We start from the raw sequence: 57,671 nt of genomic DNA on the forward strand, positions 1-57,671 counted from the left end.
CGATCTTCCTTTAACTGAAGGTGAAGGAACCATCGTAGATTTTAACCTTAGAAAATTAAAAGAAAAAGATATTCCTTATTTACGTAGAAAACTGGGTATTGTTTTTCAGGATTTTAAGTTATTGACAGATCGTAATATTAAAGACAATCTTCTTTTTGTACTAAAAGCCACCGGCTGGAAAGACAAAAGCAATATGGATCAAAAGATCGATCTTGTTTTAGAAAAGGTGGGCATGAAAACCAAAGGTTTTAAGTTTCCTTATCAACTTTCTGGTGGAGAGCAACAGCGTGTTGCCATTGCACGTGCGCTTTTAAATGATCCTGAATTGATCCTTGCCGATGAGCCTACCGGAAACCTGGATCCGCAAACCTCTGTAGAAGTGATGGAAGTTTTACAGGAAATTAGCCGAAACGGAAATACGATTTTAATGGCCACTCACGATTATGCCTTATTACTGAAATATCCTTCTAAAACCCTAAAATGCGACGGACAACGTGTTTTTGAAGTGGTACAGAAAACGGTTTAAGTTAGAAGTTAGAAGTTAGAAAACTATTTATTCTGAAATAACCTTCTAAATTTCTAAGAAGATTTTATATAAAAAAAGCTGCTATTTTCACCAATAGCAGCTTTTCTTTTTTTTACTCGATAATCGAGATTAAATGTTCCGAGGCTTGCCTCGACACAAATACGATTTTCAAAAAAATGCCTCACGGGCTTGCCCGGCGGTTTGCTGAAGTCTGCTTTTTTACAACACAAAATTCAGGTGGATTCCTAATCGCATTTTGGCTTCAACAACACCGCCATTTAGATCCTGCGATAACGGAAGCATGAGATTAACTCCGCCAGATATTTTTCCGTAGGTAGATTCCACGCCTATTCGGCTAAATAAAACATTTCCTTTTGTATCCTGAACGACCACACCGTAACTTTCATTTTCTCCAAAAACTTCTCCTGAAATGCCCAAAACCGGACTAATAGAAACAGGCGTAAATGTTTTTGCATTCATCGTGTTGAAAGTTCTAAATAAATTTACTCCGTAATTAAACTGATCGCCAAAATGATACTCCTGCTCATTTTCAGTTTTAATTGTATAGTTCGCTAACACTCCTAATCCCCAGTTTTTATGACTTACCGAATAATTTGAGGCAAGCAATACATCCCAACTTCCGGTTCCTACCTGAAAACTCGGGTTTACACTACCTTCATTATTAGCGCGATCGTATTCCCCGGTTGGCAACTTCACTCCTACTCCTACTTCAATATTATGCTTGAATTTAGTTTGTTGCTCGGGTAAAAATCCGTCTAACTTTGGTGAAATTAACTGGTAAAATCCAAGAATACTAATATCTCCCAAACCATTAATACGTTGTGAAGTTTCATCTACAAATTGCCGATTATGAAAATGATATGGCACAATTACATTCAGTTTAATTTTCTGACTAACCGGAATCCTGGCCCAGGCCTGCATGGTATTAAAATTCTCATCAATCCAGGGAGAATTATTGTAAATCCCATCTCGAGAGCGATACTGTTGCGTGATATATCTTACCCCAACAAAATTACCATCGCCAATCGTGCCGTAGCCCATACTACCGCCACTACTTCCGCAGCCGCAAACATCACAATCATCAAAATCGAAAAATTCGGCACTTGTTTTTTGATTTTCAACTAAACCAAAATCTTCAGTAGCGGTTTTAAAATTAAAATTCGCGAAGACATTGGTTGAATCCTTTAAGCTTTCGGCTTTTAAAAAAGTACTGCCAAAAACGCCCAATATCAATAGTATTATGCTTTTAATATTCTGCAAATCGTTTATCGTTTAAAAAAGTTTCGTCGGTTAGGGTATTTAAAAAAGCGATCAAAGCTTCTTTTTCTGCTTCGCTTAAATCGATTCCCAACCTGTTATTTTGTTTTAAAATAGGATCTAAAGTTTCTGAATCCTGCACTCCATTTTGATAGAAATTAAGTACCGATTCTAAACTACCAAAACGGCCATCGTGCATATAAGGTGCTGTGATCGCTACGTTTCGTAAGCTTGGCACTTTAAATTTATAATTATCGGCTACGCTACCGGTCACCTCTGCTCTTCCTATATCATCTATGCCAGGATAGATGGGTAAACCGCTATTTCTAAATGCATCATCGGTAAACAGATCGCTGGTATGGCAGGACGCGCATTTTTGCTGAAATAATTCGTAGCCATATTCTTCAATTTCAGTAAAATCGCCACCTTCTTCATCCCGAATATATTTATCATATTTCGAATTTGAAGAAATCATCATCACCATAAACTGCGATAAGGCTTTAAAGAAATATTCGTTGTTTACTTCACCATCTTCAAAAGCTTCAGCAAATAATTGTTGATACTCGGCATCTGCTCTTAATTTTGAAATCACATTCGAGACTGTTTCTCCCATTTCAACTTCATTGGTAATCGGAATTATAGGAAACAAATCCAGATGCGAAGTCGCCCCATCCCAGGCAAATTCTTTCTGAAAAGCCATATTCTGAATAGCAGGCGCATTTCTGGTTCCTTCCAGATCGTCGATACCGTGACTAAATTGATGCCCATGATGCGTAAACGCAAAACGCTGCTCGTGGCAAAATCCACAGGAAATAAATCCGTTTGAAGACAACTTACCATCATAAAACAGCTTTTTACCAAGCTCAAAACCCTTTTCAGTGGGTGCGTTTGCACTAAGATCGTACTGAATTGCCGGAAAATTTGACGGAATATTCACATCCAACTCGCGATTGATCGAGATATATTCGGCTTCATCATCACTGCAAGAATTTAATCCAAAAACAAGCAATATCAGTACTACTGTATTTCTAAATCTACTCATCAATAAGTGCAGATTAATGCTGAACATTTTCCCCATTATGCACATGATCTACCCGAAACATTCCGCTTACATTTTCAGAGATTTGCGGACTTTTAACTTCGTCGATCATTACCACTGCCGCTTCAGAAAGTTCGATTTTATATTGTCCATCCAATATCTGGTTGGCATCTACGGCCATGTGTACCACCGGACTCAAATCTTCGCTTACCAAAGCATCGGTTGGTAGTTGCAATGTAACTTCACGATAATTGTCCAGGCTGCTTCCGTGGCTTCCCATGTGGATTTGGAAAATTGTAGGCTCGGTTATACTTTCTGAGGTAAAAGTTCCCTCGAAATTCAGGAATTTATAACCTGCCTGCCAGGACCACATCATTTCATTTTCTTCGGCAATCTGAAGAAAATCACCCTGACCTTCTGCGCCCTGCTGATATTTTTCCTGGTCTACACCTACTCCAAATCGAAGCGCTACATATTCGCCAGCCGGGATATTCTCTAAAAGAACTTCGGTAAGCTCATTTTCCTCACTTATTACAAAATAACTATCATCTTTTGGGTAGGTAAATTCGGTTCCTTCGGCATCGATAAGCACAAAATTACTCACGATATAATTGAAACGATCAATCGTTAAACTTTCCCCGTTAGAATTGGTGTAACTAGCGGCGCCAAGCAAAAGTGCATCGCCATCAACACCGGCATCAAATTCAATACGCACATTATTTTCGCCTCCTAAGTTGTTTACCGCATCGTCATCTGAAGAACAGGCGGTTAATGAAATAGCAAGAAGTATTAAAAGAGTTTTTATATAATTAAAATTCATTTTGTTTAAATTTTGAAGTGCTTTTTAAGCAATTTTAAATAGTATTTTACTGCTATGCCTGTTTCCAAAATCCATATTAAGGATTGGAAATTTTAGACATAGTTATGGCTGTCGGTCTTATTGCGTAAGCCGATTTTTGCCTTTTTTAAAATGAATTTTTAAACAATAGGAGGTTTTACCATTCTCTTATCAAAGAGAAAAGTATAAAGCGCCAGATAAGAAAACTGCTGCTTTTCACCTTTTTTAAAATTGACTGGGTTTTCATCGAAAATCACCTTATCAACTTCAAAATATAGCAAAGGCAGCTCGTATCTATTGGCTAAGATTCCGCGTTTTTCTTCGTGCTCTTCATCGGCCTGCCGGGCCAGCGACTGCATTAAGTAACATTTACCATTACAGGCGAGATCTGGCCGATCTTTATTAATACACAATTCGGTTACTATATAATCGTAATTGAAAATATAGTCGAAAATGGGCATTATGGGTTTTAGCAGGATAAAAAAGGCTACGAAAAAGCCTAAATATCGCATTCGATATACTTATCCCTATTTATTAGTAAGTGCTCGTGCGTTTTCTATGCTAAAATCTACAGCTTGCTGCATTGCTTTTACATCGCCAAGTTCTTCCTGTAAAGCTTCGATTTGTTGCTGAAGTTCTTCGTTAGTCATTTTTTGAACTTTCGCTTTATTCTTCACAAATTCGTCGCTAAAGCTATGCATCCAATCCATCATTAGCTTATCTGCTTCCTGTAGTTTTTGCTCGGCTTTAAGGTATTTCTCAGCTGTACTACTGGTATCGGCAATCGCCTTTAATTCTTTAGAAATTTCTGGAATATCACCCATTTTAGGCATCACCTCGTCGTGAACGTCCAACACCTGGTGAAATAATTCTTCGTATTGTTCTTTTTTAGCTGAAGTATCTTCAGCACAGGAAACAGCGATTAATGCAAGGCCTAATAGTAAAGCCGATCTATAGATTAGTTTTATTGAAATCTTCATCTTAAACTTTTAAGTTTTTAAAAATACGTATGATCACTACTCAAAAATGATTTTCTGAATAGTTTAAAAATTGATTCTTAAATTCTCGAATATCGAGAAAACTTAAATGATTGGAGGATGAAAAAAGTCCTGAAGAGAATAATATTGATAAAACTGAGGTTTTGCAACGAAGTTATGTGCAATCGCTTCAGCATCGAAATTGGTATTTAAAACCAGTTGTTTTTCAGCATAAAATAAAGGGATCTCTATTTTTTTTGCTGAAGTTTCCTTTTTTTGCTGTGATTCTTTTTCTGAAGCTTCAGCTAAAGCCTGCATCAAGTAACACTTTCCATTACAGGCCAACTCAGGTCTGTCTTTATTTTCGCAAAGCTCTTTGCTGATGTAATCGTAATTCAGCACATATTCCACTATCGGAAAAGCAGGCCGAATTATAATCAAAAATGCGAATATGGGAAACAAGAATTTCACGATGCAAAAATAGCCAAATCGCCAGCTATATTCAACAGAAACGATGATTTTATAGGATTCAATATTCGTTAAAATTTGGGGCTTTTTTTTTCTGGATACTAGAAGTTAGATGTGAGTTTTGAGATAAGATAATTTGATGATGTGGTAATGTTGAATGCTGAATGCTAAGAGCTAAAAAATGAATTTGATAATTTGAAAATGTGGTGATGTGATAAACGATTTTATGAATATCGAATTCCGAATTTGAAAATTATTGGAAGATTTGGAATTTGCGGAATCAAGAGGTAAGAGATAGGATAAAACTATTCGAATTTTAAATTTTGATCGCTAAAAGCTGAATGCTGAGAGCTAAAAAATGAATTTGATAATTTGAAAATGCGGTGATGTGATGAACGATTTTATGAATATCGAATTCCGAATTTGAAAATTATTGAAAGATTTGGAATTTGCGGAATCAGGAGGCAAGAGATAGGATAAAACTATTCGAATTTTAAATTGTGATCGCTGAAAGCTGAGAGCTGATTGCTGATTGCTGATTGCTGATTGCTGAAGGCTAAAAAATGAATTTGATAATTTGAGAATTTGTTGGTTTTGAATGAAGCTGATCGCTGAGAGCTGACAGCTGTCAACCGTCAACTGTAAACTGTAAACTGTAAACTAAACAAAAAAACCTCACAAGTTTGCACTGTGAGGTTTTTGTTTCGGTATAAAATATCAATTAGATAATCTTATTTCTTTTTCTTTCGTTTTCAGTTAAGAAAATCTTTCTTAATCTTAAGTGATTTGGAGTTACTTCTACATACTCATCTTTCTGAATATATTCTAAAGCTTCTTCCAAAGAGAACTTAATTGCAGGAACAATTTTCGCTTTTTCATCTGCTCCTGAAGAACGTACGTTAGAAAGTTTTTTGGTTTTAGTGATGTTCACTACCATATCATCCTGGCGTGAGTTCTCACCAATAACCTGACCTTCGTAAATATCTTCTCCCGGATCTACAAAGAATTTACCACGATCTTGAAGTTTATCGATAGAATAAGGAATTGCGGTTCCTTTTTCCATAGATACTAAAGATCCATTTAAACGCTCTGGAATTCCTCCTTTTAACGGCTGATATTCTTTAAAACGGTGCGCCATAATAGCTTCACCGGCAGTTGCAGTTAATAACTGGTTACGTAAACCTATAATTCCACGAGACGGGATGATAAATTCACAAACCATACGATCACCACGCGCTTCCATAGAAAGCATTTCTCCTTTACGAAGCGTAACCATTTCTACTGCTTTACCAGAAACATTTTCTGGAAGATCGATCGTTAGTTCTTCAACAGGCTCACATTTAACACCATCAATCTCTTTGATAATTACCTGTGGCTGCCCAATTTGTAATTCGTATCCTTCACGGCGCATGGTTTCAATAAGTACTGATAAGTGAAGTACCCCACGACCAAACACCATAAATTTATCTGCACTATCTGTTTCGTTAACACGTAATGCAAGGTTCTTTTCTAATTCTTTTGTAAGTCTTTCTTTAATATGTCTAGAGGTTACAAACTTACCGTCTTTACCAAAAAAAGGTGAATCGTTAATGGTAAATAACATACTCATTGTAGGCTCGTCGATAGCAATCGTTTTTAAAGCCTCTGGATTTTCAAAATCGGCAATAGTATCACCAATTTCAAAACCTTCTAATCCTACAACCGCACAAATATCTCCAGCTTCAACAGTTTCTACCTTACGTCTTCCAAGACCTTCAAAAGTATGAAGTTCTTTGATCTTGGTTTTCTTTATCGTTCCGTCTCTTTTTACCAAAGAAACATTCATTCCTTCTTTTAAGATTCCACGTTGTAAACGGCCAATGGCAATACGTCCTGTAAAAGAAGAGAAATCTAAAGAAGTAATAAGCATTTGTGGTGTTCCTTCTTTATCTACTTTTGGAGAAGGAATATGCTCGATCACCATATCTAATAATGGCTCGATATTTTCTGTCTGGTTTTTCCAGTCTTCACTCATCCAGTTGTTCTTAGCAGAACCATAAACTGTTGGGAAGTCTAACTGCCACTCTTCTGCTCCAAGCTCGAACATTAAATCGAATACTTTTTCGTGAACTTCTTCTGGAGTACAGTTTTCTTTATCTACTTTGTTTACAACCACACATGGTTTTAAACCAAGATCGATAGCTTTTTGAAGTACAAAACGAGTTTGTGGCATAGGCCCTTCAAACGCATCTACTAAAAGTAAAACACCATCCGCCATATTTAACACACGCTCTACCTCTCCACCAAAATCGGCGTGACCAGGAGTATCGATAATGTTAATCTTTGTATCCTTATATACTACAGATACATTTTTGGAAGTAATGGTAATACCACGCTCTCTCTCAAGATCGTTATTATCCAAAATAAGATCACCTGTATTCTCGTTTTCTCTAAATAAACGACAATGATACATGATCTTATCAACCAGGGTAGTTTTACCGTGGTCTACGTGCGCAATAATTGCAATATTTTTAATAGCTGCCATAAAAGCCTGTTTTTAAAGGGCGCAAATATACAGCTATTTTTCGCCAAATAAAGCTTTAAATAATATTATTAGAAAAAATAATCTAAAAGTAACAAATTGTAAAACAAAGACTTATATCTAAATTGAAGTTTTAAATTAGAATTACACGCATTTTACGCAACACAAAACATCAGTTATTTAAAATATTAATTTTTAAAGTAATAACTGCAAATGCTTTAAAAAAGAGCCAAAAATCAGCTATTCCTAGAACTAGGATCGCTTTGAAATATATTATTACTTCAGTAAATATTTATACAATTTGGCATCTTCCGGCTCATCTGCAGCTTCGCTTAGCGTAAAATAATTACCATCTTTATCAAAGCATATCGCTTCACCCTGTGCTTCGACAATATAAGGTGCTTTTTTGGGATCTCGCCTAAGCATTTCTAAAGTGCTCTCTCTATTTTCTCTTTCCCAATAAAAAATCTCTTCCCGGTTTTTGATCACCAGTCTTTTTCCATCTAAAGAAAAATTAGCTGCAGAAACCCGATCGAAAGAAAGCTCTCCAACTTTAATTAGCTTATTCTTTTTCTCCTTTTTTGCCGGGAAAGGCAGCACATAAACAATCGACCTTGAATCTCTCTTGGTTACCAAAAAAAAGTCTTGAGTAAATGGATCTACAAAGATCGCTTCAGCATCGTGGTGCTTATCGGGATAATTTAATTTGATCTCAGATAGACCTTTTGGTTTCCATTTTTCTTTTTTATCCCCTTTTTTAAAAACTGGTTCTTTAAAACGGTAAACCTTATAATTTTTACGATCTTCTTTATTATCTCCCGTATCAGAAACATAAATATATGGTTCGCCAGATCTTGGATCGATAGTAACTTCGACATCTTCCCAATCTTTATTTTTAATTCCTTTGATCTCGTAAGTTGCTTCTAACTCGGCTGTCTGCGCATTGATCAAAAATAACTCATTGTCGTTACCAGAATCATTATGCGTCCAAAGCATTCCTGGATTCGCTACAGAATATGCTAAACCCGAGGCTTCTTCTACATCTACTACCCCAATTACTTTTGGTTCCTTTTTATAAGCGGTTGCTTCTAAGACTTCGTCTTTATCGTAGGAGGTTTCAAAGGCTTCAGTTTTCTTCCAATCTGTAGTTTTAACTTCCGTAGAAATCTTTTTGACAATCCTACTTTCCTGTGCTCTTCCTGGCAAATTATTCAGCATAAATAAGCTAAAGAAAAATATACAAAAACGTGGAATATGGCTTTTCGAGAAGATCATTTTATATTGAAATTTGGGGTTTTCAGTATTAATTAATTTAAATGCTTAAAAAAGAATCATATATCGTTGTTAACATTATTCGTATTAAGCAGATGAGCTTCAAATTAGGCATTAATTAGTCGATTTTCATCAAAAATAGGCGGTTTCTATGGACATTCAGGTTAAATAATCGTCAAAAGGCTATTAATTAAGACCCAAAAAATTAATTCTGAAAACATCGAATATTACCCGGTAATGACAATATTCTAAATATATGGCTGGCAAATTTGATTAAGTTATCTTTGCTGAATTAATTCTAGAAAAATGAAATTAGAAAATATACCACAGATACATAATGCCGATTCTCTTAACTTTTTTCTTCTTGCCGGGCCATGTGCCATCGAAGGTGAAGAAATGGCTTTAAGAATTGCTGAAAAAGTTGTTGAAATTACCGACAAACTGAAGATTCCTTATGTATTTAAAGGAAGTTTTAAAAAAGCGAATCGTTCTCGTATCGATAGTTTTACCGGGATTGGTGACGAAAAAGCACTAAAGATTCTTAGAAAGGTTTCTGAAACTTTTAAAGTGCCAACCATCACCGATATTCACGAAATTAGCGATGCAAAATTAGCCGCAGAATACGTTGATATTCTACAAATTCCGGCTTTTCTTGTGCGCCAGACCGATCTTGTTGTTGCCGCTGCTGAAACCGGAAAAACCGTAAATCTTAAAAAAGGACAGTTTATGAGTCCGGAGGCGATGAAACACGCGGTAACTAAGGTAACCGATTGTAATAATGAGCAGGTAATGGTGACCGATCGTGGTACTATGTTTGGCTACAAAGATATGATCGTAGATTTTAGAGGTATCCCAACCATGCGCGAGTTTGCCCCTACGGTTTTAGATGTTACGCACAGCTTACAACAGCCTAACCAAACCAGCGGAGTAACCGGCGGGCGACCAGATATGATCGAAACCATTGCTAGAGCCGGAGTTGTAAACAATGTAGATGGATTATTTATCGAAACTCATTTTGATCCTGCTAATGCAAAAAGTGATGGTGCCAATATGTTAGACCTAAAATATTTAGAACAATTAATGACTAATCTTGTTGCGGTAAGACAAACCATTAATGCTTTCTAATTAGAAATTTATTTTATTTCTAAAAAAGGCTCTGTAATCTAAAAACTGCGAACAGAGCCTTTTTATTTTTGATAAAATCAGGGCGCATTTTTACGCTTTACTCATTTAAAAACGATTATATTATTCAATATTCAGAATAAATGTTAAATCAACGCTTAAACATAAAACTTTAACTCTTTTTAACTATTTTCATACGCACCACATAAAAACATCAATCATAACATGAAAAAATTAATACTACCCGCAATAGCTTTATGTACCGCTCTAACTTCTTGCGAAAGCGAACCTGAAGAGAAAGGTAAAGATATTGGAGCACTTCATATAAGCAAAGAATTTCCACAACCGGGTGATGAAATTAAAATCACTTATGCCGCTGAAGATAGCATTCCAGATAGTGAAGATGAGAAGGTTAAAGGAATCATCAATTTTATGACCGGCAGCAATATCTATCCAGAAGATATCGAACTTAAAGATTCGGCTATGCTATATACATCTAGCATCAAAATCCCAGATACGGCTACTGCGATCTCATTTCAATTCAAACAATATAACATCGACCAAAATAACAATAAGGCTGGATTTGTTTTACCCTTATATGATGAAGAAGGGAATCCGCTTACTGGAAGTGCTTCACAGATCGCAAATTTTTACGGCCTGGGTGAGCGATATGGAGGTGTAGAAATAGCTGAAGATTCTATTATTGCCAATTACGAAAGTGATTTTGAAAAAGATCCATCTTTAGAACAACAATGGGCACTTCCTTATGTTGTCGCTATAAAGGCTGACAAAGAAAAAGCCAGTGCTTTCGTCGAAAAACAAATGCAAGCTGCTAAAGAAAACGATTCTCTTAGCGAAGACGATTACTCCAAATTATCTCAAGTTAATGCTGCTGTAGGAAATAAGGAAGCAGCTGATTCTTTGAGAGGCTTAATTCCTGAAAAGTTTCCAAAAGGTTCTTTAGCCTCCTTAAGCTATTACCAGAAATTGTATCAGGCAAAAAGTGTTGATGCAAAAGAGCAGGTATATATAGATTACCAGGATAAAGTAGGAAAAGACAACGTTTATAAAAGCTACATGCTATCGACGCTGGCAAGTGAACTAACTGCCGAAGGTGAAATCGATAAGGCTCAGGAATATGCTTCAAAAATTTCAGAGAAAGGAAGAAAGGCTTCAGCATATAATAGTATCGCCTGGAAATTGGTTGAGGAAAACAAAAACCTAGATGAAGCCCAGGAAATCTCTAAAAAATCCTTAACTGTTTTAGACAATATCGATCCTAAAAAAGATAAACCTGAAACTCAAGCAGCTTCTCAATACGCAGCAAATTTAGATTATAGCAAAGCGATGTATCAGGATACTTATGCAACAATAATGTATAAGAAAGGTGATCTAAAAGAAGCGATAAAATATCAGGAAATGGCTAGCAATTCTAAAATGGCCGATGCTGATATTACTGAAAAATACATTCAATATTTAGTTGAAGATGAGCAATACGATGTTGCCAAGGAAAAGTCGGCCGATTTTATTGCTGAAAATAAAGCTTCTGAAAAATTAAAAGAATATTATAAGGAAGCTTATACTGCAAGCGGTGATGCCTCTGGATTTGAAGACGAGTTAGCTATGCTTGAAGAAAAAGGGCATAAAAAAGCTAAAAGCGACATCAAGAAAATGATGATCGACGAGGATGCCAGCAATTTTGCTTTAAAGGATCTTGATGGTAACGAGGTTAGTTTAGAAGAATTAAAAGGAAAAACCGTTGTTCTTGATTTTTGGGCGACCTGGTGCGGGCCATGTAAAATGTCGTTCCCGGGAATGCAAAAAGCTGTAGTTGCTCACAAAGACAATCCAAACGTAGAATTCTTATTTATCGATACCTGGGAGAGACAAGCTCCAGATGTTCGTATGAAAGAAGTAACCGAGTTTATTGCTGATAACGAGTATGATTTCCATGTTTTAATGGATGAAAAGGTAGAAGATAGTAACGATTTTGAAGTAGTAGATTCTTATGGCGTTTCAGGAATTCCTACAAAATTTGTAGTAGGGCCTGATGGTCGCATAAAATTTAAATCTGTAGGTTGGAATGGTAATACCGATAAATTAGCAGAAGAACTTGCCATTATGATTCAGCTTACACAATCTTAGTTTGTAATCTAATTCTGTTTTTTGTTTATAATTTTCTATTTAAAGCCTTCTATGCTCATAGAAGGCTTTTTTCTTCTTAAAACTTTAATTAAATATTAAAGTTTCATCGATTTAAGACATATGCTAATTATTCGTAGTAACTTAAAAAAAAAGTAAACTATGAATAGATTTTTACTCCAAAATTACTTTTTTCCTATTCTATTATTTAGCATTCTTCTACCCTACCAAAGCTTTGCTCAGGAAAAAAACGAAGAAAAACCCAAACCAAAATTAGATATTGGTGGCGCTTTGCGCTTTAACTACAATTTATCGTCCTGGAAACCCGAAATGCAGGAAAGAGGTGGCGATTTTGGTTTTGATGTTTTTAGACTTGCCGTCAATGGCTCTTACAAAAACCTTTATGTAAATGCAGAATATCGACTTTATTCTGAAGCCTTTGGTGGAGGTTTTTTAAAACAGGGTTGGCTTGGCTATAAGTTAGATGATAAACGCGAAGTACAGATGGGACTGGTACAAGTTCCTTTTGGTATTGAACGTTATAGTTCACACAACTGGTTTCTAAATTTACCATACTATGTTGGTTTAGAAGACGATTATGATATGGGAATACGGTATTCGTACATGGGTGATATGTTCGAATATCATTTGGGATTTTTTAAAAATGCTGAAGAACTTACCTTTGGAAATAATTCTCCTGCCTCTCCACATCGTTACGGCTACGATATTGTTGGCAACAACAAAGAGGTGAACCAATTTAACGGAAAGATTCTTTATAAACCCTCTTTAGATGGCATGCATAAAGTAGGTTTATCTGCTCAGTATGGCGGAATTTATAATATTGAAACCACAGAAACAGGAAATCGCTACGCTCTCGCTGTTCATTATGAATATAAATCTGATGACTGGTTTATAAAAGCACAGGCTACAAAAGCTGAATTCGATCCTGCGAACGCTCCCGGAAATACCAGAAATATTATCCAAATGGGCGCTTATGGCACTCCGTACGAAGTAGCTACAAATTTTGAGATGTACAACTTTGGAGTTTCACACCTATTTTATATCAATCGGGATTTTGTAGAAAAAATAGAGATTTACAACGATTTTGGGTATATGCATAAACGCATCGATGGATTTGGAGATTCTTACATGAATGTTTTAGGAGTTCTAATAAATTCGGGGCCGGTAAGCACTTATATCGATTATGCCGCCGGATATAATCATTCCTGGTTAGGTGGCGATTTTGATAACGAATTTTCTACCGGAGAAGCAGACCCTAAATGGGAGGCCAGATTTAATATTAATATTGGATATTATTTTTAAATCTTTTTTTATTGTACAATTAAGAATCAATTATCTAAATTGTTCCCAAAGATGATATAAGGCTTTACTAAATTTTAGGATTTTGTAGAAGATTTTTATTTTTTCGCGATCCACTAAAAACATTTTTGAATGACAAAAACTTTACCTCTTCGATCTTATCAGTTTTTTCTTAGCATCATTTTCTTACTATTCTCAGCTCCACTTTTAGCTCAGGACGAAGGAGAAGAAGAAAAACCTAAGCTTACGCTTGGCGGTGCACTTCGTTTTAATTATAATCTATCCAGTTGGAAAGATGGACAGAAAGATAGAGGTGGTGATTTTGGATACGATATGTTTAGGATAAATGCTGTAGGTACTTACAAAAACATCTTTCTAAACGTAGAATATCGATTATATTCTGAAGCTTTTGGTGGTGGATTCCTGAAGCAGGGATGGATGGGCTACAAGTTTAATGAAGAAGACCAGATTCAGGTTGGTCTAACTCAGGTTCCGTTTGGACTTCAGCAGTACAACTCGCACAACTGGTTCTTCAACCTTACTTATTATGTTGGTTTAGAAGACGATCATGACATGGGTATAAAATATATTCATGATTCAGAAAGGATTCAGTATCAATTAGCTTTCTTCAAAAATGCTGAAGAATTACAATTTGGTAGCACTTCAGAAATTGATCCTTCTCGATATTCTTACGATATTGCAGGACGAAACAAAGAAATTAACCAGTTTAACGGAAAGTTTATTTACAAACTTGGGAAAGATAGAAACCATCAATTAGGAACATCGGTTCAATACGGTGGTATTTATAATCTGGACACTAAAGAAACCGGCGATCATCACGGTTTTGCCTTTCACTACGAATATTTGGGCGAAAAGTGGAATGTAAAAGCACAGGGAATGATCGTAGATCACAACCCGATCACGCCAGATACTATTAGTGATAATGTGCTTCAGTTTGGGGCTTACGGTGGTACTTATGGCGTTGCAGCAGACTTCAATCTTTACTCTCTTGCGGTTAGCCGAAGTATCCCTGTAGAAATTGGTCCAATATCAAATTTGGAATTCTATAATGATTTTGGTTTTATGGATAAAGCCGAAGACGATTTTGAAGATTCTTTTATGAATGTGACCGGCGTTTTGATTACCGCTGGAAAAGTTTACACCTATATCGACTATGCAGCAGGTTATAATCACTCCTGGCTTGGCGGTAATTATGTAGACGATTTCTCTGCGGGGAACCCAGATGCAAAATGGGAAGCCCGTTTTAATATAAACATAGGATATTATTTTTAAACATCTAACACATTAGTATGGCAGAAAAAGTTACCAGAAGCGACGAGAAAAAATCCATTTTTGGATTAGAGGTTAACGGCCCGGTATTTTTCTCTTCGACCATTATTATTACCGCAAGTATTGTCTTGACGCTCATTTACGAGAAACAGGCAGAAAAAGTATTCGAAAATGTACAAAACTATGTTGCCAATAATGGTGGTTGGTTTTTTGTACTTGTAGTGAATATTTTTCTTGGCTTTATGCTCTATTTGGCCTTTAGTAAATTTGGGAATCTTAGAATTGGAGGCCAAAATGCAAAACCAGAATTTAAAACAGGTTCCTGGTTCGCGATGCTATTTAGCGCCGGAATGGGAATCGGACTTTTATTTTGGAGTATTGCTGAACCTATAAATCACTTTAACACGCCGCCAATGGCCGAAGGTGGAACCGTAGCTGCTGCGCGAGAAGCGATGAGCTTTACATTTCTTCACTGGGGTTTTCATGCCTGGGGAATTTATGCTTTAGTGGGTCTTGCTTTAGCCTACTTTACGTACACCCGTGGTTTACCATTAACGATAAGATCTGTTTTCTATCCTTTTATAGGAGATAAAATTCATGGTTGGATTGGTAACCTAATCGACATTTTTGCGGTTTTAGCAACACTTTTTGGATTAGCTACTTCACTTGGATTTGGGGTACAGCAAATCGCAGCGGGTGTAGAACACGTATTTGGAATCACGAACGATATCACAACACAGATTATCATAATTGCAGGAATTACAGGTATCGCTACTTTATCTGTAGTTTTAGGTGTAGATAAAGGTGTTCGAATTTTGAGTGAGTGGAATATGAGAATTGCTGTGGTACTTTTGCTTCTTGTTTTGGTATTAGGACCAACGATCTTTATTTTTCAATCTTTTGTGCAAAACACCGGGAATTATTTTTCAGATTTCTTGATGATCTCTACCTGGACAGAAAGTTTTACAGGAACCAAATGGCAAAACGACTGGACTGTATTTTACTGGGGTTGGTGGATTGCATGGTCTCCTTTCGTAGGGACATTTATCGCCCGTGTATCTAAAGGTAGAACAATTAGAGAATTTGTTTTGGGTGTACTTATCGTTCCTTCTTTGATCACCTTCTTTTGGATCTCTGCTTTTGGTAGTGCATCTATACAACAAGTGCTAGCTGGAGACAATGCTATTGTAGAAGCTGTAAACGAAGACGTAGCAACTGCACTTTTCGTATTTCTTGAACAATTTCCACTAGCAACCGTTCTTAACGTTGTAGGTGTAATTTTAATTGGAGGATTCTTTGTAACTTCTTCAGATTCTGGTTCTTTAGTTGTAGATAGTTTAACTTCAGGAGGAAAAATTGATGCACCGGTAGGACAGCGTATATTTTGGGCTGTTGCTGAAGGTACCATCGCTGCCGTTCTATTAGTTGGTGGTGGTTTACAGGCCTTGCAAACCGCTTCGATCGTTACGGGTCTCCCCTTTGCTTTTATTTTGCTGGTGATGTGTTATTCGCTCTACCAGGGACTTAATGAAGATATGCGAAAACTGAATAAGAAAAAAGAGCAGAAACAAAAAGAAAATTACGAGGAGGTCGTTAAAGAAATAGTACAGAAAAGAAACCTGAAAAAAGCCGATTAAAAATGATCAATGTTAACACTATACTGGTAGGGTTAGATCTTTCGCCTATGGACGATCACCTTATCGCATACGCATCTTTTTTAGCGAAAAAATTAGATATCAAAAAAGTATATTTCACTCATAATATTAAGAAATATGCGATTTCAGAACTATTCCAAGAGCAGTTAAAAGACCTTGATCTAGAGCAGATCATTGGTGACGAGCTCTCAGAAAAAATCACTAATAGTTTTGATGCTGAAGCCGAATGGGATACTTTAATTGCTGAAGATCCTTATACCGAATCGATCTTTAATCATATCGTAAATAAATATTATATCGATATGATCCTTGTAGGAAATAAGATCGATTATGAGGGAGCTGGTGTAATTACCGATAAGCTATTAAGAATGGTAAAATGCCCGTTGCTTATTATTCCTGAAACCTGTACGCCAAAACTCGACACGATTTGGGCAGGAACAGACTTCTCTAGAAGTTGTATGAAGATCTACAATAGTGTAGATTATATTAAGGAAAAGGTCGATGCTACTATCGTGGCAGCACATGTGTACCAGATCCCGGCGCAGTTTTCACCTTATGTTTCAGCAGCTACGATGAAGGAGAAACTGAAAAAACACAGCCAGGAACGCTTAGAGAAATTCATTAAGCGCATGCATAAAACCTACGATATTGAAGAAAAAGTGCTTGATAGTAAAGAATCTACGATCGCTGAAAAACTTATCGAATGCTCGCAGGATAACGACGCAGATCTTTTAATGGTTGCCGATAAAGGAAGTAATAATATTTCTTCTTTAATGTTAGGAAGCGTTACAGATGAGCTTTCAACCTCGAATTCAAGGATCCCAATTTGGGTGGTGAAATAGGCTTTAAAAAAAGCATTCTTAAATTATGCAATCTGAGTTTTAGCTAACAACTTTCTTGATTGAAAGAAATAAAAAACTAAAATTCAGTTGCATAATTTATTTTTATACATTTACTTTGATTTTCAAAGTACTTTAAAATGAATAAAGATTATTCACAGGATCTATCTGAAATTAGAAATTTAATGAATCGCTCTTCGCGGTTTCTTTCCCTTAGCGGCACTTCAGGAATTATAGCCGGGATCTATGCTATTATTGGTGCAGGTATCGCGAAAATATTCTTCTTCCCTACTCAGTTTGAATATCAAAATATTGGATTTGCTAGTCCGCAGCTAGTGCCTATTGTGATCGATCTTATGCTGGTGCTTTTGCTTAGCCTGGTGACGGCTTATATACTTTCGGCCAAAGAAGCGAAGAAAAATGATGAAAAGATTTGGGATGAAACCGCTAAAAGACTGGCATTTCATTTTTTAATTCCGCTGCTTACCGGTGGCGCCTATATTTTATCAAAATTGAATCAGGGTGATTTTGCTTCAGCTGCTTCGTTGATGTTAATCTTTTACGGACTCGCTTTGCTTAATGCTTCAAAATATACGATTGGCACCATAAAATATTTAGGAATTTCAGAAATTTTGATCGGTTTGATCTGTGCCTGTTTTCCCGGATATGGTTTTTGGTTTTGGACGATAGGATTCGGACTTTTGCATATTGTTTACGGAAGTTTAATGATCATTCAGAAGAAATAATTTCCGAAGAAAACGTCCAAAGTGAGTATCATAGAAAACATAAATAAACTTTTTGACCATCGCATTCGATTGGGAATCATGTCGGTTTTAATGGTGAACGAGAAAGTCAGTTTTAATCAGTTAAAAGAACTTTTAGAAGTGACTGATGGTAACCTTGCCAGTCATATAAAAGCACTTGAAAAAGCCGAATATCTTGAAGTTCAAAAATCCTTTGTAGATCGCAAACCAAACACCAAATATAAAGCGACGAAACTTGGAAAATTAGCATTTAAAAAACATATCGATGCCCTGGAAAACATTATAAAATCAAGAAACGAATTAAAATAAAAATTTTTATTCATCTACTTTGAAATTCAAAGTAAAAATCATCTATTATGACTATCGAAAATCCCATGAAATTAGATTACGCTTTGGCGTTAAAACGCGCACTTATCGGTGCTGGAATTGCGTTACTTCTACTGGCCGGAATTTTGCTGAAAGTAGGCGAAATTGAAAATTGGGTGTACATCCCCATTATCACCACAACGATTGGTGGCGCTGGTGGTGGTGTATTTTACTATCTGGTACGTGACTTCTTTTTTAAAGGCCATAAATACACAAAATTGATCAGTATTTTTTGCGGATTTTGCTTTCTTGTAATTTTTTGGTTAAGCTTAGTTTTCGCGTTGGCACAAGTAGGACTTTGGGATTAAGCTATGGAAACCACCTATTTCACAAAAAAAGACTCGATCGTTCGCCAAATTTGGGGAAAAGCAGATACCATCCTATTTATTTTTGCCGGTGCTGCTGCTGAATTTGCGCTGAATAAAGCGGTAGATTGGCTATATTATACCGGCAGGCTTCCCAAAGACCCGCTGGGCCGGCTTTTCTCTACCGTGAATTATGCGAAAGTGATCGTTTTTGCTGAAAATAAATCAGCTTTCCAGGCGATAGATCAAATGAATAAAATTCATGCGAAAATTGAAGAAAATCGAGGTTTCAAAATCCCAGATTGGGCATATCGCGATGTACTTTTTATGCTGATCGACTATTCGATAAGGGCTTTTGAAGCTTTGGAGCGAAAGCTAACATTGCATGAAAAACAAGAGGTTTTTCAGGTATTTCTGAAAGTAGGAAAAGGGATGAAAATCGCTGATTTACCCTCTAATTTTAAAGACTGGGAATTACAACGAAAATCACAACTTCAGGACAATTTTGAATATAGCGATTTTACCAAAGATCTATTTCTTCAGTATAAAAAACACTTAGGAATTATTCGTTATTGGCTATTACTGGAAGCACAAATCTTAATGTCGCCTGAAAGAGTAAAAGAATTACTGAATTTCAGAAATCAGTCTGTTCTAATCGCAATTATCCCGGTTTACCGACTAAGCCGAGTATTTAAAATCGATTATATCCTGAAAGAACTTATACTGCCTAAAGATTACAAAAACGACATCAAAGCTTTGGATCACTCGGCAGCTCATTGATCAAAAAATTTTAATCATTCACTTTGATTTTCAAAGTACTTTAAAAATATCTTTATGCGAAAGCGATTAATTCACTGGCTTTTTGACCAGACTCAAAAAGTCTATACACAATTTTTAAAACGTAATCATATTCCGTGGAATATTAGCACTGCTCAACTCCTCCACTACCCAAAAGAGAGTTTTGGTTTTCATCTTGGCGAATTCCTGAATAAAAATAATTTTGAACTTATTGCAAAAGTAGAACGGCATGATGCCTATCATACGCTTTGCGGTTACGGCACCAACGTTGAAGACGAGATCGCCTTGCAATATTTATGTTTAGGTAACGGAAAACACAGTCCGTATATGTTTGGTGCGATCGTATTGGGTACACTAATTCTTCCCGATTACTTCAGGTATTATTATCGTTCTTTTAAGATTGGTAAAAACGCGAACAAATTTCATCATTTCGATTTTAAAGAAGTGCTTCCGTTAAACTTTGAAGATTTCAGGCAGGCCATATTTAGCCGAAATTATATAAATTCAGTCTCAATTTTATCCATTCCGAAGAAATGAAAATCATTGCAAAACTTGAACAATTTCATCTTCAGGCAAGACGAAATATCTGGATAGGTTATTTTGCCATTTTTTGCCGAATCGCTTTGGCGGCAGGCTTTTTACCTTCGGGATTTGTAAAGATCAATGGCGAACGATTTACGGCTTTAGCCATTAATCACCCGATGGGACACTATTTGGAAGCGCTTTTTTACACCGGTTATTATTATCCTTTTATTGGTGTAATGCAAATGCTTGCGGCGGTTTTACTTTTGATTCCGCGCACGGCAACTTTAGGCGCTTTGTTCTATTTCCCTATCATTTTGAATATTACGGTGCTTTCTTTAGCCGTTCGTTTTGATGGTTCACTTTTTACCGCACCGCTTATGCTTACAGCTGTGATCTTTTTGCTGTGCTGGGATTATCATAAACTGAAATATATTCTTCCATTAAAGCAACATACTTCTGAAAAATTATTTCCACAGCACCCTAAAATTCGCAGGTTTCCTTTTGCATTTTTTGGTGGCGTTTTTATGTACTCGATCGGTTTTATCTTTTTTATCACCAATATTTACGAGATCATGCCACGTAATTCAGTTAGAGATTGCGAGCGACAATGCAGCGATACCGAGAATCCCGAAAATTGTATCACATTTTGCGAATGCATACACGAGGAAGGCAATTCACTACAGGAATGTTTGGAGGTTTATAAGGGAGATTAGTTATCGATAATTTTCTGTTGCTAGTAATTCCTTCATTACTAGCGGTGCCGTCTAGTTACGAAGAGTTTTTGATAGGAATCTTGCCATACAAAATTATTTAACTTTGTTGGGTACTGTACTTAATTTTGACTAAATGTGATAAATTCTCCTTCAAAAGTTTTGTCAAGCTCAGAAATCAATTTATCCAATTTATCAGAATCTATTATTTCCAACGAATGTAAATGATAGAACATAGCGTATTGATATTCGTAATTCAAATTAGGGTTTATTTTTTCAAATCGCTTTTTCAAGTATGTATTTCGACGTTTGAATAATTCGGTAATAAAGAAGTCCATTTCTTTTTTTGAAGGTTTATTTTTATAAAATTCAATTCCTTCAAAATCTATACATCTCAGAACTGTCGAACCCATTTTTAAATTAAATATCCCAAAAGCACCTCCAGCAAGAAATATTAGAATCCATCTATATATTTTACCGAGATTATCAATATTATACATTTTTAAAACTAAAAATGAAAAAACAATTAGAACTCCTAGTATAATAATTAAAAAGTAATGAATAGGATTGAATTTCAATGAAACAAATTCATTAGTGATATTTTCAAATGGAATAGTCCGTCCACTGCTCCCAAATGAGCTATCTTCTGATATCTTAAGTACGTTTCCCTGAATGAGAAAAGTCCTTTTTTCTCCACGATGCTTTTGTTCTAATTTCAATTTTCTTGTGTTACGTTGAATGGTAAATTGTATAAATAGGGATTAATAGATTTATATTTTTGTCTTATTGAAATTTTAATACTCAGATTTCTGATTATCAAATTCTGGTTTCTGTACGACGTGCTTTAATTACAGCCAACGCCCATTATCAATCAAAGAATGATCGATAACAGGCGTTTTTAAATAGAAATTAAATATTCTTTAAAAAACATAAAACCCTTACCAAATAAGAATTCTTTCATCTTCAGCTAAATACAATGAATCTTCTGGCTGTACATCGAAAGCTTCATAGAAATGTGGATTGTTCATTAAAGGTCCATTTACTCGCCATGATGGTGGCGAATGCGGATTGTTATTAATCCATAATCGTAGAAATTCATCCTTCATTTTTACGCGCCATATTTTAGCTACCGAAAGGAAAAATCGCTGATCTGGCGTAAATCCGCCGATCTTTGTTGTATCCTGACCTTGCTCAGTCATTTTAAAAGCATCGTAAGCAACCGCCACACCAGCAATATCTGCAGTATTTTCACCAACCGTCATTGCGCCTTTTATATGAAGGGAATCCAAAACCGTAAAGGTGCTGTATTGATCGATCACCTGCTGGATTCTCGATTTAAATTTCTCGTAATCGCTATCTGTCCACCAATTTTTTACGTTTCCTTCTTTATCGAATTGCGCTCCCTGATCGTCGAAGGTATGCGTTAACTCGTGACCAATCACCATTCCTATTCCGCCGTAATTTAATGCATCATCAGCTTCGTTATCAAAATAAGGAGGTTGTAAAATTCCTGCCGGAAAAACAATTTCGTTTGCCGAAGGATTGTTGTAGGCCGTAACTGTAGAAGGTGTGGTAAACCACTCAGATTTATCTACCGGCTCTCCCAGTTTTTCCAAATTACGTTGGTATGCCGCGGAAGAAGCCGAAACGATATTTTCAAAATAAGTATCTCTATCGATACTTACATTGCCGTAATCCTTCCAATTATCGGGATAGCCAATTTTCTTAGTGATCGCAGCCAATTTTTCTTTGGCTTTTATTTTTGTGCTATCACTCATCCATTCTAAATCTTCTATTCTTTTTGCATAAGCTTTCTGAACATTATCAACTAACTCTTGCATACGCTCTTTGGCTTCTTCAGGAAAATATTTCTTAACGTACAACTGCCCCAAAGCTTCGCCAAGATATCCATCTACGGCACTTGCCATGATCTCTCCTCGAGTTTTCTGAACTGCTTGCCCAGAGATCACTTTGGTAAAATCGAAAGAAGCATCTACAAAAGGCTTGCTTAAATTATCTGCATAATTTTCTAAAGTATGGGCTTTTAAATAAACCTTCCAATCTTCTAATGGAACGGTTTTTAAAAGCGAATTAAGAGTATCGTAATATTCTGGTTGCCCAACATCGATAGAATCTGTTTGCGCATTTAGATCTTCTAAAACTGCAGGCCAGCCAATATTTGGATGATTTTTGTCCAGCTCGCTTACCGCCATTTTATTATAATTGGCTTTTACGTCACGACGCTCGATCCTGGTTCTATGCGATTCGGCTATCTGCTTCTCGATATCATAAACTACACCGGCTTTCTTAGAAGCTTCAGCATCGCTAATCCCGGTAAGCTGAAATAATGTGGAAAGGTATTTTTTATAAGCTTCCTGAATTTCTTTTGTTTCTGAATCTTCACTGAAATAATAGTCTCTATCTGGTAAACCAATGCCCGTCTGACTAGCATGTGCGATATTCATCTGGCTATTTTTATCGTCTGGCCCAACGTAAAAACTTAAGATAGAACCATTCCCAGACATTGTTGTATTCGTCACAAAATGCATCATCGAAGAAATATCGGAAATAGCATCGATTTCATTCAAAATTGGTTTTACAGGTTCAAAGCCTCTTTTGTTTATCGTTGCTGTATCCATCCCGGAAGCATAGAAATCGCCCACTTTTTGTGCAATACTAGCTTCAGCATTTTCACTTTGCGAAACACTATCCAGGATTCCCTGCAAACGAAGTCGCTGCGGATAATTCATAAACATATAGGCTCCTACCCCAGCCTGAGTTTCAGGAATTGTAATGGTATCGTACCATTTTGCATTAACGTATCTAAAAAAATTATCGCCGGGTTTTAGATCCTGACTGATACCGGTAATTTCTTTGTATTTCTTTTCAGAAGTTTTTTCTTCATTTTTACAGGAAGCCAGGGAAAGCAAGCCCAGCAGAAGTAGTGATGTTTTTTTCATAATAAGAGAGAAGTGATTAATTCTAATGTCTAACAAGATACGATATTGGATAAAAACAGCTTTAGTTTTTAGCTTACAAAATCCTGTAAGTAAGAGTATTTAGGCGTTAATTTACCATTTTTGGTCATTCGGGCTCTTTCTAAAATTCCGTTTTTATCATTATTGAAAAAAGCCGGCAGTACATGCTCTAAGAACATTTCTCCAAAACCTTCGCTGGCATCTTTAGGCAATTCGCAAGGTAAATTATCTACCGCCATTATGGTAATCGCTTTGGGATCCTTAAAATCTATTTCCTTTTCTGTTTCTGGATCGTAGCCATAAATAGGATCTGCGATAGTTGAAGGACGTATCGTACTAGGAATAGGCCCGGCAATATCACAAGAAATATCTGCAATAAATTTTATGCTGAAATTGGGCGTTTTAGCCTCTTCTTTTGTAAAAAATACGGGAGCACCTTCGCCATAAAAATGCCCGGCAATAAAGAAATCGCTGCTTACGGCAAAACGCCAAAAATCTGATTCGTACAACTCGGGATTACTGAAAAACTCAGGAATGCTTTCTTCGGCACCATCTTTACGCTTATTATAATCTAGGACATCGATATGACAATAAACCGGCTCATCAAATTTTTCTGAAAGATATTCTGGCACCTCAACTTTCTTGATTTTAAGATGATCTAAAATTTCTTTAGCGCCACGAGCTACTTTTCCGCTACCGGTAAGCACTATTTTAAGATTTGGTAGGTTGATTTTATCCAATTCGGATAGCATTTTGGCGAGATCTGGAAGATCATCTGCTTTTGGTAAAGTGAAGCTTTCATTTTTGAGTCCGATTGCTCGAAATCCGTTATACGCACCTACCAAACCGGCATATCTACCAAAACCAATAAGTCGCATTCCGCTTTCGCTGGTAATCACCTCGTGATCAAAAAGCTCGATGTTTTTATCTAAAATCGCCTTTAAAAGGTCACGATTATAAGGTTGTTTTTTGATGGTATGAGAAAAGAAAAAGTATTTTTTATTCGGAATTAGGCTTTGAATCGGTACTTCCTTAACTCCGATCATCACATCGCTATCACTGATATCTTCTGAAACCTGAAATCCTTCTTTTTGATATTCTTCGTCCTTAAAAATTCGAATATCAGATTGCTGAACTTTAAATTGAGCTTCTGGAAATTGTTCTTTTGCTTGTTTTAGATGTTTTGGCGAGAATACCACGCGACGATCTGGTGGTGTTTTTTCTTCCCGAATAATAGCGAATTTCAGCATAGATTGGTATAGGTTTTGTACGATTTATACAGGTTTTTAAAAGCTAATAGTTGTAAAAACAGATGTGTCTTTTTAGTTTCGCGATCTGTTGTTTTTGTATCGAATTTAGTTTTCCTAATTTAAAAATTAGTGGTCTAAATATCTATTATTGAGATCTTACTTTTTAGGATTTTAAAAAAGTTATAAAATATTTAAAATCCCGGTTATCGAGAAACTTAGCTTATTGCAAAATAATAAAGCTTTGATTAAAAAACTTATTTTATTTTCGAGCTATGACCAGATATATTTAATCTCGATTATCGGGTAAAGATATAAATTTAATAGTACCTTTGCAGGCCTTGCCATTTTGTAAGTGGTAAGCTGAATTTGATGTTCTTTGTTTAATTGAAATTCGATTTTGCGTTAGGGATAGCAGCGGTTAGCTTTTTGTGAGGCGACGAACAAAAACTAAAAGCGGATAGCCCGCCGTTTGGCCGATAGGACAAACGGAACGCCCAAAAACAAAGCACTAAGTTCTTTACATATTGGGGTCGACTTGGTTTTGACAGCGAGTCTAATTGAGTTGTAAGCACGCCGAGCGCTGGGATATAGCTCGTAAATCTCATATTTCACACTTTTTTAAACGGCGAGAATAACTACGCCTTGGCTGCATAACCGAATCATAGTAGGTTTTGCTTAGTCCCTACAAGGTAGGGAGCCGAGATGTCTCGTGGAAGCCTTGATTTACGGCGTCCACACCAGAGGCACCGATAAAGTAAATATAGAGACTGCAGGGCCTTGATGCAGTTTTGAAATTTAATTGAGGATACGGAAAAGGTTAGGTTGTTTTTGGCCAGATCTTTTCCCGACAATCCAAGCGAAAACTAAGCGTGTAGAAAGCTTCTGAATTGCTTGTTTGGACGAGGGTTCGAACCCCTCCGACTCCACAATAAAAAACTCCCGAGATTCTATAGAATTTCGGGAGTTTTTTGTTTTTGTAATAATTTATTTGCTTAATATAATCCACTTTTAACGTTAAAATCGTTTTTTTAGAATCCGCTCCTATTATATTGCCGTATATTTTTTAAAATCGATTGGCATAATTGCTGATATGTTTTACATAAACTGAAACTAATGAAAAAGAATTTTCTATTACTACTCTTTTTAGCAAGTTTGTTTTCTTTCAATGCGTGTTCTGAAGACAATGATATCCCAGAGGAGGTTGATCCAGAGCCAGAGCCAGAGCAAACTGAACTTACAGAAGAAGAGCGAATTGAGCTGGATGTGAAAAACTTTATCTATCGCGGGCTTAACGACATCTATCTATACAAAGGAGATGTTCCAGAACTTGCCGATGAATATTTCACTAATGATGATGCGCAAACCGAATTTCTAAGCGATTTTAGTTCTCCTGAAACCCTTTTTAATTCCCTGCTTTCTGATAAGGATGAGTTTAGCTACCTGGTAGATGATTACGAAGAATTAGAAAATCAATTTGACGGAATTAGTGGTGCTACTGGTATTCAATTTGGATTGGGCCTATTAAGTGGCACCAACGATCTTTTTGGTTATATTCAATATATTTTACCGGGAACATCTGCTGAAGAAGAAGGCTTAACTCGTGGAACTGTTTTTACTGAAGTTGATGGAGAACAACTAACGCTATCGAATTATAGCGAATTGCTAACACGTGATTCCTTTACCATAAATATTGGCTATGTTGAAGATAATACGATCTTTTTAACTGATGATACTGCAAATCTTACTGATGATTTTTATACTATGAATCCTGTTTTTATTACTGAAGTCCTAGAGATGGAAGGAAGAAAAATTGGATACCTGATGTATAATAGTTTTATAGCCAATTTTGATGAAGAATTAAATGCAGCTTTTGCGGAGTTTAAAAGCGAAGGCGTTACAGATTTGGTTTTAGACCTTAGATATAACGGCGGTGGTTCTGTAAATACTGCTACAGATTTAGCGAGCATGATAACGGGACAATTTGAAGGTGAAGTTTTTTCTACGGAAGAGTGGAATGAGGATTACCAGGAATATTATGAAACTTTCTCACCCGATTTTCTTGTTAACGAATTTGATTCAGAATTAAGTGACGGGGAAGCAATTAATAGTCTAAATCTTAGCGAAGTTTATATTCTAACCACCCAGGCAACGGCATCTGCAAGCGAGTTAATCATAAACGGACTAACACCTTATATTAATGTTGTTCATATTGGGGAAACAACTACTGGTAAATTTCAGGCGTCTGTAACCTTATATGATAGTCCCAATTTCGATGATGAAAATCGTAACGATGATCATACGTATGCTATGCAACCTCTCGTTTTAAAAATGGCTAATAGAGATGGCTATACAGATTTTATCGATGGTCTTACTCCAGATATAACAATTACTGAAGATCTAAATAACCTTGGCGTTCTTGGTGACCCGGAAGAACCATTTTTAGCCAGAGCAATTGACGAAATTTTAGGTAGAACTCAAGTAGAGTCCAGAATGATGATTCAGGATAAATTTCAATTCAAACAAATTGGAGAGAGTGATATGTTTAAACCTACCTATCAAAAAATGTATATCGATAAGACTCCTGTTATTAAGGAGTAGTTTATTTCAGATTAGCAATTAAAAAAGCCCCTTTAGTTTATAAAATATAAACCTTAGGGGCTATCGTAGCTAGCAGCAAAATCTTCTAGAATCTATAACTGTATCTAAGTCCGAAACTTTTTATTCTGAATTCTCTGTATAGGCCTTCGTAGTTTATACCAATATTATTTAATCCAGCAAAGTATTTTAAAGCTATGCTAGATTTTTCTGAAAGGTGAATTATTGGCCCCAAATGAATCCCTAAATTTCTATGTTCCAAGGAATGTGAAAACATTTCTCCATCTTTCCGATCATTTCCATTTGTAAATATTATTATTTCAACTTGTGGACCAAAAGCGATATCTAAAATTTTATTCACTCTGATATTTAATGCTCCTGGAAAACTTAAGTAGTATAAATTGAAATTATTATCAAAATATATATCCTTACTACGTCTCAATCTTAAGACATAATCTAATGTTAGGTAAAATGTTTTAGATAGATTTAGTGCTGTCCCAATTCCAACTGAAATTCCAACTCCGGGCTCTGTATCCGATTCAGTTTCATTGGTAAAAGAAAAGTAGGTATCACTAACAGATGAGCCCACAAGCAAATGAAAATCATAATTTCTTTTAGCTTCATCTTCTTCCTGCCCCTGACTTATTTGAAATACGGATAGAAACCCTAACATGAATAAATATTTAATTGTCATGATACAGTTATGAAGTAACGGTGTTAGCAGTGCTTGTTTTAATTTCTCTAGAATATTTTTTTCGTTTCTCCCCATAACCATAGCCGTACTTATTGCCATAACGCAGGTTTGAAAATTGAACACAATTTAAAATACAACATATATTTTTTAAAGTAGTCCCATTTGCATCCTGTATAAAATCAAGGCTCTCTTTTTTGGTACTTCCTGCCTTTACTAGATATAAAGTAAGATCTGCAAATTCACTAATAATCGCTGTATCTGCTACCAGCATTGATGGAGCGGTATCGACTAATATATAATCGTATCTTGATTTCATTTCATTGAACAAATACTCTAACCTGTCACACCTAAGTAATTCACTAGGATTATAGGGTATACTACCCGAGTAAATCATGTCAAGATTCGCATGAATATTCGATTGTCTAACAATCCCATCAATTTGCGCTTCCTCAGACAAATATTCACTCAATCCAATAAAATTTTCTGGATTTTCTATGTATCTCTGCATTTGCGGATTTCTAAGATCTGCTCCAATAAGCAAAACTCTCTTGTTACTATTTGCCATGGTAATACCAAGATTCATAGTTGTAAATGTTTTCCCTTCTCCTTTAGAAGATGAAGTAAGCATGATGACTTTAGAGTCTTTATCATCAAATCTTTTCTTTAGATGAACTTGCATGTTCGTCAATAAAATCCTAAAAGACTCTGCTAATATCGATCTATCCTTTTGTTGTATTAAAAAGTTTTTTTTCACCCTTCCCAAAGAAGGGATTTCTGCAACTAGAGGTATTTCTTTCGATAGAAACTCTTGGAGATCAATTTTGCTTCGAACCTTATTATCTAAAGCCTGAAAACCAAATATTACAGAAAAAGGAACTAACAGTCCTAACAAAACAGCTCCTAAAAAAATGCTCCTTGGATTTGGTGCTACTGGAATTCCATTACTATAGGCTTCATCCACTATTTTAGCTTTTGGCTCAGTTACTGCAAGAGCCAAAGTATTCTCTTCTCGCTTTTGCAAGAGATATAGATATAAAGATTCTTTAATTTTTTGCTGTCTTTCTATACCTCTATTTTCTTTTTCCTGAAGTGGTATCTCTGAAATTTTTGAGTTAACGTTATAGGACTGTCTTCTAAGCTCATTAAGTGAAATCTGTAAACTCGATCTAGATTGTTTTAATGACTGATAGATGTTGTATTTTACCTGTGCCAAATTATCATTAATTCGCTTCACCATTGGATTCTTTTCCGTAGAGCTATTAAGTAATCTATTACGTTCTAAAATATAATCATTGTATTCTGAAATCTGTTGATTAACACCTGCTGCCTCTATACCTAAATTAGCCGGGATAAGATCATCACTATCAGTTTCAGACAAAAACTGAAGTATTGTATTAACGAGCTCTAATTGCGTGCCTAATTCTTGTTTTCGTTTACTATACTCACTGGCATTTTGAACAAATATTTCAGACTCCGATGATAAATCAGTAAGACGATTTTCTTTCTTAAATTCTACTTTACCAGTTTCAACAGAATCTAATTCGCTATTAATTATTGTAAGCCTCTCGTTAATGAAATTAGCTGTATTTGCAGCAATCAAATTTTTATCTTCTATTGCATCTTTATTATATTCTAGGATAAGTTGATCCAATACATTTTTTGCTCTATTAGGCACCGGATCTATAAGTTCAAATCGAATTACATTCGAACTATTTTCACCTTGAATTAAGGAAACTTTATTTCCATAATTGGCGGCCATAGATTCGATAGAATGAAAGTCAACATTCACTGGCAGGTTTTTACCATCTGACTTAGGATTGGTTAATAATATTTTCGAAAAACCAATATCTAATGCCTCATTAACATTCACCCTATATTCTTTAAAATTTTGTCTATCTATCACTAAAAATTTATCTTCCCCTAAATAGGTTACTACAAAATTGGAAGAAAACTTTTTAAGCTTTTGCGCATCGTATGCTAGAAGTTTAACTGTAAATGGTTTATCATCATACAATTCTATATTTCTAAATCTACCATCTATAGAGTAGGTAATATGCAAATTAAGTGCTTTTACCACCTCCTTCATTAATTGCCTGGAATTCAATATTGATATCTCGCTCTCTATTTTTTCAGATCTTAATCCAAACATAGAAGCATCGCTAAAACCATATGCGGCATCAGAACTACCTTTGGCCCCATCATTCTTAATAATTATACTGGCCGTAGCCTTGAATACAGGAGTGGCATATTTTAAGTAAAAATATGCTGCACTTACGGTAATAGCTACAGTTATAATAAACCAGTACCAATACTTAGTATATTTTTTAAGCTCTTGACCAATCTTTTTTTGGTTATTTTTAGATTTATTACTCATAATCAACCATTTTAATTATTAGTTATCAGAACTACGGTAGAGATAATAACAGATGCCAAAGATAAATAGCTAGAAGCTGTTCCAAGGAAGCTTGCTGATTGCCTCCTCGCTCCTACTGGCTCTACATAGACAATATCGTTTTGTTGTAGATGATAATAGGGAGATGAAGCAATATCTGCATCTCTCAAATCAACATACTTTCGAATTTGTTTACCCTCAACCTGACGGGCAATTAAAATATTTTTTCGCTTACCATAAATCGTCATATCCCCTGCAAGCCCTAATGCCTGCGGTAGCGTGATATGATCGTCTTCAATAAAGAAGGTTCCCGGGCTTTTAACCTCTCCTAAAACGCTTATTCTAAAATTTAGAATACGTACATTAACAATTGCGTCCTTAACATACTCACTAATTTCTGATTTTATTTTTTCAGCTAATTGAATATTAGTTAATCCGGCAACTTCAATTTCACCAATAACCGGAAATTTAATTGTTCCTGTATTGGACACTAAGTAAGTCTCTAATTCAATATTTCCAGGCATTCCTGATTGCCCTACAGTTTTAGTTAAATTAAAAGGTATTGCCGCATCAGGTTCTTCTGTAGATACCCTGATCGTTAATACGTCATCTGGTTGAATTTTTAGATTATTATTTATAAGGTTCAGATTTTGCTCACCTTCATCTCCCTGCAAATACGCAATTTTTCTACGCGAAACACATGACGAAAACAAAAGCATAACTGTTACCAATAAAATAAATGAATTTGCTGCTAGTTTCATATTATTTATTAAAGGTTAATTATATATTTACATCTTAATTATTAAAACCACCTGTATAAACTCTTAGAGTCTACCATTCTTGGAATTAAATGATGTGGTATTTTCCTACCTATTTTAAACATCAAGGTTAAATAACCCGCTAGCTTATGGTATTTAATAATTTTCATATCTTCTGAAGATTTCTTTTTCTGCAATGCTAAGGTTGTACTTTTCCCTCCTAATCTCATTTTAACGACCCAATCCTTCAGGTAAAACTTCTCAATATGCTTATTCTTAAACCATCTCAAAGAGATATCATAATCCCCAGCTATAGAATAATTTTTATTATACAAGCCGAACTCTTCGTAAACCTTTCTTTTTACATAGATCGTTGGATGTAATGGTATCCATCCGAAAAACAAATGACTATTTTTAAACGGATTAGAAGGATAAATTCTCTTGATTAAATTTGGGTTATCCTTACTCACAAAAACACCTTTTCCATAAACCAAATCACTACCAGAAACATCAAAGGCTTTAACAATCTTCTCGATAGTTCTCTCTGAATGGAAGAAATCATCAGAATTCAAAATTCCCACCACATCTCCGGTAGCCCATTTAATTCCCTTATTATATGCATCGAAAATACCAGAATCAGGTTCAGAAATAAAACAATCTATTCTGTCCAAATATGGCTTTATTTTTTCTTTTGTTCCATCGGTAGAATTACCATCGATAATAATATATTCGATATCATGATATGTCTGGCTAAAGACAGACTCTATACACTCTGCTATGGTATCTTCGTTGTTATATACCACTGTTATAATTGAAACTTTCATAATTTGATTCTTTTAAGCTTGAACAATTTGTGGTTCTTGCATTAGAACCTCTTCGAAGTACTGAATAGTTTTAGTAAGCCCTTCTCTTAGTTGAATATCTGGTTCCCATCCATCCAAACATTTTTTAGCAATAGCGATATCTGGTCTTCTTTGTTGTGGATCATCTTTAGGCAAAGCCTTAAAACTAAGTTTTGATGAGGAACCAGTAATATCTAAAATTGTCTGGGCTAACTCTAACATAGTAAACTCATTAGGATTACCTATGTTAACTGGACCGGTAAAACCTCTTTGAGTTCCCATCATTCTAACCATGCCATCTACTAAATTATCTACGTATTGAAATGACCTAGTCTGATTTCCACTTCCAAAAATTGTTATTTCTTCACCTTTTAAAGCCTGAACAATAAAATTAGACACTACCCTACCATCATTAGGGTTCATATTAGGGCCATATGTATTAAAAATCCGTACGATTTTTATATCTATATTATGTTGATTGAAATAATCCATAAATAATGTTTCAGCACATCGCTTACCCTCATCATAACAGGATCTTGGTCCAATGGTGTTTACATTTCCCCAATATGATTCTGGTTGTGGGTGAACGTAAGGATCACCATAAACCTCACTAGTACTCGCTTGAAGAATTTTCGCTCTTACTCTTTTTGCCAGACCTAAAGTATTTATAGCTCCCATTACAGAGGTTTTCATCGTTTTAATTGGATTGTACTGGTAGTGAACAGGTGAGGCGGGACAAGCTAAATTATAAATCTCATCTACTTCTGCCATAAAGGGTTCTGTTACATCATGGCGAACTAGCTCAAAATAGGGGTGATGCATCAAATCAACGATGTTTTGTTTATTCCCTGTAAAATAATTGTCTAAGCAAATTACTTCATTACCTTCGTTCAGTAATCTTGCGCAAAGGTGTGAGCCAATAAAACCTGCACCACCTGTAACTAGTATTCTTTTCATCTTATTAAATTTTTATTAAACATTTTATTTATTATTTATATCCATCTTACTTTCATTAAATCTGAATTACCTTTTCTATAAACTAAATTTGGTCCTACAGAAGAAGTTACAATTGAACCTACTGTGAGCACAGTATCCTCTCCTATACAAACACCCGGCCCTATAAAACAACAAGCTCCTACCCAACATCCATCCCTTAGACTAATGGGGCCATTTCTATAAGGCATAGTGGGGTCCTTAAAATTGTGATTACCACCACATAGAAATACCCTCTGAGAAACGCAAACATTATTACCTATAGTCAACTCCTCAAAATTTAATAGAAAGCTTTCTTCTCCTATCCATACATTGTTTCCAATCTTGAGCTTCCATGGAAAATGAATATTCACCCTGGGTTTTAAGGTTATATTCTTACCTACTTCCGCCCCATAAAGCCGAAGTAAAAAAATTTTAAAATTTGTTGGGTATGGGATTGCAGATAGGAAGAAAAACACCTTAATGATGTACCAACTAATTTCTTTAAATTTTGAAGCTCCTCTACTTAAACCTTTAGAAGGATTAAAGCCTTCTAACCTAACTCTAGAATTAAAATTTGTATTCGAGGAGGCTATTTTCATAATTCAAATTCTTTAATTCTATAATTTTTTTTGCTACAGTATGTTCTGTAAATTTCTCTTTGTAACACTTCATCGCATTGGTACCCTTTGTTCTTTTTTCTTCGATAGATAGTGACATCCAACTTTGAAGTATTTTTTTGGTTCCTGCGATATTATCTGCTCCAATCAATCCCGCATCGTAATCCTGAATTTCATGAAAGATATTTACCTGATTAGAAATAAGAACTGGCTTACCGCAGGCTAAAGCTTCAACTGTTGCTATTCCAAAATTTTCCTGATGACTAGGAAGAATAAATGTTTCGCAGTCATAAAAAGCTCCCCATTTAGAATCTCCTACGAGCATTCCTGTAAAAATGAAATAGGACTGTAATTGAGGATTTTTTTCAATCAGTCTTTTTATTTCTTTTCCAAAATCTGATTCGATTCCTGGACCAGCAATAACCAGTTTAGGCAACTTGACAACTGGTAAAAGCTCGATATATGCTTTTATTAGAATATCAAGACCTTTCTTATTATGGATCCTGCCTAAAAAAAGTATAAAGTTTTCATCGATTTTAAGTCCAGATGCCTTATAAAAAGAATTAAGCATCGACTCAGTACATTTTGGAGGACTTTTTATGCCTAAACCAATTATTTTTTCATGCTTTGGTTTGTATGGTTTGAAAGATAGTCGTGCTAATTCCATCTCCGTTCTACACGTAAACAATAAAGCAGTACAATTTTTAATAACATGTTGCTCGATCAAATTCCAATAGACTCTATTTCTTATCGCTTTTAATTTTCTGTCAGGAGCATTTTGAAAATAAGGATCTAGCATGCCATGGGGCATTAAATAAACTAACGGTTTATCCCCATCACGTTCTTTAAGTGCTTTGTAAGTCGCAAAACCATAATACTGCCACATACCGTGGATTATTACTGAGTCGTAATTCCCTAAATTGCTGATTAACCATGGCAACAGTTTTTTACTAAATTGCCATGGATTATTAGCAGGACCTAAAGCATATATTTTGAAAGAATCTTTAAAATTGCTGGCTTCACAATCTATAGAAACGACTTCACTTATTACTTCCAGCTGTGATAACGAATCTACTATCGTCCTTATAGCTTGACAAACACCACCAGCTTTAGGATCCATTCGATCTACTACATGAAGGATTTTCATAATTTTTGGAATGACACGATTTATAAATATTTTCTATAGAGTCCAGCGCTTGCTTAGAATCAAAGCGTTTAGAATTATGTATTCCTGAAGAAATCACATTTTTCCTTTCTTCTAAACTTAAGGAAACCACTTTTTCAATTTCCTTCGCCCCAACTTTAAGCCATTCATTCTGTTCACTTTGTTTATATGGTCTTTTTGGAATGTAAAATGCTGCTTTGCCTCCAACTTCCGTCATTGGAGCTTCTGCAGTTGTTATAACTGGGCAACCCGAAGCCATTGCTTCAGCTATTGGCCAACCAAAGCCTTCAGTATACGAAGGAAAGATAAGTAATGTAGCTGCCGAATATAAGTCCTTAACCAAATCGTCAGCTATATTATCCAGAAATAAAATGTCTCTAGAAAAACCGGATGCCTCTTTTAAAGCTATTAAGTCCTTTGTGGGCTTAGGACCAACCATTATTAATGGTTTAGAATGCTTATTACTATTTCTCCAATAATCGTATAAGTTAATTACGCCGGTTCTATTTTTATACCACTCATTATTTCCTATATGGAAAAGAAACCCATTAGAAAGAGAAATATTTAATTTTTGCTCTAATTGCCTTCTTAAGGAGGTAATTGATTCACTAGGTTTAAAATTTTGATTTAAACCATTATAAACAACTTGAGAATTTTTAAGTGTTTCTGGTTTAAACAGATGTAAATCTTTTCTCGTTGTCTCTGAAACTGAAATAAAATTATGAGCCTTGGAATACCCCTTCTTTATTAAATTTTGATAATACCGTCCAAGACTACCAATTTTTAAATCTTCAATTTTATTTACTGCAGCTTTTTGAGCTATAAAATCATGACAATGAACAACGTGTTTTCTTTTTTTTATAAAACTCATCCAAGGACCTAAAGCATGATCTGTTAAAACATGTAGTGCCTCATCTTTTCTTTTAAGTTTCAATTTAGCCTGAAAAGGAAAAATCAACAATTGATCTATATAACCTAAATATTTAATCAATGAGCTCGATTTAGACAACCTTGCAAAAACTCCTGATGGTGACCATACCTCAACCTCATGCCCTCTTATAGCCATTCCTTTTGCAAGCATATTGGTAAATCTAGGCATACTTTTATGCCCCAAAAAGCTTGGGTGCGTATAAAAAATGATTTTCATTTTTATTTATTTTGATGTGTTTAAAGATGCCATGATCAAACCACCTACTAAAACGCCAAAACCAAGCGCAGTAGGCTGAGCCCATTGTCCCTGTGGAATAATAAGAAGACCTATACTAAGAAGCATCCATGCTAGAGGAGAACCTTTTACTAGTTCGTTATGACTTTTAAAAGCCAAAGAAAAACATAAACCTAGCCGAATAAATATAACTGCTAGACCAAAAAGGATTCCCATTTCCCCCACTAGACGACCCCATTCTTCTTCCGCAATTAAGAAAGACACACCGCCAGTCAAAATCATACTACCGGCATTGGTTCCTAATCCCATTCCATGTCCAAAAAATGGAAGATTTTGTGAAGTGGAATGGTTTAAAGCTCCTAAAAGTCCTCCTAAGTAACGGTCTAATAAAGTACCTTCAATACCTCCCTCAAATTTGCTTGCAGATTCTATACGGGTAGTAAAAACTTCAGTACTTTTTTGAAAAACTTCAGTAGTAGAAACAATACTAAGAGCGACTATTAAAAGAATCACAGTTGTTAATATTCTACCAGAAAACTTTCTATTTATTACACCTGCTATACAGGCAAACAGAAATGCGATTATTACCTGAAATAACAATGTTCTACTTATTGACAGGGGTATCGCAATAAATAAGGATATCGCAGACAAAATTAAAATCCAGGTATTTACTCGTTTTCTTTCTAGAAAAAAATAAAAAATATATGCTCCTAATAATGCATAAAACATAGTATTTCCCGTGGTAAAAGAAAAAGTCCCAGGTGGTCTAAAATATCCCATTGCGCCACTAAACCCGGCTCCGTCCATATCTCCACCTACACCTCGATTTACCCAAGCCGATTGCGGACTGTAAAACTGTAAAGCGATTAAAACTGTCATAGGCACTGAAAAATAAAGCATTATTTTGCCTATTTTAACCACATCTTTCCTTGAGAAAACATTACCAATTATAAAAATAAGTGGAAAGTGTAAAACTAAAATTCTAGCACCATATATAGCAACAAATAAATTACCATGTCCCGCTAAAAATGTTGTGACTAATGATAACATCGCCGTAAAAACCATTGATATTAAGAAAGATGAATATGGTATCAGATCTCGTTTCCAAGCTGTATATATCAACCAGATAGCGATAGGATCTCGTACAATAAGCAGTGGAGCAGAAAGAGAAGGTAAAACCCATTTTCGTAAAGCTCCTTCAAACAATAACAAAAAGAAATAAAGCCATATGCCTTTTTTTAATATTAAATTATCAGAGTATATAATTTCTTTGGTGCCCTTGAGACTGATAGCTACATCACTCATATCTTTAAAAATGTTTTCGCATAGCCTCTGCTAATTCATCGCCATATTTCTTCCAAGGGCGATCAAATGCAGACTCCAATGCATTTTTACCTACCTGACTTATTAAGTCTCGATTTTCTAAAATTTCTTCAACACAATTTTTAAGACTAATTGTTGATCCAGCTTTCATTAACCAACCATTCTCTCCATGGGTTATCAAATCTGGACCAGCAGTTCTTTCTGTAGTGATCACTGGTGTTCCCTGAGACATTGCCTCAGTAATCACCATCCCAAAACCTTCAAATAGAGATGGAAATAGAAGCACATCATGTTCTTTCATCAACTCTAATATTTTGGAATGAGGCATACTAGGTGTCCAAACATGTCTCGTTAGAGCTGAATTTAGTGCTTCACAATCATTCGTTGGTTTTTGCCCTACTATTGTTAAACTTACAAAGTCTTTTAAAGCATCTGCCACCTTCACGACATCACCAATTCCTTTTCGCTGTTCTAACCTTCCTACAAAAAGAAGTTTTATCTTTTTTCGGTTTTTAAGACTAGAATATTTCCTACCGGTAGTTGGTATAGGAAAACCATAAGGTATAACCTCAACATTATTCAAAATGCCATCAAAATCTTTTAAACTATTCTTCGTAAATGTACTTGCTACAAAAATCTTATCAGCTAATTTTAATTCCTCATCCTTCTTAAGAAGTTTGGCTGAAGAGTCTTGAAGACCGGTTAATGTAGACACCCATTCTGGTGATCTATTGTATTCTTCTTTTAATAGTTTTCTTGCGTGTTTCCAATATCCGATTGGCAAATCATAGAAGCAGGTCATCCCAAGCTTCTTGGCCTCACGAAAAGTATTTAGAGCTCCATCCTCATATGCATAAACACCTTTTGCTCCAGTAAGTTTTGCATGCTTAAGGCGAGATTTTGTTTTCGTATCTATGTCTTTATAAACTGAATCTACTGAAAAGATTCCAGTTTCATGTTTCGTAAGAGACTGAAAACCAAATTTATTGGAAACAATTCTTCCAGTTTCTAACCAAGGTGAACATTTAGTAAAGGGTTGAAGTCTTGAAACAAAACTTCGTCTTTTTATTTCAGAAAAGGATTTAACATTAGATAGTTTATCCAGAAATGTCCCCGGAAAAGATGCTACAGATGTATTAAATTCATACAACATATCTTTATCCATTAACCCATCTAAAGCCCATCTATTGAATTGGTTACTATTGGGATGAGAAACAATTATTTTCATCTATTGATTATTTAAGGTTAAATTAAATGGGATACGCATTTTTCGCTTCTTTTAAACCATTTACTCCATTTAAAAAGGTTTCAGCAATAAGTTGAACTCCAGAATATGAAGGTTTTCGTTTAAGTTTTTCTAGTTGATCATCAAGAGAAATATCTAAGCTTAATTTATCTAATTGCTCTAGGTACGTTACATCAGTTTCTAAAAACAACTCATTATTTCCAGCTAATATTATAGGTAAACCGTGCTCCTTATAAGCCGCAACAACTCCGCTTTTACCTAAAATTTGTGGAGGAGTTAATGCTAAACCTGCATCTGCATATTGTAATAAGGTGGAAACTTGCTCTTTACTTAATTCTCCTAAAGCTATAAAGTTAATTTTCGCGCTCAAACCTTTAATTTCATGCCTTAAATTGTCGGCAGAATCTTGATCAGACCTTCCGGCTACCATTATAGTAACGTTCTTATCCTTTAACCACCTAACTAACTCTTCTTTTCGCCAACTAAAAGGGATTCTTCCAAAAAGAACAATCTTGAGTGACTTTTCAAAAAGGAATAATTGGTTTTCGTTGAATAACTGAGGTAGCTGTTGCAACGCATTTTTACTAAATGGTATATTACTAAAAAGCGGAAGAACTTTATTTTGAATCCCGTTTTCCTTTAATAATCGACTAAATGCTATATTACTAGTAAACACTTTTATAGGTGATATTCCGTTAATTAGCTGCTTAATTATTATTTGCTGAAAATAGCCAATTACCTTATGTCTTAATGAATCTTCTTTAGATCTTCCTATCCAAGGTTCGTGCATCATAATGCTAACCTCATAAGATTTAAGAATTCCCACTAAAAACTGATGTGCAACAACCGGTAGCCCCTTTTTGTGAAAAGCATAAGTCACATATTGAAAACTTATATGATCCGGACTTACGGTTTCAGATATATTTTTAAATAATCTATATTTTTGTTGCCAACTATTCCTTGCGGGAATTCTACAAAGCTGGATATCTTCTCGGGTTTCTTCTCTAAAAGACTTTACATAAAAATCGTTAATACTAACTAAAACAACTTTAACACCTAAAAGCTTTATCGCCTTAGCTAAATTGAAACAATAATCGCCTATACCGTCTTTAGAAGGTTCCAGACATCCGCATGTGATTATTAATGTCTTCATCTTTTCTAATACTAATTTTTTTCGCGGGAACTCCGCCCCATATTTCCATTGAAGGAATTGACTTTGTAACCACAGAGCCTGCCGCTACAATTGATCCATAACCAATCTTAACACCCTTTAGAACTATTACATTTGTTCCTAGCCACACATTATTAGATATTCTAATGGCTGCCACATCTGGTGGTTGTAATCTAATTGGTGTACTTAAGGACTGGTAGCCATGATTATGATCAATAAACTTACATCCAGAAGCAATTAAAGCATCTTTACCAATGTGGATATCACTGCAAATATTAAATTCTGAATTAGCTCCTATATAAACATTATCATCAATAATTATTGAAGGTCCCGGATTCCAAACACCATCATACCTAAAGTTTATATAGCTTTCGAGGATACAATTCTTTCCGATGCTCACCTGGTGTGGCCATGAGAAAAAGGTTTTTCCTACTACACTATCTGACCCTATTTTTAAACCTGCTAAAACAGCTGGGAGAATACAAATCTTAGCAAGCCACTGGTGATAGTAAAATGACAATTTAAAGAATATCTTATGAATTATCATTTAAGTAAAACTATGCTATCTTCTCTATCTGATTAACAACTTCTTTCGATACCACACTCCATCTACGATCAATAACACTCTCCCGTGCATTTTCTCCCAATTTTTTTCGAAATTTTGGATTTTTAATGGCTAACTCTATTTGAGTACTGAGATCTATATAATCTCCAGTTTTAAAAAGCAAACCATTTACTCTATGCTGAATTAGATCTATTTGAGCACAATTATCTGAAGTTACACAACATAAGCCTGCAGCCATACCTTGCAAAAGAGCTAATGATTGTCCTTCGAAAAAACTAGGAAGAATGAAAATATCACATTGCTCATACAATTTCTTTTCTTCGTCTGAATTAAAAGTAGGTACAATCTCAATATTTGGGTGCAACTCCTCTGGAAACTCTTTTAAGATGTCTTCTTTAGGGAAGACCGTTCCAAAAAGTAACCACCTTACAGGTATTCTATCTCTTAACAATTTCTTTGATGCTTCAATAATTAGTCCTGTGCCTTTTCTTTTGATCCAAGTAGCGCTAAATCCAATTATGCATTCTTTGTTTTCGATGTTCAAATCACCTTGAGTTAGAAAGTCTTCTTTCACTCCATTCCTAAAGATCGTAATGTCATCTATATTTCTTTTAAACTTTTCTATAGCGTAATTTTGATCTTCTTTATTTGAAAGCAATAATAAATTAGCTTTTCTAAGGCCCTTATTACAGTTTCGAAGGCGCCATATTGGAAACAAAACTTTACTTCTTAAGCTAACCTCGTCATGAAATTTTTTATAGTAAGTGTTTCTTAAATTCCACTCTCGCTGCTCTATTCCATGACTAAAAAGCGCTATTGGAATATTGGTTCCAATAAATTTTCCAGACACAGGCTCATGAGCCAAAATAACATCTGGCTTCTTTTTGCCGAATTTTTCTTTAAATATCTTAAAAGCCTTACCAGGAAATTCTGAAGGATGCTTTGTAACCACATTTTCTTTTCCCAAATGAATAAATTGATGACCTGCTTCTTCAAAAGCTTTTTTCCAAAAATATGCTATCCTTCCCATCCCTGAATAAGGATCAAGCTTTATATCTGCTACGTGAAGTATTGTTAAACTCATATTATTTCGTATAAAATTTCATGTTTAAAAAAACTATTCTTCCCAAATTCTTGAAGACATACAAGGATCGGCTATATCTAGATTTCAATAGATAAATACCATATTTAAGTGCTTTAAATAACTTTCTACGATGAGCATAATATTCAAAAAACACTTCATTTTTTTTAGTCGCTCGCCAATTCCTTGCTGGAGCTAATTTTCTATTATTATTTCTCTGAACTACCTCTACGATCGTCTCTACTCTGTTTACAAAATCATGAGACTTATTAACCGCCTGATATCCCTGAAAAGCTATGCGTTTTCTTTCATTTTCATTTTGTAAATAATAGGATATCTTATTAAGTAATTCTTCTGTTGTTTTGTAAGTCACAAAATGTTTTCCTGCGACTAGACCAATTTCATCTAGTTCCGTAGGTTTTTTTGTTATCAACAGCGCTCCAGAAGCCATAATTTCAAAACATCTTAAATTCGCATCTATCATATAATCATCCCTCGATATATTGACAGCAATTTTTGAATTTGTATAAACAGATATTAACTCATCCTGATTATAGAATTTATTAATATCGTTGGTTTTATAACGTTTACTAATTGCTTCTACCTGCTCTTTTCGAATTTGATAAAAAGGTCCATCTAAACGACCAACCCATCCTACATCGAATTTTCTTTCTTTTATAAATTCTGGATAGAGATTCGTCTCAACTGCATGTGGAAGTAAAGTTACTCCAGGATGTCCCATTCCTTCAAGCACTTTATCATACTTCGGATGAAATATAAATGCATGATCAAAGAGCATCGATTGGTCTAATCTAGCTTTAGTTCCATCGTAAGTGTCTATTTGAAAACAACCTGTAGGATAGTTAATACTCAAAATATTTTCAGGAATAATGGCCTCGCAAGGATCTGGATAGAGAATTAAGAATATTTCTCCCTGAGACTCCATAGAAGCAATTACCTGATCGAGTTCTTTATCAATACAACAGACAACATTAAAATATTTTTTTAAAGCATAATAATATGCTTTTCTTTCACGCCCTATATCTTCTTTCGCAGATAAAAAGATAACGATCTTTTTTGACGGATCTATAACTCTTACACAATGCATATTATAATTATTTAAGCCCACAAAACACGTTCAATGGCTTTAGATTTAAAAGCCTCAAGACTGTGATTCCAATATTCTTCAATTCCTTCTTCTAAACTTACTTGAGGGTACCAACCGGTATCCTTTTTTAGTTTTGAACTATCCAGAATATTCTTTCTCACATCGAATGGTCTTAATTTTTCTATTTGAACTTTCGGAGAAAAAAAGCCGTTCTTTCTGGCTAATTTCGATATATAATCGAAGACAAATTTGGTCGATGCTCCTCTACCAGTTCCTATATTATAGGTTTCTCCAATCTTTCCTTTTTTTAGCGCTGCAATAATACCATTTGCAACATCCTTAACATGGATATAATCTCTAACTGTTCCATTTTTGCCAAAGATTTTCATTTCCCTTTGATCTAGAACAGAATATGTTGCAGTTGCAATAAATCCCTGCCCCAGAAATGGCGATTGCCCAACACCATAAGCATTTCCTGGTCTAACGGTTATAACTGGTAACTTCTTATGAGTACAATACATAGAGGAATATTTCTCTACCGCAAGTTTAGTTATACCGTAAGGAGATATAGGGTTTGTTGCAGCTGCTTCTGAAATGGGATTTTCATTTGTGTTCCCATAAATAGCCCCTCCTGTAGACACCATTACAATTCTCTTTACAGAAAATAAACTCATCCATTCCAAGAAATTCACAATAGAAGGAAGATTATCTTTAATATCTGTGATAGGATCGTCAAAACTGGTTTTTGGTGTAGAAGCATAAGCTAAGTTTATAACTCCATTAACCCCTTCCATTATTTGTTCTAGCTTAAGGTATGTCAATCCATTCCAATCATAATAATCTTCAAGATTACGCATTTTCATCCCTATTACGATCACTTGATGACCCTCAGACCTTAATTGATTTACGATATATTTACCAATAAATCCCAATCCGCCAAAAACGCAATATTTCGCCATGATTTTAAGTTTTTAATGATTATTAAACAGGTTTATTAATCTGCTTCTGATTTGCAACAATTTTAAAGTGCACCACGAAAGCACTTCTTAATTCATAAAATAGATCTACAATTGCATAACCGATCCCTCTAAATTTAAAACGAAAAGCATCTTTGAAGAGGTTTAGGGTCATTACTGCGATAATCTTTAATCTGGTCGTTAAACTGTAATGCTTTTGATGGTCTGGATGTCTTTTCAAAAAAATAAGTACACTTTCATATTCAACCTTATACTTATTATCTATTTTTCTCCAAGGATGGCAAACAAATGCTTTAGGAACAAAAATTATGGGTTGTTTATCTTTTTGAACTCGAGTTCTAAATTCAATGTCTTCTAGTTCAAATTTAAATTCTTCGCAATACCCTCCCATACTCAAATAATAAGGTTTTCTTACCATAAGATTGCAGCTCCATAACAATCCTCCATTCGAGTTGATTGGAGCTACCTCATTGAAGCGCTTTTTTCTTCTATCTGCTTCTGTTTTTCCCTCAAAAACATTTGCTTCAGGATTATCGTCAATAGCGCAACTAAAGGACTTTAACCAGTTTTTAGATGGCAAACAATCGTCATCTGTGAAAGCAATCCAATTAAATTTAGCATATTTCACTCCGTTATTCCTGTTAGCGGCCGGTCCTTTTTGCGGCCCTTCAACCCATTTCACCCAAGGAAATTTTTCTAGGATTAACTTCTCTGCTGTTGTAATACTACCATCATCAGAGACAATAACTTCATAATTATTTATAGGATACTTTTGTAAATCTGGAGACAGTAATGTTAAACACTCTTGTAAATGTTCATTTCTATGCCTTGTTGGGATAACTATAGAAATATTATTCATCTTTATTTAGTTGAGATCTCGATTAAGCTGTTTGCAATGCTTTTTTAAAGCGATGCATTTTAATTTTGAAATTCCGTATCGAGAGATTTTTGCTTTGTTTTTCTTCTTTTGCTATAAATTCTTTCCATTCTTTTTCTTCGTGTGGCTCTAGAAATTTGAGAAAGTATTTATTCACCGGAATTTTTATAAATTTTGGAACACCTGCCCAATGCAGTATATATGGCTTTTGATCTTCCCTATCCCAATAGATAGTTTCGAAATTTTCATCTGTATAGTCGCCAGCCCAAGTAGACTGCATATTTGTTGGGGGAAGGGTTAAATTGTTTACTTCAACACCTGTCAAACTAACTAATAGGTTTAGAGCGACTTGATCTTTATACAAATTGATCTCATTTATAAGAGTTTTCTTGAATCTCCCATTACAAGTATCCATTAAATCTTGAAGAGTATACAGAATTTGATCGCATGCAAATTGCCCTGCGTTGAATATTGAACTTTGCCAAATTGTGCTTTTCGATTTAAAGTAATCCCGACTCTCTGAATTGAAAGTGTGATCTGGATTATTCCAATGTGTACAGGAACTAATAAATCCAGAGTGATCTTTTAAAACTTCCTGTGGATTTCGGAGAAATACAATATCCGAGTCAACATACTGATAATTGTTGGTTAACAGGCACTGATATTTTCGACACATTTCAAAAATATTGTTTTCCTTGGTCCATTTAATTAACTCTTGTTCCTCCCACCAAAACGAATTCTCAGGCAGTTCAAATTTATCATCATTAAATGGAATAACCCATATAGGCAAATCACAGCCGGTAGCTCTTAATGAGCGTTCCATCGCTAAAAATTGAATTTTAACGTGTCTATTGGCAAGTGTAATAATTTTCTCTAATTTCATATTATAGCGTGTAAAGTGAACTATACTTTCTTTTAAATACTTCTATTTTCTCCTGAAGTTGACCTACTTTATTATCAAGTAACTTTTCATCACTTAAAAATTGTGGTGCTTTACACATATCACCAAACTGATCAATAAATTGATTTCGCTTGAGCATATCACTATATTTATAATGAACCTTTGAAAGCCCCTTTAAAAGCAAACCATCTTCTAAACTTAAACGAGTTGCTATCTTTTCTGAAGTCGCACCTAAATTATAAGGGGCTTTTAAACAATTTGGTGTATACTGCATATCCAAAGAAGAGGTCCAGTCTTTCCATTTAAATTCATTAATACTAGGATACATTTTGATAGGAATCCAAGGTACGCGCAAGGTATCTGCAACAATTGCAGCATGCATAGCTTCTGCTAGAATAACCTCAGAAGATTTAATTGCATCGATTATCTCTAAAAACGGGGAAAGAGGATCTATATAATTAAAACCTACTTCTCTACAGACTTTCTTCCAGTCGTAATTATGATCACTTTGATGATGTGGCATAAAAGAAACCCTATATTTCTTTTCCTTTTCTCCAAAGTCAAACGTCTTCAATAAGGCTGCTCCATCAGTAATACCTAATTTAGGATCTATTCCTATTCTTTTAGCCGTTAAAGGTCCGCGCACACAAATAACATCATAAGAAGAGTCAATTTCTGGTAGTTTTCCGTAAGCAAAACCTGTACTAAAAACAACTTTTTTATGTGCCTCAGGAAAATGAAATTGAAGAATAGAACCTATACCTAAGAATATCGAACTAGGATCATCATCAAAAAAATTAGGAATTAATTTTTTAAAAATGAATGGGTTTAGGGCATCTCCGAAGTTTTTATTCTTCTGATAATAAATTAATTTCATTTTTTGTCTTGTTTAAACCGATTATAGTAACCAGGATTTTATTTAATAAATTAAATATGCTTAGAATAACACTAAAGATTAAAACACTATAGGTTGTACTTAGATCCATAGTAAAAATCATTAGAGCCTGAAGCAATACGTTAGAGCTTATACTAACTATTGGAATCCAGGACCACAACCACTTCCTAGAACAGTTCATATCCCACATCAAAACATTAATAAAAATTATGCTTGAATTAAGTATTAATAACCCTACTTCTCCTTCAAGGTGAGAGTATTTATCTCCCATTATCCATAATAGCGGTTCGGGAAGTATAAAACCAATCGTAATAAGTGTAAGTGCTATACATAGACCTATTCCCAAAATAGCTAAAAATTTTCTACCTAAATGTTTTTTAGATTGTCTTGCCAAATAAGGCACTACAAGTGTAGAGCTAGCCATATTAAAAATCATAAATATCTGTCCTAGTCTTCCTAGTGCGCCTACTTCAGCTATATTTTCAGAAGCTCCGAAAATTCCAATGATAAACAACGAGATTTGAGCGCTGAATGCTGAATAAATTATACCTGGTATAACTGGCTTAACATAGTTTAAAATCTCTTTTCTAGTTCCTGGATCACTCTCAACTGGTTCATCTATAAATTCCTTTGATTTTTTACGAAATCTTTCGCCATTGTAAAACACAGTTAGGCATGTTGTTAATGCTGCTATCCAAGAATTTATAATAGATAGTAGATATACAGTCCATAAAAAAATCAGCCGACAAACACCGCTTGTAAGTTGAATATTATAGATATCCTTTAACTTCCTATGAATCATCAAAGGAGTAATATAAAAAGCAGTATTTCCTGAAAAAAATAAGTTTAGTAGTATACAAATTAATAGAAAAACAGTTATGTGTATAGGCCAACCGTGCTGCCAGGTCATATATGGAAACCCAATTAAACATATTACACTAACCACGAAAAACATGCGGTTTCTAAAAAACTTTCCTCCTTTGATATATTTCCCTAAAACAGCTTTATCATTCACCCTATTGCCTACTAGCGCAACAACAGATCCCGAAACCCCTAACTCAACCAAAACCTGCGCAGTACTTTGAAAGGCAAAAGCTATGCTATACTGTGCGTAATCTTCCACAGATAACCAATGTATTAAAAAGAACCCGCTTAACAACTGAACAAACTGCACGGCCCCTTGTCCTGCAATAAAAACGAATATTATCTTAAACCAATTATGATAAATGAGCCCAGAGAAACGGGTTCTAAATAATGCTTTAATCATCGATAGCGAAATAAAATAATGGACTAAAAACTAAACACAACGGTTTAGTATAAAATATTAAACTAAACTTAAAGTTTTGATGACGACAGTGCATCCAAGACTACTTAAAATTAGCTTAACAGAATCTCCATTTATTTCTTTGATTACTCCATCTTTGCCTTTTAGAAGACCTTTTTTGACTTTAATTCGATCGCCTGGAGACATACTTGTAATCATACAATCTTCTACCTCTCCCATATTTAACCATTCTTCGATGGTATCAATCTCATGTTGTTTAACTATTGCAGGTTTTCCTAGCCAATAAAGATATTGCACAACACCTGGTACATTCATAACTTCTGTTTTAGGATTGGAAGCGTGACGCACAAATACATAAGATTTAAATAGTGGATCTGTTACTATTTTAGTTCTATCAGACCATTTACTTGATCTTTCTACCAAAGGACAATAAACTTCGTAACCTATGTTTCTTAATCTATCGGCTACTTTTTTTTCAAATCTACTTTTTGTGTATAATACAAACCATTTCATAGCATATAATTTTTTTAGTTTAAAAAATTCTAATCTTGCTAAAAGTATTTGTAGGGAGGGGTGATGAGAGGCATAAATACTGCTTCGCCTCGTCACTCACTTAAGATTGTGAGCAACTACTATTTTTTGCATCTGGGATCTAAATAAAGAATTAATATTCTATTAGTTAAAATTTTAAGACTTTTTTCGATAAGATTCTTAAATAACCTGCAAAAACTACAAAAAATCCTACAAATCATATAATTACTTATAAATCAATATGTTTCACCACATCCAATTGCTCTATGAACGATAAAAACGTCCTATTATCGATAACAACCCTTCCTAAATAAACGTTAAAAAGCTTTATGCGGCATAAAAATTGTTATTCAAACAACAGTCCCCACCTCCCTATTTATCAGTGATTTGATAAGTTCAATTTGTAACATTTTTTATTAACATAAATTCTTTTATTATGAAACCGAAGAAAAACCCAAAGGCAGATCTTAGGAAAAAGACCGTACTATTTTTACAAATTGGACTTATCGTCGTCTTACTGTTCTCTTATGTAATGATCAATTTAAAAACCTATGATCAAAAACAGGCAAAAGCAGAGCAATGGGATCCTGTAGAAATGACTGAAGAAGAGGCCATCCCCATAACAAAGGTTCAGGAGGACCTACCGCCGCCAAAACCTAAAGATCCACCGGTAATTGAACTTATTGAAGATGAATCTCCTGAGACTGAGGACGAAATGGAAAGTACAGAAACAAGTTTAGACGATATCGTGGAAGTGGATGAAATAATTGAAGCTCCAGATGATGATCCAGTAGAACCAGTTCCTTTTGAATTTATTGAAGATGTCCCAATTTTCCCAGGATGCGAAAGCTTAGACGATAACGAAGAGCGAAAAGCCTGCATGAGTGAGAAGATCTCTCGCTTTATAACCAAAAGGTTTAATACTGGTTTGGGCGAAGATCTAGGTCTAAGCGGTATAAATCGAGTAACTATAATGTTCGAAATAGATAAGAACGGAGACGTTAAAAATGTAAAGGCAAGAGGACCACATAAACTTCTTGAGGAAGAAGGAAAAAGAGTTATCAAACTTTTGCCTACAATGGAGCCCGGTAAACAAAGAGGTAAACCAGTACCTGTACGATATACGATACCTATAAACTTTAAAATTCAAAATTAAAACAGCAAGGATAAAAAATACATACTATTTATGGCCGGTTTTCAACCGGCCATTTTTTACACTATAGATTAGTTTTTAGCACTTTAAGCTTTATTATTTTAATAAAATTCATTAACTTATAATGCAATATCAATAATTATTATGAGGCTTGCAGATTCAAAATATGCTGACCAGGTAATCGAATCTATCGATTATAATTTTGGTGTATTTTATTTTCTTGATGATATTATTGTTTCAGAAATGCATAAAGGCATTACTTTTAACTGGAAATGCGCAGAACAAGTAATTGCTGATGCCAAGCGAATTCTTGGTGAAGATTGTAGACCTCATTATATTTCTAATAGAATCAACGAATACTACACGGTATCTCAAGACTGGTTAAAATTCTTTAATAATCGATATTTTTTAAAGAGTTTTTCTGTAATTACTCCGCATCCTTCAGGAATGATGAATCTTATTTTCGAACGAATGTTTTACCGAAGAAAAATTTTTCAGGTAACTTCCTTGCACGATGCATTCGAACATATCGAAAAGATTCAAACGAAAAGTGTTTGAGCAACAAGATTTATTCCTGCACAAAATATTATTATTTCCCACTCAACTATCCAAAACAACCATTTAACGATACTAATTTCTAATTAGACGAATACTCCTTATTTTTCACTAAGATTATCTGAATTTTGTTTACATAAGACACTAAAATTAAAATGAAAAATAAGCTAACAATCCTTTTTATCGAGGACGATATGATCGAAGTGATGAAATTGAACAGAACAATTTCTTCCTTATCCCTACCTCACCATATCATTGAAGCTAAAAATGGTGAAGAAGCCCTTACGATCTTAAACAAGAAAGACCGCCTACCAGATATTATATTTTTAGATCTAAATATGCCTAAAATGAATGGTATAGAATTTCTTAAAATATTAAAGGCAGATGATGTCTTAAAATACATACCCACTATTATCCTAACCACTTCTAGTAACCGAAGAGATCTATTGGAGTGCTACAAAATTGGTATAGCAGGATACATTATTAAACCTTTGAAATACGAAGATTATGTATCCAAACTTAGTAGCGCCCTTGATTATTGGAGTCAGAACGAATTGATAAAAGGATAAAGTTATGAAAGGCATTGTATTTACAGAGTTTCTCGATATGGTCGAGAAAAAATTTGGTATTGAGGTAGTAGATCATATAATAAATGAATCTAAACTGCAATCTGATGGAGTTTACACTTCTGTAGGAACCTACGATTTTGTAGAAATGCAAAGCCTTTTGATAAATCTTAGTAAAAAGGTAGATATTCCTCTGGATGGTCTTATCTATAATTACGGACTCTATTTTTTTAATGTTCTTACCAGTGTACATCCTGGAATATTTGCATTGTACAAAGATCCAATAGAATTATTATCTTCTATCGAGAATCATATTCATGTTCAGGTAAGAAAATTATATCCGGGAGCAGAGCTTCCAACTTTTAAAATTGAAAAAAAGAACGAAGATCATCTAGAAATTTTGTATTTTTCAGAGAGAGCAATGTACATGTTCGCCAAAGCCCTAATGGAAAAAACTTTTGAACACTATGACCAGGGTTCTGAAATTCGATTAGAAAAGATCGAAGATGACGGAACTAAGGTCAGATTCGTGATATCTAAAAAACATGGAGCCTACCAACAAAATTGAAATATTAGAAAGAGCGCTAGAAAGAGAAAAAAAGGCCAGAAAACTTGCTGAAAAAATACTGGAAGAAAAATCGACCGAATTATACGACCTCTCTGAAGCACTTCGCCAATCAAACAATCGCCTTAAAGAACTACTTAACGAAAAGACTTCCCAGCTAGAAGGTGTTTTTGTAAATATCATCGATGCATACATCGTTATGGATATTCAGGGAAATGTTCTTAAAATGAACCAGGCAGCCAAAGATATGCTTGGTTACGATAATGAAAAAGAGCTTGTAAATCTACTAAACTTAGTACATTCTGATTACGCAGAATATACTGCAGCCGCCTTTAAACAACTATATCATACCGGTAGTTATAATGATTATAAATCAAGGATCATCACCAAAGAAGGTACTGAAAAAATAGTTCAGATTAACGCAAGTATTATCTATGACCGTGATGGTAAACCGGTAGCAGCACAAGGGGTCGCCCGTGATATCACCGAAGAGATCGAAATTAAACGCCAACTCGAGTCTCAAAACAAACAGTTGGATCTTATTTTCGACAACTCCCCTATTGGCATCTCTCTTACGAAAACAAACTTTAAAGGTCTTTTAAAAGTCAACAAAGCCCTGGTGAGTATGTTTGGATACACTTTGGAAGAATTCAATAATCTTAGCATAAAAGATGTTACTCATCCAGAAGATGAAGTCAGCAGTGAGAAGTTACGGCAAATGATCGAAGGTGAAATAGAATCATATACCATTAATAAGCGATACATCAAAAAAAGCGGCGAAACATTGTGGGCTAAAACACGGGTTGCTGCTATTAGAGACGAAGCTGGTAAAATTCTTTATCAGGTCGCCACAGTTGAAGATATCACCAAAGAAAAGATCGCGAAAGAAAAAATCGAAGAGTCAGAGAATCGACTTTCAACCTTGATCGTTAATCTACAAACTGGAATTTTATTAGAAGACGAAAACCGTAAAATACTGCTTACCAACAACAAATTTTGTAATCTTTTTGGCATCCAGGCTAGTCCAGAGGTCTTAAAAGGTGCAGATTGTTCTAATGCTGCAGAAGAAAATAAGAGCTACTTTAAAGATCCAGAGCAGTTTGTAAACAGGATTGATGAATTACTAGATAAAAAAGAAATAGTAATAGGGGAAGAATTAGAACTTGTTAATGGAAGCATTTACGAACGTAGCTACATTCCTATTTATCATGAAGGTAAATATAAAGGTCATCTTTGGAGCTACGATGATGTAACGATTCAGAAAAACTACAAGGAGAGCCTTAAAGCGCAAAAAGAAAAATATAGTAGTATAATCGCTAATATGAATCTTGGCTTGTTAGAAGTAGATCTTAAAGATACCATTTTAATGGCCAACCAAAGTTTTACTGAAATGAGTGGTTATACAGAAGATGAACTTGTAGGAAAAACAGCTTCTGATATATTCCTGATCCCCGAATCTCAAGCCGAGTTTAACAAGAATGATAAAATAAGACAAAAAGGAGTTTCTAATTCTTACGAAGTAAGGGTAAGAACTAAAGATAACCAGCTTCGATACTGGTTAGTTAGTGGTGCCCCCAATTATGATGTAAATGGTAAAATGCTTGGATCTATTGGGATACACCTGGACATCACAGAAATGAAATTGCTAGAAGCCCAAAAGGAACAATTACTTAAAAACCTGGAGCAACAAAACGAACATCTTAACGAATATGCCCACATCGTTTCTCACGATCTAAAATCACCTTTGCGTAATATTTCTGCACTTTTAAGCTGGACCAAAGAAGATTTTAGAGAAAAGCTGGGAGAAGAAAGTATGATGAATCTGGATCTTATGCAGGGCAAAGTAGAAAAGATGGATCATCTTATCGAAAATATCTTAAGATATTCTAGCATCGAAGATGGAAATATCCAAAAACAAGAGTTAGACCTTCAGGAACTGGTATTAGAAATTTTAGGCTTGATTTATATTCCAGAACATATAAAAGTGACGATCTTAAATAAGTTACCGGTAATTTATGGTGATCGCACCAGAATTCAGCAGGTTTTTCAAAATCTATTAAGCAACGCTGTAAACTATATTGATAAGGAAAAAGGATTTGTAGAAATCGATTATACAGAAAATACGACGCATTACACCTTCAGTATAAAAGACAATGGTATAGGGATAGAAAAGGAGCATCACCAACGAATATTCAAAATTTTCAATGCTTTGGGAACTCATGAAAAGTCTACGGGGGTTGGTTTGAGTATCGTGAAGAAAGTGATCGATCTTTATGAAGGTGAAATCTGGCTGGATAGTGAAGTAGGTAAAGGAACGGTTTTCTTTTTCAGTTTAAAAAAACAAATATGAAGATACTTCAGGCAATAAAAACCTTAGATTCTTCCTGGCAATACACCAGCGGAGCTAAAGAGCATTTAAATAATCCACTAGTTCTAATTTTTGCTGAAAGAAAATTATTAGAAGACCCTGAAGTTTTAGAAGATATTCGCGAAGAGTTTCCTTATCATCACCTAATATTTGGAAGTTCTGCCGGAGAAATTACAGGCGAAAATGTTACTGAAAACTCCATTGCAGTTACACTTATTGAATTCCAAAAAGCAAGCTTCGAGGTTAAAACCGCAAACATCTTAGATTTCAATAAAAATGGCGAAGCTCTAGGTTATCATTTAGCGAGTCAATTTGAAAAAGAAAATCTAAAGCATTTTTTTATAGTTTCAGAGGGTAGTTTTGTTAATGGTAGTTCTTTAATAAAAGGGATAGAAAAATACACCAAGCAAAAAATCACTCTAACTGGAGGTTTATGTGGCGATGGTGCAAGATTCGAAAAGACACTGGCTTCTTACAACGAAAATCCAAAGGAAGGAGAAATAATTATGATCGGGCTTTATGGAGAAAGCCTGGAAGTTACTTATGCTAGTTATGGCGGATGGATACCTTTTGGACCTGAACGTATAATCACAAAATCTAAAGGTAATGTGCTTATAGAATTAGATGATCTACCGGCTTTAGACCTGTATTCGAAATATTTGGGTGATAAAGCGCAGGAACTTCCGCAAGCTGCTTTACTATATCCATTAAATGTTACTGAAGAAGGTAAAACATATAGCCTGGTTAGGACAATTCTTAATATCGACGCTCAAAATAAATCTATGATATTAGCAGGTGATGTACCAGAAGGCGCGCATGCACAACTAATGATGGCCACTGTAGATGGTATTGCGCAAGGAGCAGCAACTGCTGCATCGAAAGCGATGGAAAGACATTCTAAATCACCTGAACTTGCCCTTTTGGTTAGTTGTATTGGTCGAAGAATTGTGATGGATCAAAGAGTTGAAGAAGAAATCGAAGAAGTATCTGAAATCTTAGGCGAACAAGCGAAAATAGCGGGCTTTTATTCTTACGGAGAAATTGCACCATATGCTACGAGTACTGAGTGTAACCTGCATAACCAAACCATGACACTAACCTTAATAAGCGAATAGCATGAATCCTCTACTAAAACGGCAAATTAGAAAATATTTCCCCGAAGAATTTAACGAAGATGAACGATTCACAGAATTCTTTAAAGCCGTAGAGGAATCTTACAAAACAAATGATGAGCAATTAAGCATGATTCAGCGGGCTATGAAAATAAGCTCAGACGAATTATTTAGCGCTAACCGAAAGTTAAGATCTGAGGCACAAAGCCAGAAAGAAATCTTAGATCGCTTAAAATCAGTAATCGCGAATTTAGACATTAAAAATTCAGGAAATAAAAACCAATCTGGAGAGGAACTGAATGTTTCAGATCTCGCAACTTATATAGAAAAACAATCGCTGGAAATCGCAAAGATCAATAAAGAGCAGGAAGAACTTTTATTAAACCTCGAAAAGAAAAATCAGGTTCTTTCAGACTACGCCCACATGGTTTCGCACGATCTAAAATCACCTCTACGAAGTATTAATAGTTTAGTGACCTGGTTAAAACAAGACTACAAGGGCAAGATCGATGAAAACGGGATCAACCAGCTTAATATCGTTTTAAAAAGCGTAGAGAAAATGGATGCGCTAATTAGCGGCATCTTAAATTATTCTACCATAGATCAGGAAGTGCTCGATGTTTACGAAGTAGATACGCATCACCTGGTTAACGAAATCGTACAGATTATTTACAAACCATCTCATATCAAAATCGAAGTTTCAGACCAACTTCCTGTTGTGAATGGTGACAAATTCCGGCTACAGCAATTGTTTCAAAATTTAATGCAAAATGCGGTAAAAAGTATTGATAAACCTGAAGGTATAATAAAAGTAAATGTCGAAGAAAGTGGCGATTTTTGGATATTTTCTATAAAAGACAACGGAAAAGGGATCGAAAAAGATCATTTCAACAAAATTTTTCAGATATTTGAAAAAATTGATAACGATTTTAATTCTACCGGAATTGGATTATCCATCGTAAAAAAGATCATTGATTTTTATGGTGGCAAAATCTGGTTAGAAAGCGAATTATCAATTGGCACCATTTTCTACTTTACTTTACCTAAATAAATCGATATGGAAGAGAAACCTAACTACTCTTACATAAGCCAGCTATCTGGTGGAGACAAAGATTTTGAAGAGCAATTACTGGACGTGGTTCGTTTAGAGCTGCCACAGGAAATTGAGAACTACAAAAATCATTTGAAAACAGATAATTTTATGCGCGCCGGTGACGATGTTCATAAAATTAAACATAAAATTAGTATTTTAGGCTTAGAAAAGAGCTATCAGGTTGCAATAGATCATGAAGACAGCCTTCGTGAAGGTATAGTTAATGATGATCTATATCAGCGATTTGAAGAGATTCTTAACGCAATGACCACGTTTATTCAAAAAGCCTAAAATCTAACCTATGCAGTGTATAATTGTAGATGACGAAGCAGCAGCGAGAACTATTTTAAAAAAACTTGCTACAAATAACGAAAATCTAGAAGTACAGGCAGAATTTTCTAATGCCATCCAGGCCATTAAACATCTTAACCAAAATGAGGTAGAGCTTATCTTCCTTGATATACACATGCCAGATTTTAATGGTTTTGATTTCATTCAAACCATTAAAAATCCTCCAAAGATCATATTATCTACTTCAGATAGAAATTTTGCTATAGAAGCATTCGAATATGATTGCATTGTAGATTACCTGGTAAAACCCATCGTCCAGGAACGTTTCGATAAAGCCATTAAAAAAGCTTTAAACTTCTCTCCTTCTGAAATTTCAGAAGCAACACCTTCTGAAAAAGTTGAAGCCAATCCTAAAGATTCTGGTAACGACCTTTATGTGAATATCGATCGTAGATTAATTAAAATAGATATCCCAACAATCTATTTGATCGAAGCAAGAGGTGATTACATATTAATAAAAACATCGGGAAAAAACTATACGGTACACTCTACCATGAAAAAGATCGAAGACAAGCTACCCGACAGCCTGTTTTTGAAAATCCATAGATCTTTTATCATAAACGTCGATAAAATTATCGATATAGAAGACAATAGCGTTTTAATTGAGAAAGATGTAATCCCGGTTAGCCGATCTAATCGCCCTGAACTTATGAAACGTTTAAATCTTCTATAAGAAATACACTTCATTTACAACTCGACGGCACTTTATTACCGTCTATCTATACTTTAAAAATCCTCAACGATTTCTTCCAATTTCAGCTTTAATGCTGTGCTATATTTGTCATGTAGTTAAGAGATAAAAATATCAAAATAGCTACTTGATGTTTGACATAATTTTTTGTTTTTGAGTTTTGAGTTTATAGCTCAGCGTCTTACCTATAAAGCTAAGAGCCCTACTAATTGGATTTATAGGTTTGGACTGAGCAGAGGCATGAATCAGTCTGGGAGATGAAGCTCCTCGGTAGAGAAATGTAAGTGATTTGTTGTGACTGAGACATTGCCTTTTTAAACGAATGAAAATGGGATTGGAGAAAGTGATTCCCTTTTCTGAAGATATTCTTGGGAGAAGGGAATTTTATTAGGAAAATATAGATAAAAGATTTTTAGGCTAATACAAATAGTTGGATTATAAAGATTGGTTAGTTAGTTGGTTAGGTTAGGTTGAAAATGCCGGGAGTGGTTACCCGGCATTTTCTTTTATTAGTTTTACAAAACAAAAAAGCCCGGCGAATGCCGGGCTTTTTTATTAATCATTAGCCTAGATTAATTCTTCAGTACTGGCATTTCAGTATCTAAATCGAAGGTGTTATTTACTTTTTCTGCAGTAATGTTCGAAGAAACTTCAAACTCATCTTTCAACTTAATATCCAAAGATGAAGCACCAATTTTCAAGGTGTAAGTTCCCTTTTCAGCAATCCATGCACTTTGATCATCTACAAAAGAAGCGAGATCTTTAGGGCTTAAGGTGAATTTTAAAGTTTCACTCTTACCTGGTTTCAAAGTTTTGGTTTTACCAAATGCTTTTAATTCCTGTGTTGGCTTATCCACCAAATTAGCAGGAGCACTTACATAAAGCTGTACAATTTCTTTCCCCGCAACCTCACCAGTGTTGGTCACTTTGACAGAAACTTCTACTTCATCTTCAAAATTTGAAGTGCTAAGTTTTAAATCTGAATACTCAAAAGTAGTATAAGAGCTACCATAGCCAAATTCGTAAGACGATTTTACATCGAAGGTATTAAAGTAACGATACCCAATATAA

Annotated in this window: 55 protein-coding genes and 1 other RNA gene (2 of these 56 running past the window's edge); 24 read left to right on the forward strand and 32 right to left on the reverse strand. The window is 35.0% G+C overall.

Annotated features, from left to right (window positions below):
• Positions 1-526, forward strand: partial view of a cell division ATP-binding protein FtsE gene (locus tag BM201_RS13430; RefSeq protein ID WP_084840975.1) — the 3' portion only. 158 nt of this gene lie to the left of the window's left edge; the window shows 526 of its 684 coding nt (coding positions 159-684); its start codon lies beyond the left edge, outside the window; its stop codon occupies positions 524-526.
• 219 nt (positions 527-745) lie between these two features.
• Here BM201_RS13430 and BM201_RS13435 read toward each other — a convergent pair whose 3' ends face one another.
• The 8 genes from BM201_RS13435 to BM201_RS13470 form a co-directional block, all read right to left on the reverse strand.
• Positions 746-1,807 carry a transporter family protein gene (locus BM201_RS13435; RefSeq protein ID WP_245758641.1) on the reverse strand — a complete coding sequence of 354 codons (1,062 nt, stop codon included), beginning with the start codon at positions 1,805-1,807 and terminating at the stop codon, positions 746-748.
• Positions 1,794-2,846: a cytochrome-c peroxidase gene (locus tag BM201_RS13440; RefSeq protein ID WP_092543467.1), complete on the reverse strand. Its 1,053-nt coding sequence runs from the start codon at positions 2,844-2,846 to the stop codon at positions 1,794-1,796. The genes BM201_RS13435 and BM201_RS13440 overlap by 14 nt, the downstream gene beginning before the upstream one ends.
• Positions 2,847-2,859: 13 nt before the next feature.
• Entirely contained in the window at positions 2,860-3,663 is an 804-nt protein-coding gene (locus tag BM201_RS13445) for an MbnP family protein (protein ID WP_092543469.1), read from the reverse strand.
• A 158-nt stretch (positions 3,664-3,821) separates the two neighbouring features.
• Positions 3,822-4,142 (reverse strand): hypothetical protein, encoded by a 321-nt coding sequence (locus BM201_RS13450; protein WP_092543471.1) that lies wholly within the window; start codon positions 4,140-4,142, stop codon positions 3,822-3,824.
• A gap of 66 nt (positions 4,143-4,208) precedes the next feature.
• Positions 4,209-4,661, reverse strand: coding sequence for a peptide chain release factor 1 (locus BM201_RS13455; protein WP_092543473.1), 453 nt, complete (start codon positions 4,659-4,661; stop codon positions 4,209-4,211).
• Between the two features lie 102 nt (positions 4,662-4,763).
• Positions 4,764-5,060, reverse strand: coding sequence for a hypothetical protein (locus tag BM201_RS13460; RefSeq protein ID WP_139219231.1), 297 nt, complete (start codon positions 5,058-5,060; stop codon positions 4,764-4,766).
• Positions 5,061-5,847: 787 nt separating this feature from the next.
• Positions 5,848-7,650 carry a translational GTPase TypA gene (gene typA / locus BM201_RS13465; RefSeq protein WP_092543477.1) on the reverse strand — a complete coding sequence of 601 codons (1,803 nt, stop codon included), beginning with the start codon at positions 7,648-7,650 and terminating at the stop codon, positions 5,848-5,850.
• 273 nt (positions 7,651-7,923) lie between these two features.
• Positions 7,924-8,922, reverse strand: coding sequence for a hypothetical protein (locus BM201_RS13470; RefSeq protein ID WP_139219233.1), 999 nt, complete (start codon positions 8,920-8,922; stop codon positions 7,924-7,926).
• A gap of 303 nt (positions 8,923-9,225) precedes the next feature.
• On the opposite strand from BM201_RS13470, the gene kdsA reads away from it, so the two are divergent.
• The 12 genes from kdsA to BM201_RS13530 all read left to right on the forward strand — a co-directional run bounded on the left by kdsA (position 9,226) and on the right by BM201_RS13530 (position 20,758).
• Positions 9,226-10,044, forward strand: a complete 819-nt coding sequence (gene kdsA, locus BM201_RS13475; RefSeq protein WP_092543481.1) for a 3-deoxy-8-phosphooctulonate synthase — start codon at positions 9,226-9,228, stop codon at positions 10,042-10,044.
• A gap of 222 nt (positions 10,045-10,266) precedes the next feature.
• The gene (locus BM201_RS13480) at positions 10,267-12,186 is read left to right on the forward strand and encodes a TlpA disulfide reductase family protein (RefSeq protein ID WP_092543483.1); all 1,920 of its coding nucleotides are present in this window, start codon (positions 10,267-10,269) and stop codon (positions 12,184-12,186) included.
• A gap of 159 nt (positions 12,187-12,345) precedes the next feature.
• Positions 12,346-13,506 carry a hypothetical protein gene (locus BM201_RS13485; protein ID WP_092543485.1) on the forward strand — a complete coding sequence of 387 codons (1,161 nt, stop codon included), beginning with the start codon at positions 12,346-12,348 and terminating at the stop codon, positions 13,504-13,506.
• Positions 13,507-13,635: 129 nt separating this feature from the next.
• A complete protein-coding gene (locus tag BM201_RS13490) occupies positions 13,636-14,796 on the forward strand; it encodes a hypothetical protein (RefSeq protein WP_092543487.1) in 1,161 nt (386 codons plus the stop codon).
• A gap of 17 nt (positions 14,797-14,813) precedes the next feature.
• On the forward strand, positions 14,814-16,430 hold the full coding sequence (locus tag BM201_RS13495; protein WP_092543489.1) for a BCCT family transporter: 1,617 nt from the start codon (positions 14,814-14,816) through the stop codon (positions 16,428-16,430).
• 2 nt (positions 16,431-16,432) lie between these two features.
• Entirely contained in the window at positions 16,433-17,290 is an 858-nt protein-coding gene (locus BM201_RS13500) for a universal stress protein (protein WP_092543491.1), read from the forward strand.
• A gap of 137 nt (positions 17,291-17,427) precedes the next feature.
• Positions 17,428-18,033, forward strand: a complete 606-nt coding sequence (locus tag BM201_RS13505) for a hypothetical protein (RefSeq protein WP_092543493.1) — start codon at positions 17,428-17,430, stop codon at positions 18,031-18,033.
• A 21-nt stretch (positions 18,034-18,054) separates the two neighbouring features.
• A complete protein-coding gene (locus BM201_RS13510; protein ID WP_092543495.1) occupies positions 18,055-18,360 on the forward strand; it encodes a winged helix-turn-helix domain-containing protein in 306 nt (101 codons plus the stop codon).
• 47 nt (positions 18,361-18,407) lie between these two features.
• On the forward strand, positions 18,408-18,725 hold the full coding sequence (locus BM201_RS13515) for a hypothetical protein (protein ID WP_092543497.1): 318 nt from the start codon (positions 18,408-18,410) through the stop codon (positions 18,723-18,725).
• Positions 18,726-18,728: 3 nt separating this feature from the next.
• The gene (locus tag BM201_RS13520; protein WP_092543499.1) at positions 18,729-19,502 is read left to right on the forward strand and encodes an oxygenase MpaB family protein; all 774 of its coding nucleotides are present in this window, start codon (positions 18,729-18,731) and stop codon (positions 19,500-19,502) included.
• A 54-nt stretch (positions 19,503-19,556) separates the two neighbouring features.
• Positions 19,557-20,057 (forward strand): Coq4 family protein, encoded by a 501-nt coding sequence (locus BM201_RS13525; protein ID WP_092543501.1) that lies wholly within the window; start codon positions 19,557-19,559, stop codon positions 20,055-20,057.
• On the forward strand, positions 20,054-20,758 hold the full coding sequence (locus BM201_RS13530) for a hypothetical protein (RefSeq protein ID WP_092543503.1): 705 nt from the start codon (positions 20,054-20,056) through the stop codon (positions 20,756-20,758). Before BM201_RS13525 ends, BM201_RS13530 begins: the two co-directional genes overlap by 4 nt.
• Positions 20,759-20,877: 119 nt before the next feature.
• Here BM201_RS13530 and BM201_RS13535 read toward each other — a convergent pair whose 3' ends face one another.
• From BM201_RS13535 to BM201_RS13545, 3 genes are all read right to left on the reverse strand, one after another.
• Positions 20,878-21,474, reverse strand: a complete 597-nt coding sequence (locus BM201_RS13535) for a hypothetical protein (protein ID WP_092543505.1) — start codon at positions 21,472-21,474, stop codon at positions 20,878-20,880.
• Between the two features lie 219 nt (positions 21,475-21,693).
• Positions 21,694-23,715, reverse strand: a complete 2,022-nt coding sequence (locus BM201_RS13540; protein WP_092543507.1) for a M13 family metallopeptidase — start codon at positions 23,713-23,715, stop codon at positions 21,694-21,696.
• 68 nt (positions 23,716-23,783) lie between these two features.
• On the reverse strand, positions 23,784-24,983 hold the full coding sequence (locus tag BM201_RS13545) for an NAD(P)-dependent oxidoreductase (RefSeq protein WP_175487043.1): 1,200 nt from the start codon (positions 24,981-24,983) through the stop codon (positions 23,784-23,786).
• A 526-nt stretch (positions 24,984-25,509) separates the two neighbouring features.
• On the opposite strand from BM201_RS13545, the gene ssrA reads away from it, so the two are divergent.
• Both ssrA and BM201_RS13555 read left to right on the forward strand, forming a co-directional pair.
• Positions 25,510-25,912, forward strand: a transfer-messenger RNA (tmRNA) gene (ssrA, locus tag BM201_RS13550).
• Between the two features lie 184 nt (positions 25,913-26,096).
• A complete protein-coding gene (locus BM201_RS13555; RefSeq protein ID WP_092543509.1) occupies positions 26,097-27,581 on the forward strand; it encodes a S41 family peptidase in 1,485 nt (494 codons plus the stop codon).
• Positions 27,582-27,666: 85 nt separating this feature from the next.
• Here BM201_RS13555 and BM201_RS13560 read toward each other — a convergent pair whose 3' ends face one another.
• From BM201_RS13560 to nusG, 20 genes are read right to left on the reverse strand one after another with little or no spacing between them, the layout of a single operon-like run.
• Positions 27,667-28,371 (reverse strand): hypothetical protein, encoded by a 705-nt coding sequence (locus BM201_RS13560; RefSeq protein WP_139219235.1) that lies wholly within the window; start codon positions 28,369-28,371, stop codon positions 27,667-27,669.
• Positions 28,280-30,646, reverse strand: coding sequence for a GumC family protein (locus BM201_RS13565; protein WP_092543513.1), 2,367 nt, complete (start codon positions 30,644-30,646; stop codon positions 28,280-28,282). Before BM201_RS13565 ends, BM201_RS13560 begins: the two co-directional genes overlap by 92 nt.
• An 11-nt stretch (positions 30,647-30,657) precedes the next feature.
• Positions 30,658-31,425 (reverse strand): polysaccharide biosynthesis/export family protein, encoded by a 768-nt coding sequence (locus tag BM201_RS13570; RefSeq protein ID WP_092543515.1) that lies wholly within the window; start codon positions 31,423-31,425, stop codon positions 30,658-30,660.
• Between the two features lie 41 nt (positions 31,426-31,466).
• Complete coding sequence (locus BM201_RS13575) at positions 31,467-32,246, reverse strand: glycosyltransferase family 2 protein (RefSeq protein ID WP_092543517.1); 780 nt, start codon at positions 32,244-32,246, stop codon at positions 31,467-31,469.
• Between the two features lie 12 nt (positions 32,247-32,258).
• Positions 32,259-33,221 carry a UDP-glucuronic acid decarboxylase family protein gene (locus tag BM201_RS13580; protein ID WP_092543519.1) on the reverse strand — a complete coding sequence of 321 codons (963 nt, stop codon included), beginning with the start codon at positions 33,219-33,221 and terminating at the stop codon, positions 32,259-32,261.
• Positions 33,222-33,256: 35 nt separating this feature from the next.
• Positions 33,257-33,838, reverse strand: coding sequence for an LbetaH domain-containing protein (locus tag BM201_RS13585; protein WP_092543521.1), 582 nt, complete (start codon positions 33,836-33,838; stop codon positions 33,257-33,259).
• On the reverse strand, positions 33,807-35,003 hold the full coding sequence (locus tag BM201_RS13590) for a glycosyltransferase (RefSeq protein WP_245758642.1): 1,197 nt from the start codon (positions 35,001-35,003) through the stop codon (positions 33,807-33,809). The genes BM201_RS13585 and BM201_RS13590 overlap by 32 nt, the downstream gene beginning before the upstream one ends.
• On the reverse strand, positions 34,966-36,168 hold the full coding sequence (locus BM201_RS13595; RefSeq protein WP_092543523.1) for a glycosyltransferase: 1,203 nt from the start codon (positions 36,166-36,168) through the stop codon (positions 34,966-34,968). Before BM201_RS13595 ends, BM201_RS13590 begins: the two co-directional genes overlap by 38 nt.
• Before the next feature lie 6 nt (positions 36,169-36,174).
• A complete protein-coding gene (locus BM201_RS13600) occupies positions 36,175-37,491 on the reverse strand; it encodes a hypothetical protein (RefSeq protein WP_092543525.1) in 1,317 nt (438 codons plus the stop codon).
• A gap of 4 nt (positions 37,492-37,495) precedes the next feature.
• Entirely contained in the window at positions 37,496-38,737 is a 1,242-nt protein-coding gene (locus BM201_RS13605) for a glycosyltransferase family 4 protein (RefSeq protein WP_092543527.1), read from the reverse strand.
• Between the two features lie 22 nt (positions 38,738-38,759).
• Positions 38,760-39,908, reverse strand: coding sequence for a glycosyltransferase family protein (locus BM201_RS13610; protein WP_092543529.1), 1,149 nt, complete (start codon positions 39,906-39,908; stop codon positions 38,760-38,762).
• The gene (locus BM201_RS13615) at positions 39,865-40,473 is read right to left on the reverse strand and encodes an acyltransferase (RefSeq protein WP_092543531.1); all 609 of its coding nucleotides are present in this window, start codon (positions 40,471-40,473) and stop codon (positions 39,865-39,867) included. Before BM201_RS13615 ends, BM201_RS13610 begins: the two co-directional genes overlap by 44 nt.
• A gap of 10 nt (positions 40,474-40,483) precedes the next feature.
• Positions 40,484-41,575 carry a glycosyltransferase family 4 protein gene (locus BM201_RS13620; RefSeq protein WP_092543533.1) on the reverse strand — a complete coding sequence of 364 codons (1,092 nt, stop codon included), beginning with the start codon at positions 41,573-41,575 and terminating at the stop codon, positions 40,484-40,486.
• A 1-nt stretch (position 41,576) separates the two neighbouring features.
• Complete coding sequence (locus BM201_RS13625) at positions 41,577-42,680, reverse strand: glycosyltransferase family protein (protein WP_092543535.1); 1,104 nt, start codon at positions 42,678-42,680, stop codon at positions 41,577-41,579.
• An 11-nt stretch (positions 42,681-42,691) separates the two neighbouring features.
• Positions 42,692-43,639 (reverse strand): NAD-dependent epimerase/dehydratase family protein, encoded by a 948-nt coding sequence (locus BM201_RS13630; protein ID WP_092543537.1) that lies wholly within the window; start codon positions 43,637-43,639, stop codon positions 42,692-42,694.
• A 22-nt stretch (positions 43,640-43,661) separates the two neighbouring features.
• Positions 43,662-44,516 (reverse strand): glycosyltransferase family 2 protein, encoded by an 855-nt coding sequence (locus BM201_RS13635; RefSeq protein ID WP_092543539.1) that lies wholly within the window; start codon positions 44,514-44,516, stop codon positions 43,662-43,664.
• A 22-nt stretch (positions 44,517-44,538) separates the two neighbouring features.
• Positions 44,539-45,417, reverse strand: coding sequence for a glycosyltransferase family protein (locus BM201_RS13640; RefSeq protein ID WP_092543541.1), 879 nt, complete (start codon positions 45,415-45,417; stop codon positions 44,539-44,541).
• 1 nt (position 45,418) lies between these two features.
• Complete coding sequence (locus BM201_RS13645; protein WP_092543543.1) at positions 45,419-46,312, reverse strand: polysaccharide pyruvyl transferase family protein; 894 nt, start codon at positions 46,310-46,312, stop codon at positions 45,419-45,421.
• Positions 46,284-47,597, reverse strand: a complete 1,314-nt coding sequence (locus tag BM201_RS13650; protein ID WP_092543545.1) for a lipopolysaccharide biosynthesis protein — start codon at positions 47,595-47,597, stop codon at positions 46,284-46,286. The genes BM201_RS13645 and BM201_RS13650 overlap by 29 nt, the downstream gene beginning before the upstream one ends.
• A gap of 57 nt (positions 47,598-47,654) precedes the next feature.
• Positions 47,655-48,128: a transcription termination/antitermination protein NusG gene (gene nusG, locus BM201_RS13655; RefSeq protein WP_092543547.1), complete on the reverse strand. Its 474-nt coding sequence runs from the start codon at positions 48,126-48,128 to the stop codon at positions 47,655-47,657.
• Between the two features lie 454 nt (positions 48,129-48,582).
• Between nusG and BM201_RS13660 the strand changes: the two genes are divergently transcribed.
• The 9 genes from BM201_RS13660 to BM201_RS13700 all read left to right on the forward strand — a co-directional run bounded on the left by BM201_RS13660 (position 48,583) and on the right by BM201_RS13700 (position 56,582).
• Entirely contained in the window at positions 48,583-49,302 is a 720-nt protein-coding gene (locus BM201_RS13660) for an energy transducer TonB (protein ID WP_092543549.1), read from the forward strand.
• A 141-nt stretch (positions 49,303-49,443) separates the two neighbouring features.
• On the forward strand, positions 49,444-49,857 hold the full coding sequence (locus tag BM201_RS13665; protein ID WP_092543551.1) for a hypothetical protein: 414 nt from the start codon (positions 49,444-49,446) through the stop codon (positions 49,855-49,857).
• Between the two features lie 152 nt (positions 49,858-50,009).
• Positions 50,010-50,423 carry a response regulator gene (locus tag BM201_RS13670; RefSeq protein ID WP_092543553.1) on the forward strand — a complete coding sequence of 138 codons (414 nt, stop codon included), beginning with the start codon at positions 50,010-50,012 and terminating at the stop codon, positions 50,421-50,423.
• Between the two features lie 4 nt (positions 50,424-50,427).
• Positions 50,428-50,988 (forward strand): heme NO-binding domain-containing protein, encoded by a 561-nt coding sequence (locus BM201_RS13675; RefSeq protein WP_092543555.1) that lies wholly within the window; start codon positions 50,428-50,430, stop codon positions 50,986-50,988.
• Positions 50,966-53,335, forward strand: coding sequence for a PAS domain S-box protein (locus tag BM201_RS13680; RefSeq protein ID WP_092543557.1), 2,370 nt, complete (start codon positions 50,966-50,968; stop codon positions 53,333-53,335). The genes BM201_RS13675 and BM201_RS13680 overlap by 23 nt, the downstream gene beginning before the upstream one ends.
• Entirely contained in the window at positions 53,332-54,468 is a 1,137-nt protein-coding gene (locus BM201_RS13685; RefSeq protein WP_092543559.1) for an FIST signal transduction protein, read from the forward strand. The genes BM201_RS13680 and BM201_RS13685 overlap by 4 nt, the downstream gene beginning before the upstream one ends.
• A 1-nt stretch (position 54,469) precedes the next feature.
• Positions 54,470-55,516, forward strand: coding sequence for a sensor histidine kinase (locus BM201_RS13690; protein ID WP_092543562.1), 1,047 nt, complete (start codon positions 54,470-54,472; stop codon positions 55,514-55,516).
• 6 nt (positions 55,517-55,522) lie between these two features.
• On the forward strand, positions 55,523-55,849 hold the full coding sequence (locus BM201_RS13695) for a histidine kinase (protein ID WP_092543564.1): 327 nt from the start codon (positions 55,523-55,525) through the stop codon (positions 55,847-55,849).
• 10 nt (positions 55,850-55,859) lie between these two features.
• Positions 55,860-56,582, forward strand: coding sequence for a LytR/AlgR family response regulator transcription factor (locus BM201_RS13700; protein ID WP_092543566.1), 723 nt, complete (start codon positions 55,860-55,862; stop codon positions 56,580-56,582).
• Between the two features lie 590 nt (positions 56,583-57,172).
• Here the strand turns inward: BM201_RS13700 and BM201_RS13705 are convergent.
• On the reverse strand, positions 57,173-57,671 hold the end of the coding sequence (locus BM201_RS13705) for a beta-glucosidase family protein (RefSeq protein ID WP_092543568.1). The gene runs 1,847 nt beyond the window's last position; only the last 499 of its 2,346 coding nucleotides appear in the window; the start codon falls outside the window, past its right edge; the stop codon is at positions 57,173-57,175.

It is taken from the genome of Zunongwangia mangrovi (genome assembly GCF_900112105.1).
Lineage (GTDB): Bacteria > Bacteroidota > Bacteroidia > Flavobacteriales > Flavobacteriaceae > Zunongwangia > Zunongwangia mangrovi.

Coding starts and splice junctions, on each gene's coding strand:
- BM201_RS13440 (WP_092543467.1), bottom strand. CDS start 2,846: ATGAGTAGATTTAGAAATACAGTAGTACTGATATTGCTTGTTTTTGGA.
- BM201_RS13445 (WP_092543469.1), bottom strand. CDS start 3,663: ATGAATTTTAATTATATAAAAACTCTTTTAATACTTCTTGCTATTTCA.
- BM201_RS13450 (WP_092543471.1), bottom strand. CDS start 4,142: ATGCCCATTTTCGACTATATTTTCAATTACGATTATATAGTAACCGAA.
- BM201_RS13455 (WP_092543473.1), bottom strand. CDS start 4,661: ATGAAGATTTCAATAAAACTAATCTATAGATCGGCTTTACTATTAGGC.
- typA (WP_092543477.1), bottom strand. CDS start 7,650: ATGGCAGCTATTAAAAATATTGCAATTATTGCGCACGTAGACCACGGT.
- BM201_RS13470 (WP_139219233.1), bottom strand. CDS start 8,922: ATGATCTTCTCGAAAAGCCATATTCCACGTTTTTGTATATTTTTCTTT.
- kdsA (WP_092543481.1), top strand. CDS start 9,226: ATGAAATTAGAAAATATACCACAGATACATAATGCCGATTCTCTTAAC.
- BM201_RS13480 (WP_092543483.1), top strand. CDS start 10,267: ATGAAAAAATTAATACTACCCGCAATAGCTTTATGTACCGCTCTAACT.
- BM201_RS13485 (WP_092543485.1), top strand. CDS start 12,346: ATGAATAGATTTTTACTCCAAAATTACTTTTTTCCTATTCTATTATTT.
- BM201_RS13490 (WP_092543487.1), top strand. CDS start 13,636: ATGACAAAAACTTTACCTCTTCGATCTTATCAGTTTTTTCTTAGCATC.
- BM201_RS13495 (WP_092543489.1), top strand. CDS start 14,814: ATGGCAGAAAAAGTTACCAGAAGCGACGAGAAAAAATCCATTTTTGGA.
- BM201_RS13500 (WP_092543491.1), top strand. CDS start 16,433: ATGATCAATGTTAACACTATACTGGTAGGGTTAGATCTTTCGCCTATG.
- BM201_RS13505 (WP_092543493.1), top strand. CDS start 17,428: ATGAATAAAGATTATTCACAGGATCTATCTGAAATTAGAAATTTAATG.
- BM201_RS13515 (WP_092543497.1), top strand. CDS start 18,408: ATGACTATCGAAAATCCCATGAAATTAGATTACGCTTTGGCGTTAAAA.
- BM201_RS13520 (WP_092543499.1), top strand. CDS start 18,729: ATGGAAACCACCTATTTCACAAAAAAAGACTCGATCGTTCGCCAAATT.
- BM201_RS13525 (WP_092543501.1), top strand. CDS start 19,557: ATGCGAAAGCGATTAATTCACTGGCTTTTTGACCAGACTCAAAAAGTC.
- BM201_RS13530 (WP_092543503.1), top strand. CDS start 20,054: ATGAAAATCATTGCAAAACTTGAACAATTTCATCTTCAGGCAAGACGA.
- BM201_RS13540 (WP_092543507.1), bottom strand. CDS start 23,715: ATGAAAAAAACATCACTACTTCTGCTGGGCTTGCTTTCCCTGGCTTCC.
- BM201_RS13545 (WP_175487043.1), bottom strand. CDS start 24,983: ATGCTGAAATTCGCTATTATTCGGGAAGAAAAAACACCACCAGATCGT.
- BM201_RS13555 (WP_092543509.1), top strand. CDS start 26,097: ATGAAAAAGAATTTTCTATTACTACTCTTTTTAGCAAGTTTGTTTTCT.
- BM201_RS13560 (WP_139219235.1), bottom strand. CDS start 28,371: ATGGCAATAAGTACGGCTATGGTTATGGGGAGAAACGAAAAAAATATT.
- BM201_RS13565 (WP_092543513.1), bottom strand. CDS start 30,646: ATGAGTAATAAATCTAAAAATAACCAAAAAAAGATTGGTCAAGAGCTT.
- BM201_RS13570 (WP_092543515.1), bottom strand. CDS start 31,425: ATGAAACTAGCAGCAAATTCATTTATTTTATTGGTAACAGTTATGCTT.
- BM201_RS13575 (WP_092543517.1), bottom strand. CDS start 32,246: ATGAAAGTTTCAATTATAACAGTGGTATATAACAACGAAGATACCATA.
- BM201_RS13580 (WP_092543519.1), bottom strand. CDS start 33,221: ATGAAAAGAATACTAGTTACAGGTGGTGCAGGTTTTATTGGCTCACAC.
- BM201_RS13585 (WP_092543521.1), bottom strand. CDS start 33,838: ATGAAAATAGCCTCCTCGAATACAAATTTTAATTCTAGAGTTAGGTTA.
- BM201_RS13590 (WP_245758642.1), bottom strand. CDS start 35,003: ATGAAAATCCTTCATGTAGTAGATCGAATGGATCCTAAAGCTGGTGGT.
- BM201_RS13595 (WP_092543523.1), bottom strand. CDS start 36,168: ATGAAAATCATTTTTTATACGCACCCAAGCTTTTTGGGGCATAAAAGT.
- BM201_RS13600 (WP_092543525.1), bottom strand. CDS start 37,491: ATGAGTGATGTAGCTATCAGTCTCAAGGGCACCAAAGAAATTATATAC.
- BM201_RS13605 (WP_092543527.1), bottom strand. CDS start 38,737: ATGAAAATAATTGTTTCTCATCCCAATAGTAACCAATTCAATAGATGG.
- BM201_RS13610 (WP_092543529.1), bottom strand. CDS start 39,908: ATGAAGACATTAATAATCACATGCGGATGTCTGGAACCTTCTAAAGAC.
- BM201_RS13615 (WP_092543531.1), bottom strand. CDS start 40,473: ATGATAATTCATAAGATATTCTTTAAATTGTCATTTTACTATCACCAG.
- BM201_RS13620 (WP_092543533.1), bottom strand. CDS start 41,575: ATGAGTTTAACAATACTTCACGTAGCAGATATAAAGCTTGATCCTTAT.
- BM201_RS13625 (WP_092543535.1), bottom strand. CDS start 42,680: ATGCATTGTGTAAGAGTTATAGATCCGTCAAAAAAGATCGTTATCTTT.
- BM201_RS13630 (WP_092543537.1), bottom strand. CDS start 43,639: ATGGCGAAATATTGCGTTTTTGGCGGATTGGGATTTATTGGTAAATAT.
- BM201_RS13635 (WP_092543539.1), bottom strand. CDS start 44,516: ATGAATAATATTTCTATAGTTATCCCAACAAGGCATAGAAATGAACAT.
- BM201_RS13640 (WP_092543541.1), bottom strand. CDS start 45,417: ATGAAATTAGAGAAAATTATTACACTTGCCAATAGACACGTTAAAATT.
- BM201_RS13645 (WP_092543543.1), bottom strand. CDS start 46,312: ATGAAATTAATTTATTATCAGAAGAATAAAAACTTCGGAGATGCCCTA.
- BM201_RS13650 (WP_092543545.1), bottom strand. CDS start 47,597: ATGATTAAAGCATTATTTAGAACCCGTTTCTCTGGGCTCATTTATCAT.
- nusG (WP_092543547.1), bottom strand. CDS start 48,128: ATGAAATGGTTTGTATTATACACAAAAAGTAGATTTGAAAAAAAAGTA.
- BM201_RS13660 (WP_092543549.1), top strand. CDS start 48,583: ATGAAACCGAAGAAAAACCCAAAGGCAGATCTTAGGAAAAAGACCGTA.
- BM201_RS13665 (WP_092543551.1), top strand. CDS start 49,444: ATGAGGCTTGCAGATTCAAAATATGCTGACCAGGTAATCGAATCTATC.
- BM201_RS13670 (WP_092543553.1), top strand. CDS start 50,010: ATGAAAAATAAGCTAACAATCCTTTTTATCGAGGACGATATGATCGAA.
- BM201_RS13675 (WP_092543555.1), top strand. CDS start 50,428: ATGAAAGGCATTGTATTTACAGAGTTTCTCGATATGGTCGAGAAAAAA.
- BM201_RS13680 (WP_092543557.1), top strand. CDS start 50,966: ATGGAGCCTACCAACAAAATTGAAATATTAGAAAGAGCGCTAGAAAGA.
- BM201_RS13685 (WP_092543559.1), top strand. CDS start 53,332: ATGAAGATACTTCAGGCAATAAAAACCTTAGATTCTTCCTGGCAATAC.
- BM201_RS13690 (WP_092543562.1), top strand. CDS start 54,470: ATGAATCCTCTACTAAAACGGCAAATTAGAAAATATTTCCCCGAAGAA.
- BM201_RS13695 (WP_092543564.1), top strand. CDS start 55,523: ATGGAAGAGAAACCTAACTACTCTTACATAAGCCAGCTATCTGGTGGA.
- BM201_RS13700 (WP_092543566.1), top strand. CDS start 55,860: ATGCAGTGTATAATTGTAGATGACGAAGCAGCAGCGAGAACTATTTTA.